Origin of the sequence: Nonomuraea sp. NPDC005730 (assembly GCF_040630865.1) — a bacterium.
Taxonomy (GTDB): Bacteria; Actinomycetota; Actinomycetes; order Streptosporangiales; family Streptosporangiaceae; genus Nonomuraea.
Map to the genome: position 1 here is coordinate 115344 of NZ_JBEXYK010000012.1, position 56003 is coordinate 171346.

General features: G+C 69.9%; 54 protein-coding genes and 5 pseudogenes (2 of these 59 cut by a window edge). 34 read left to right on the plus strand and 25 right to left on the minus strand.

The features are described 5' to 3' along the window. The 6 genes from ABZ444_RS17705 to ABZ444_RS17730 all read left to right on the plus strand — a co-directional run. Positions 1 to 724, plus strand: partial view of a phytanoyl-CoA dioxygenase family protein gene (locus ABZ444_RS17705; protein ID WP_357997418.1) — the 3' portion only. It extends 173 nt beyond the left edge of the window; 724 of the gene's 897 nt are visible here — the last part of the coding sequence; its start codon lies beyond the left edge, outside the window; the stop codon is at positions 722 to 724. 94 nt (positions 725 to 818) lie between these two features. Beyond that, complete coding sequence (locus ABZ444_RS17710) at positions 819 to 2339, plus strand: FAD/NAD(P)-binding protein (RefSeq protein WP_357997421.1); 1521 nt, start codon at positions 819 to 821, stop codon at positions 2337 to 2339. A gap of 47 nt (positions 2340 to 2386) precedes the next feature. After that, positions 2387 to 3742 (plus strand): DUF6002 family protein, encoded by a 1356-nt coding sequence (locus ABZ444_RS17715; protein ID WP_357997424.1) that lies wholly within the window; start codon positions 2387 to 2389, stop codon positions 3740 to 3742. A 31-nt stretch (positions 3743 to 3773) separates the two neighbouring features. Then, positions 3774 to 4439, plus strand: a complete 666-nt coding sequence (locus ABZ444_RS17720) for a pyridoxamine 5'-phosphate oxidase family protein (RefSeq protein ID WP_357997427.1) — start codon at positions 3774 to 3776, stop codon at positions 4437 to 4439. A gap of 58 nt (positions 4440 to 4497) precedes the next feature. Further along, a complete protein-coding gene (locus tag ABZ444_RS17725) occupies positions 4498 to 5724 on the plus strand; it encodes an MFS transporter (protein WP_357997430.1) in 1227 nt (408 codons plus the stop codon). A gap of 32 nt (positions 5725 to 5756) precedes the next feature. After that, positions 5757 to 6848 carry a hypothetical protein gene (locus tag ABZ444_RS17730; RefSeq protein WP_357997433.1) on the plus strand — a complete coding sequence of 364 codons (1092 nt, stop codon included), beginning with the start codon at positions 5757 to 5759 and terminating at the stop codon, positions 6846 to 6848. Between the two features lie 130 nt (positions 6849 to 6978). Here the strand turns inward: ABZ444_RS17730 and ABZ444_RS17735 are convergent, their stop codons facing one another. The 6 genes from ABZ444_RS17735 to ABZ444_RS17760 all read right to left on the minus strand — a co-directional run bounded on the left by ABZ444_RS17735 (position 6979) and on the right by ABZ444_RS17760 (position 13280). Continuing rightward, positions 6979 to 7848: an aldolase gene (locus ABZ444_RS17735; RefSeq protein WP_357997623.1), complete on the minus strand. Its 870-nt coding sequence runs from the start codon at positions 7846 to 7848 to the stop codon at positions 6979 to 6981. A 177-nt stretch (positions 7849 to 8025) separates the two neighbouring features. Continuing rightward, the gene (locus ABZ444_RS17740; RefSeq protein WP_357997436.1) at positions 8026 to 8655 is read right to left on the minus strand and encodes a response regulator transcription factor; all 630 of its coding nucleotides are present in this window, start codon (positions 8653 to 8655) and stop codon (positions 8026 to 8028) included. Then, on the minus strand, positions 8652 to 9851 hold the full coding sequence (locus ABZ444_RS17745; protein ID WP_357997439.1) for a sensor histidine kinase: 1200 nt from the start codon (positions 9849 to 9851) through the stop codon (positions 8652 to 8654). The genes ABZ444_RS17740 and ABZ444_RS17745 overlap by 4 nt, the downstream gene beginning before the upstream one ends. Before the next feature lies 1 nt (position 9852). After that, a complete protein-coding gene (locus ABZ444_RS17750; RefSeq protein ID WP_357997442.1) occupies positions 9853 to 10557 on the minus strand; it encodes an ABC transporter permease in 705 nt (234 codons plus the stop codon). Positions 10558 to 10590: 33 nt separating this feature from the next. Beyond that, positions 10591 to 11496: an ABC transporter ATP-binding protein gene (locus ABZ444_RS17755; protein WP_357997445.1), complete on the minus strand. Its 906-nt coding sequence runs from the start codon at positions 11494 to 11496 to the stop codon at positions 10591 to 10593. An 803-nt stretch (positions 11497 to 12299) separates the two neighbouring features. Then, positions 12300 to 13280, minus strand: a complete 981-nt coding sequence (locus tag ABZ444_RS17760) for an alpha/beta hydrolase fold domain-containing protein (protein ID WP_357997448.1) — start codon at positions 13278 to 13280, stop codon at positions 12300 to 12302. A 92-nt stretch (positions 13281 to 13372) separates the two neighbouring features. Here ABZ444_RS17760 and ABZ444_RS17765 point away from each other — a divergent pair, with 92 nt between their 5' ends. From ABZ444_RS17765 to ABZ444_RS17780, 4 genes are read left to right on the plus strand one after another with little or no spacing between them, the layout of a single operon-like run. Next, on the plus strand, positions 13373 to 13525 hold the full coding sequence (locus tag ABZ444_RS17765) for a hypothetical protein (RefSeq protein WP_357997451.1): 153 nt from the start codon (positions 13373 to 13375) through the stop codon (positions 13523 to 13525). Then, positions 13519 to 13839, plus strand: coding sequence for a hypothetical protein (locus ABZ444_RS17770; RefSeq protein ID WP_357997454.1), 321 nt, complete (start codon positions 13519 to 13521; stop codon positions 13837 to 13839). Before ABZ444_RS17765 ends, ABZ444_RS17770 begins: the two co-directional genes overlap by 7 nt. Further along, positions 13826 to 15058 carry an MFS transporter gene (locus ABZ444_RS17775; protein ID WP_357997457.1) on the plus strand — a complete coding sequence of 411 codons (1233 nt, stop codon included), beginning with the start codon at positions 13826 to 13828 and terminating at the stop codon, positions 15056 to 15058. The genes ABZ444_RS17770 and ABZ444_RS17775 overlap by 14 nt, the downstream gene beginning before the upstream one ends. A gap of 9 nt (positions 15059 to 15067) precedes the next feature. Then, positions 15068 to 15682, plus strand: coding sequence for a helix-turn-helix domain-containing protein (locus ABZ444_RS17780; protein WP_357997460.1), 615 nt, complete (start codon positions 15068 to 15070; stop codon positions 15680 to 15682). On the opposite strand, the gene ABZ444_RS17785 is transcribed toward ABZ444_RS17780, so the two are convergent. Further along, positions 15683 to 16663: a LacI family DNA-binding transcriptional regulator gene (locus tag ABZ444_RS17785; RefSeq protein WP_357997463.1), complete on the minus strand. Its 981-nt coding sequence runs from the start codon at positions 16661 to 16663 to the stop codon at positions 15683 to 15685. Positions 16664 to 16762: 99 nt separating this feature from the next. Here ABZ444_RS17785 and ABZ444_RS17790 point away from each other — a divergent pair, with 99 nt between their 5' ends. The 4 genes and pseudogenes from ABZ444_RS17790 (at position 16763) to ABZ444_RS17805 (ending at position 23261) form a co-directional block, all read left to right on the plus strand. Continuing rightward, positions 16763 to 17998 carry a family 1 glycosylhydrolase gene (locus ABZ444_RS17790; protein WP_357997466.1) on the plus strand — a complete coding sequence of 412 codons (1236 nt, stop codon included), beginning with the start codon at positions 16763 to 16765 and terminating at the stop codon, positions 17996 to 17998. A 166-nt stretch (positions 17999 to 18164) separates the two neighbouring features. Beyond that, on the plus strand, positions 18165 to 18719 hold the full coding sequence (locus ABZ444_RS17795) for a helix-turn-helix domain-containing protein (protein WP_357997469.1): 555 nt from the start codon (positions 18165 to 18167) through the stop codon (positions 18717 to 18719). Between the two features lie 16 nt (positions 18720 to 18735). Further along, entirely contained in the window at positions 18736 to 20904 is a 2169-nt protein-coding gene (locus ABZ444_RS17800) for an MMPL family transporter (protein WP_357997472.1), read from the plus strand. Positions 20905 to 22177: 1273 nt separating this feature from the next. Further along, positions 22178 to 23261, plus strand: a pseudogene (locus tag ABZ444_RS17805) (IS630 family transposase). A 2-nt stretch (positions 23262 to 23263) separates the two neighbouring features. Here ABZ444_RS17805 and ABZ444_RS17810 read toward each other — a convergent pair. Further along, on the minus strand, positions 23264 to 23905 hold the full coding sequence (locus ABZ444_RS17810) for a TetR/AcrR family transcriptional regulator (RefSeq protein ID WP_357997475.1): 642 nt from the start codon (positions 23903 to 23905) through the stop codon (positions 23264 to 23266). A gap of 106 nt (positions 23906 to 24011) precedes the next feature. Between ABZ444_RS17810 and ABZ444_RS17815 the strand changes: the two genes are divergently transcribed. Continuing rightward, positions 24012 to 24923 (plus strand): oxidoreductase, encoded by a 912-nt coding sequence (locus tag ABZ444_RS17815; protein ID WP_357997478.1) that lies wholly within the window; start codon positions 24012 to 24014, stop codon positions 24921 to 24923. Positions 24924 to 25308: 385 nt separating this feature from the next. Here the strand turns inward: ABZ444_RS17815 and ABZ444_RS17820 are convergent, their stop codons facing one another. Further along, entirely contained in the window at positions 25309 to 26541 is a 1233-nt protein-coding gene (locus ABZ444_RS17820) for a PQQ-binding-like beta-propeller repeat protein (RefSeq protein WP_357997481.1), read from the minus strand. A gap of 189 nt (positions 26542 to 26730) precedes the next feature. Here ABZ444_RS17820 and ABZ444_RS17825 point away from each other — a divergent pair, with 189 nt between their 5' ends. From ABZ444_RS17825 to ABZ444_RS17840, 4 genes are all read left to right on the plus strand, one after another. Continuing rightward, the gene (locus tag ABZ444_RS17825; RefSeq protein ID WP_357997484.1) at positions 26731 to 27153 is read left to right on the plus strand and encodes a PQQ-binding-like beta-propeller repeat protein; all 423 of its coding nucleotides are present in this window, start codon (positions 26731 to 26733) and stop codon (positions 27151 to 27153) included. Between the two features lie 528 nt (positions 27154 to 27681). Beyond that, entirely contained in the window at positions 27682 to 28134 is a 453-nt protein-coding gene (locus tag ABZ444_RS17830; RefSeq protein WP_357997487.1) for a 2,4'-dihydroxyacetophenone dioxygenase family protein, read from the plus strand. A gap of 8 nt (positions 28135 to 28142) precedes the next feature. After that, positions 28143 to 28901, plus strand: a complete 759-nt coding sequence (locus tag ABZ444_RS17835; RefSeq protein ID WP_357997489.1) for an SDR family oxidoreductase — start codon at positions 28143 to 28145, stop codon at positions 28899 to 28901. Positions 28902 to 28926: 25 nt separating this feature from the next. Then, the gene (locus ABZ444_RS17840; RefSeq protein WP_357997492.1) at positions 28927 to 29724 is read left to right on the plus strand and encodes a glucose 1-dehydrogenase; all 798 of its coding nucleotides are present in this window, start codon (positions 28927 to 28929) and stop codon (positions 29722 to 29724) included. 3 nt (positions 29725 to 29727) lie between these two features. Here ABZ444_RS17840 and ABZ444_RS17845 read toward each other — a convergent pair whose 3' ends face one another. Continuing rightward, positions 29728 to 30666: a LysR family transcriptional regulator gene (locus ABZ444_RS17845; RefSeq protein WP_357997626.1), complete on the minus strand. Its 939-nt coding sequence runs from the start codon at positions 30664 to 30666 to the stop codon at positions 29728 to 29730. Positions 30667 to 30716: 50 nt separating this feature from the next. On the opposite strand from ABZ444_RS17845, the gene ABZ444_RS17850 reads away from it, so the two are divergent. Beyond that, the gene (locus ABZ444_RS17850) at positions 30717 to 31997 is read left to right on the plus strand and encodes an amino acid deaminase (RefSeq protein WP_357997495.1); all 1281 of its coding nucleotides are present in this window, start codon (positions 30717 to 30719) and stop codon (positions 31995 to 31997) included. Positions 31998 to 32009: 12 nt separating this feature from the next. Further along, positions 32010 to 33602, plus strand: a complete 1593-nt coding sequence (locus ABZ444_RS17855; protein WP_357997498.1) for a D-aminoacylase — start codon at positions 32010 to 32012, stop codon at positions 33600 to 33602. 126 nt (positions 33603 to 33728) lie between these two features. Here the strand turns inward: ABZ444_RS17855 and ABZ444_RS17860 are convergent, their stop codons facing one another. Further along, on the minus strand, positions 33729 to 34793 hold the full coding sequence (locus tag ABZ444_RS17860) for a hypothetical protein (protein WP_357997501.1): 1065 nt from the start codon (positions 34791 to 34793) through the stop codon (positions 33729 to 33731). Between the two features lie 84 nt (positions 34794 to 34877). Next, a complete protein-coding gene (locus tag ABZ444_RS17865; RefSeq protein ID WP_357997504.1) occupies positions 34878 to 35084 on the minus strand; it encodes a hypothetical protein in 207 nt (68 codons plus the stop codon). Between the two features lie 305 nt (positions 35085 to 35389). Between ABZ444_RS17865 and ABZ444_RS17870 the strand changes: the two genes are divergently transcribed. The 6 genes and pseudogenes from ABZ444_RS17870 (at position 35390) to ABZ444_RS17895 (ending at position 39664) form a co-directional block, all read left to right on the plus strand. Continuing rightward, positions 35390 to 36166, plus strand: coding sequence for a WD40 repeat domain-containing protein (locus tag ABZ444_RS17870; RefSeq protein ID WP_357997507.1), 777 nt, complete (start codon positions 35390 to 35392; stop codon positions 36164 to 36166). A gap of 104 nt (positions 36167 to 36270) precedes the next feature. Further along, a complete protein-coding gene (locus tag ABZ444_RS17875; RefSeq protein WP_357997510.1) occupies positions 36271 to 37188 on the plus strand; it encodes a hypothetical protein in 918 nt (305 codons plus the stop codon). A 253-nt stretch (positions 37189 to 37441) separates the two neighbouring features. Next, positions 37442 to 37543: pseudogene (locus tag ABZ444_RS17880) on the plus strand (transposase); the annotation flags it as partial. Between the two features lie 525 nt (positions 37544 to 38068). Continuing rightward, positions 38069 to 38425 (plus strand): YciI family protein, encoded by a 357-nt coding sequence (locus ABZ444_RS17885; protein WP_357997513.1) that lies wholly within the window; start codon positions 38069 to 38071, stop codon positions 38423 to 38425. Positions 38426 to 38432: 7 nt separating this feature from the next. Further along, the gene (locus tag ABZ444_RS17890; protein ID WP_357997515.1) at positions 38433 to 38774 is read left to right on the plus strand and encodes a hypothetical protein; all 342 of its coding nucleotides are present in this window, start codon (positions 38433 to 38435) and stop codon (positions 38772 to 38774) included. A 146-nt stretch (positions 38775 to 38920) separates the two neighbouring features. After that, positions 38921 to 39664: a glucose 1-dehydrogenase gene (locus tag ABZ444_RS17895; RefSeq protein WP_357997518.1), complete on the plus strand. Its 744-nt coding sequence runs from the start codon at positions 38921 to 38923 to the stop codon at positions 39662 to 39664. Positions 39665 to 40649: 985 nt separating this feature from the next. On the opposite strand, the gene ABZ444_RS17900 is transcribed toward ABZ444_RS17895, so the two are convergent. The 3 genes from ABZ444_RS17900 to ABZ444_RS17910 all read right to left on the minus strand — a co-directional run bounded on the left by ABZ444_RS17900 (position 40650) and on the right by ABZ444_RS17910 (position 44067). Next, complete coding sequence (locus ABZ444_RS17900; RefSeq protein ID WP_357997521.1) at positions 40650 to 41048, minus strand: hypothetical protein; 399 nt, start codon at positions 41046 to 41048, stop codon at positions 40650 to 40652. Between the two features lie 392 nt (positions 41049 to 41440). Beyond that, on the minus strand, positions 41441 to 42079 hold the full coding sequence (locus ABZ444_RS17905) for a response regulator transcription factor (RefSeq protein WP_357997524.1): 639 nt from the start codon (positions 42077 to 42079) through the stop codon (positions 41441 to 41443). After that, complete coding sequence (locus ABZ444_RS17910) at positions 42079 to 44067, minus strand: sensor histidine kinase (RefSeq protein ID WP_357997527.1); 1989 nt, start codon at positions 44065 to 44067, stop codon at positions 42079 to 42081. Before ABZ444_RS17910 ends, ABZ444_RS17905 begins: the two co-directional genes overlap by 1 nt. Positions 44068 to 44204: 137 nt before the next feature. Between ABZ444_RS17910 and ABZ444_RS17915 the strand changes: the two genes are divergently transcribed. From ABZ444_RS17915 to ABZ444_RS17925, 3 genes are all read left to right on the plus strand, one after another. After that, positions 44205 to 44639, plus strand: a complete 435-nt coding sequence (locus ABZ444_RS17915) for a hypothetical protein (protein WP_357997530.1) — start codon at positions 44205 to 44207, stop codon at positions 44637 to 44639. Between the two features lie 776 nt (positions 44640 to 45415). Further along, the gene (locus ABZ444_RS17920) at positions 45416 to 45718 is read left to right on the plus strand and encodes a hypothetical protein (protein WP_357997533.1); all 303 of its coding nucleotides are present in this window, start codon (positions 45416 to 45418) and stop codon (positions 45716 to 45718) included. A gap of 6 nt (positions 45719 to 45724) precedes the next feature. Then, entirely contained in the window at positions 45725 to 47581 is a 1857-nt protein-coding gene (locus ABZ444_RS17925; protein WP_357997536.1) for an ATP-binding protein, read from the plus strand. Position 47582: 1 nt separating this feature from the next. Here ABZ444_RS17925 and ABZ444_RS17930 read toward each other — a convergent pair whose 3' ends face one another. The 7 genes and pseudogenes from ABZ444_RS17930 to ABZ444_RS17960 all read right to left on the minus strand — a co-directional run bounded on the left by ABZ444_RS17930 (position 47583) and on the right by ABZ444_RS17960 (position 51685). Further along, a complete protein-coding gene (locus ABZ444_RS17930) occupies positions 47583 to 48275 on the minus strand; it encodes an aspartate/glutamate racemase family protein (RefSeq protein ID WP_357997539.1) in 693 nt (230 codons plus the stop codon). A gap of 73 nt (positions 48276 to 48348) precedes the next feature. Next, complete coding sequence (murF, locus tag ABZ444_RS17935; protein WP_357997542.1) at positions 48349 to 49728, minus strand: UDP-N-acetylmuramoyl-tripeptide--D-alanyl-D-alanine ligase; 1380 nt, start codon at positions 49726 to 49728, stop codon at positions 48349 to 48351. Positions 49729 to 49765: 37 nt separating this feature from the next. Next, positions 49766 to 50722, minus strand: a complete 957-nt coding sequence (locus tag ABZ444_RS17940; protein ID WP_357997545.1) for a D-alanine--D-alanine ligase family protein — start codon at positions 50720 to 50722, stop codon at positions 49766 to 49768. An 83-nt stretch (positions 50723 to 50805) separates the two neighbouring features. Continuing rightward, complete coding sequence (merB, locus tag ABZ444_RS17945; protein WP_357997628.1) at positions 50806 to 51126, minus strand: organomercurial lyase; 321 nt, start codon at positions 51124 to 51126, stop codon at positions 50806 to 50808. Positions 51127 to 51151: 25 nt separating this feature from the next. Further along, a pseudogene (merB, locus tag ABZ444_RS17950) lies at positions 51152 to 51238 on the minus strand (organomercurial lyase); the annotation flags it as partial. Between the two features lie 95 nt (positions 51239 to 51333). Beyond that, a pseudogene (locus tag ABZ444_RS17955) lies at positions 51334 to 51546 on the minus strand (hypothetical protein); the annotation flags it as partial. Then, on the minus strand, positions 51482 to 51685 hold the full coding sequence (locus tag ABZ444_RS17960; RefSeq protein ID WP_357997631.1) for a hypothetical protein: 204 nt from the start codon (positions 51683 to 51685) through the stop codon (positions 51482 to 51484). The gene ABZ444_RS17960 and the pseudogene ABZ444_RS17955, both read right to left, overlap by 65 nt. 113 nt (positions 51686 to 51798) lie before the next feature. Here ABZ444_RS17960 and ABZ444_RS17965 point away from each other — a divergent pair, with 113 nt between their 5' ends. The 4 genes from ABZ444_RS17965 (at position 51799) to ABZ444_RS17980 (ending at position 55194) form a co-directional block, all read left to right on the plus strand. Beyond that, positions 51799 to 53223, plus strand: coding sequence for a serine hydrolase domain-containing protein (locus ABZ444_RS17965; RefSeq protein WP_357997548.1), 1425 nt, complete (start codon positions 51799 to 51801; stop codon positions 53221 to 53223). Positions 53224 to 53252: 29 nt separating this feature from the next. Beyond that, a complete protein-coding gene (locus ABZ444_RS17970; protein ID WP_357997551.1) occupies positions 53253 to 53975 on the plus strand; it encodes a MerR family transcriptional regulator in 723 nt (240 codons plus the stop codon). Positions 53976 to 54183: 208 nt separating this feature from the next. Further along, positions 54184 to 54333 (plus strand): TetR-like C-terminal domain-containing protein, encoded by a 150-nt coding sequence (locus ABZ444_RS17975; RefSeq protein ID WP_357997554.1) that lies wholly within the window; start codon positions 54184 to 54186, stop codon positions 54331 to 54333. Between the two features lie 54 nt (positions 54334 to 54387). Beyond that, on the plus strand, positions 54388 to 55194 hold the full coding sequence (locus tag ABZ444_RS17980) for a patatin-like phospholipase family protein (protein WP_357997557.1): 807 nt from the start codon (positions 54388 to 54390) through the stop codon (positions 55192 to 55194). Between the two features lie 42 nt (positions 55195 to 55236). Here ABZ444_RS17980 and ABZ444_RS17985 read toward each other — a convergent pair whose 3' ends face one another. The 3 genes and pseudogenes from ABZ444_RS17985 to ABZ444_RS17995 form a co-directional block, all read right to left on the minus strand. Continuing rightward, positions 55237 to 55572, minus strand: a complete 336-nt coding sequence (locus ABZ444_RS17985) for a hypothetical protein (protein ID WP_357997634.1) — start codon at positions 55570 to 55572, stop codon at positions 55237 to 55239. Between the two features lie 139 nt (positions 55573 to 55711). After that, positions 55712 to 55852: pseudogene (locus ABZ444_RS17990) on the minus strand (hypothetical protein); the annotation flags it as partial. Beyond that, positions 55840 to 56003 carry the 3' portion of a hypothetical protein gene (locus tag ABZ444_RS17995; RefSeq protein WP_357997561.1) on the minus strand. Its footprint extends 106 nt past the window's final position, so the window shows 164 of its 270 coding nt (coding positions 107–270); its start codon lies beyond the right edge, outside the window; the stop codon is at positions 55840 to 55842. The pseudogene ABZ444_RS17990 and the gene ABZ444_RS17995, both read right to left, overlap by 13 nt.

Below are 56003 nucleotides of genomic sequence, written 5' to 3' on the forward strand. Positions count from 1 at the left end.
CTCCGACGCGGTGTTCGATATCGAACCGGGGCACTCTGCCCAAGCCCCCCGGCTACGGCGCGTGACCAGCCCAGTCGACCAGCACCCGGAATACTGGCGCTTCGCACGGGACTCGGCGCTCGCCGACATCGCGGCCGACCTGGTGGGCCCGGACGTGAAGTTCCATCATTCCAAGTTGAACTTCAAGTGGCCTCGCGGCGGTGCCGAGGTGAAGTGGCATCAGGACGTGCAGTTCTGGCCGCACACCAATTACAGTTCGCTGACCTTCGGCACCTACTTGTACGACTGTTCCATGGACCAGGCGCCACTCGGCGTGATTCCCGGTAGTCATGAAGGCGAGCTCTACGACCTTTACGACTCCGACGGCGTCTGGACAGGGGCGCTGAGCGAATTCGACGCCGCCGCGCTGCCTGCCGACCGGGCGGTCCATCTCCCGGGGCCGGCGGGGTCGGTGACCGTTCACAACTGCCGCACCCTGCACTGCTCGGCCAAGAACGAGTCGGACCTCGGCCGGCCGCTCCTGCTCAACGTCTACAGTGCGGCCAACTCCATGCCTTACACCGCGAACCCGCTGCCCAGCAGCCATGCCGGCGAGATCGTACGCGGTGAGCCGACGCGGTGGGCGGTGCACGACCCTCGCCCGTGTCTCCTTCCACCCGACTGGTCCGGTGGCGATTACACCAGTCTGTTCGTCACCCAGCAGCGGAACGTCCCACGGCGTTAGGGACACGGCTTGGCTCCAGAGAACGGGGGCGCGCTGACGCTCAGCGCTGCCCGGGAGTTCCGCCGGCCGTACCTCCGCGCGCGAAGAGGACGACATGAAGCTGGGAATCATCGGGGGCGGCGGTGCGGCCGTCGCATTGCTGGCCGCGCTCACCCGCGACCGTCTACCGGACCTCGACGTCACGGTGTTCGAGCCGGCGAAGAACGTCGGGCCAGGCCGGGCTTATCTCCCCGACTCCGACGTCGCGCTGCTGAACGTCTCGGCCGAGCGCATGTCCGTACTGCCGGACGTACCCGGACACTTCCTGCGATGGGTGCAGGAACGGGGTGGCCTGCAAGGACGTCCGGTGTCCCCGACGGCGTTCCTGCCGCGCCGGCTGTTCGGCGAGTATCTCGCCGATGTGGCGACCGGAATCAGCGATCAGCTGGCCGGACGCGGAAGGAGGGTGCGCACGGTGGGCTCGTCGGTGATGCGGCTGCGTGAGGGGCCGACCGGCTTCCACGCGCTCACCGAGGACGGGCGGCGCTTCGGCGACCTGGATCGCGTCGTGCTGTGCGTGGGCACCGGAGGGCCGGTCGATGTGTACCGGCTGGCGCGCTCGCCGGGCTATGTCAACGACCCCTATCCGCTGAACGCCCAATTGGCCGCCGTGCCGCCCAAGGCCCATGTCCTGGTGCTGGGGACGGGGCTGACCGCCGTCGACACCGTGCTGTTCCTGCTGGAGAACGGCCATCGAGGCCGCGTCACCATGGCGTCGAGGAACGGGCTGCTGCCGACCGTGCGCACCGTCGCCACCGCGCCTGAACTGCGGCATCTCTCCCGCACCGCCGTTCTCGTCGCGCTGACGGCCGACCCGGTCATGACAGGAGAGCGGCTGCTGGCGCTGCTCGACCGCGAATTGCAGGAGGCCGGGACGAGCCTGGACCGCGCGTGCGCCGAGGCCGCCCCGGGCGAGTCGGCCGCCCGCCGGCTGCGCCGCCAGCTCGGGCAGGCCCGCGACGGGGGCGCACTCTGGCAGCCGGTCATCATCGAGGCGATGCACGAGGCGGTGGAGCTCATCTGGCATGCCATGCCCGACGCGGAACGGCGCCGCTTTCTCACCCGCTGGCACCGGAAGTTCATCACCCTGTTGAGTCCGATGCCTCAGGAGTCGGCCATCCGGCTGCAGGCGGCCGCCGAGGCGGGACGACTGCGGGTCGTACACGGTGTCCGCGGAATAAGGCCCGTCGAAAGGCTCATCGAAAGGCCCGCTGAAAAGCCCGGTGAAAGGCCCGGCGAAATGCCGCGTCCCGCCTTTCTCGCCTCGACCGCTGTGGGCGAGATCGAGGCCGACATCGTGGTCAACACGACACGCCCGGCCGCCGCGGCCGTCCCTGACACGGCGACTGCGCTGATCGAGGACCTGGTAGCAGCCGGAGTGGCGCGGCGGCACGCCCTGGGAGGCCTGGACGTGGCCCGGCACACCAACAGAATCCGCGCAGCGGACGGGAGCGAGAACCGGAACCTGTTCGCCTTGGGGCAGCTGACGGCGGGCACCCATTACTACACCAGTTCCATGCTCATCATCGGCCGGCAAGCCCGCGTCGTCGCCGATCAACTCCTGCGCCATTGCTGAATCTCCCTACCTGCACGCCTTCTCTGCTGAGTGAAAGGTGCGACTTCATGGACCAGAGCGCGCGCAGTTTCGCGGCCGAAATCAAGACCACCGACTCCGAGAGCGTCATCACCCGCTATTACAACGGCGTGCGGGAGGCCTCCCGGCGCTGCACGCCGGCCCGATCCACCGGTTTCGCCCCGGACTTCTCCTATCCGGTGCTCACCGACGCGTGGGAGGAGTATTTCGCGGTCGCCGGTGCCTCGCTGGCTCCGCTGGGCAGTTACGCCGGCCGGAGCCTGGTCCTGCTGGACCTGATGAAGAATCCGGGAACCCGTACGACCAAGACCACGGCGTCGCTTCTGATGGTGGCCCGGGCGGTGCAACACATCGATCGGACCGGCGAATCAGTCCTCCTGTTCACCCCGTCGTCGGGGAACAAGGCCATCGCCCTGCGGGACGCCGTGGCCCGTGCCTTGGAGCTGAAGCTGGCCAGCCCCGACAGGCTACGCATCGTCACGCTGACGCCGGCGGCCACGTTGTACAAGTTCCGGCGCAACGTCCTGACCGAGTCCGATGAACTGCGGGCCCGCAACCCGATTCTCGTCTACGACGGGCCTGAGGCGGGCGACGTCAAGAACATCGGCCGGTCGTTCGCCGAAGCCGCGGCCGGCAGCGCCGGGGAGAGGGTCTGGTACTCCCTCGACATCGCGAACTACAAGGTGGCCGACGCCTGCCGCGCCTTCTACGAGTACGAATTCGGAGACGTCCGGCCCGACCGGCGGCTCCTGCACGCGCATGCCGTCTCCAGCGCGTACGGCCTGCTCGGCTACCAGCACGGCATCGACACCATGGCCACGTTGGGCATCACGCACCCGCAGCCGGGGTTCCTCCTGGTCCAGCATCTGGCGACGAGTGACATGGTCCGCCACTATCTGACCGAGACCCAGGGCCACGACCCGCAGCCGGACTGGAAGCGCCGCGCCGATGACGAGGTGTACGAGCAGCGGGACTTCCCACATTTCCCCCAGGTGACCTGGAATCCGCAGGAGAACCTGGAACCCACCTTCTACACCCGCAATCCGCCCACCGCGCCGGAGATGACCGCGTTGATCGCCGAGCACGGAGGGTCGGCCGTCGTGGTGTCGTTGCTGGAATGCGTCCAGCGCTATGGCACCGTACGACACCACTTCCAAGCCAGCGACCGGCCCTTGCCCGCCGATCCCCGCCGCCTGGCCGAATGGTCGCTGGTCATGGGGCTCACCGGCGTGCTCAACAGCCTGGACAGGGGCCTGGTCAGCGGCTTCGACGGCGTGGTGCTGCACGGCTCCGGCATGTACCTCGCCGAACCGGGCCTGATGCCGGAACGCTCCCAGGTCATGGCGGTCCGCTCGGCGCAGGACATCGCCGAGGCCGTGCTGTGAGCGCCTCCGGCGGAACAGAAGAAAGGCAGACATGAGCAGTACCGGGCATGGCCCCCTGTCACCCACGGCACGCAGCACCGTACGCCGCTACCACGAGCGCGCCGCGGCCGACCGTCAGGTTCTGTACGACGTCCTGGACGCCGGGCTCGTCTGCCACCTGGGGTTCGTCGCCGACGGCGGACCTGTCGTGCTGCCCAGCGTGTACGGCCGCGAGGGCGACACGCTGTATCTGCATGCATCGGCCGGCGCCCGCAGCGCCCGCGTCCTCGCCGCCGGAGCACCGATATGCGTGACCGTGACCCATCTCGACGCCATCGTCTACGCGCGCTCGGTCTACCACAACTCGGTGAACTACCGCTCGGCCGTCGTTCACGGAACCGGACGGCTCCTGCGCAAAGAGGATGACAAGCGGCACGGCATGCGCGTCGTGGCCGAGCATCTCGCGCCGGGTGCCTGGAACTACGGGCACGAACCGGACCGCAAGGTGCTGGCCCGGGTCGCCGTCATGACGCTGGACCTGGCCGAGGCGTCCGTGAAGATCCGCGACGCGCCGCCCAACGATCACGGTGACGAGGTCGACCTGGCCAAGTGGGCCGGTCTGTTACCGATACGCACGTCCTTCGGCGTCCCGCGTCCTGAGGCGCGGGTGCCCGACGGGCTGGCGGTGCCGGAGCACATCCGCCTCCGCCGGATGTGACCGGCGTGCCCGCCCTCCGTCATCTCAGCAGGGTTACCGAAAGCGCAGGTGAGTGACCATGTCGATGCCCGAGACACCGCCGGCCGCGGTCGGGGCCGGACGTCCGCTCGCGCCCGCTCCTGCCGTGGGCGTCCGCGACTCGCGCCGCGCGTGGCTGGCGGCGGCGGGCGCGACGCTCGCGGCGTCCGTGGTCTACGGGCTGGCGTACAGCTATGGGCAGTTCTTCGGGCCGATGGCTCAGGCCTTTCACGCCGGTGACGGCGCGGCGTCCGTGGTCTTCTCGATCACGACCTTGCTGGGATTCGGCCTGAGCGCCGTCACCGGCCCCGTCGCGGACCGGACGGGGCCGCGCGTGATGCTGCTCATCGGCGCGGCCTGCCTGGGGCTCGGCCTCTATCTCACCGCGATCTCGGTCGCTCTTTGGCAGGCGTACCTTGCCTACGGGCTCGGTATCGGGCTGGGGGTCGGGTGTGTGTACGTTCCGGTGGTCACCGCCACCGGCCGCTGGTTCGACCGCTACCGAGGGGTTGCCACCGGCAGCGTGGTCACGGGCGTGGGGATCGGCACGGTCGTCAGCTCGCCGCTGTCGGCCTGGATGGTGAGCCACTTCGGCTGGCGGCACGCCTACGAGTTCTACGCCGTCGGTGGGGCGGCTCTGCTGCTGCTGGCCGCCGCCCTCGTCGGCCGGCCACCACAGGCGCCGGACTCCCCCGTCGCCGCGCAACAGCCGTCCACCCGTGGATTCCGTACCCTCTACGTGGCGTCGCTGCTCGTCTGCATGGCCAACTACGTCCCGTTCGCCCATCTTGCTCCTTCCGCACAGCGCCTGGGCATCAGCCCCCTGGCTGCCGCGGCCCTGGTCTCGGCCATCGGCATCAGCAGCATCGCGGGCCGTCTGATGATCACCGCCCTCACCGACCGGCTGGGATCCCTCACCCTCTTCAAGATCTGTCACGTGGGGATCGGCTTGGGCCTGCTGGTGTGGACGACCGCGCGGGGTTACGGCGGATTGCTGGCGTTCGCCATCATCCACGGCGCCATGTACGGCGGCTACAGCGCTCTGCTGCCCATCGTGCTCGCCGACCGGTTCGGCCTGGCACGCCTCGGCAGGTTGCTCGGCCTCCTGTTCACCGCGCTCGGCGCGGGCTCCGCCCTCGGCCCCGCGCTGACCGGCTACCTCTTGCAGAGCACCGGCGGGTACGGGACCGCCCTGACGGTCTTGAGTGTGCTCGGGCTCCTCGGCGCCGGCATCGTCATGAGCCACCGGGAGCGGAGTGCCTCATGATCTCCGACGCGACACAGCCGGAAGGTGATGTGATGGCCGAACCCGGCATCGTGATCCTGGGCAGCGGCTCGCTGGCCCGTTCGATCTGCTACTCCCTGGCGACCCTTTGTGCCACGAAATGCGTCGTGACCGTCGTGTCGACGACGCCGCAGAACTCGGCGGAGGTGTGTTACGTCGCGGATGTCCGGGCGGCGTCGAGCGGCACGCCGGTACGGTTCCGCGCCCTGTCGGTCGACCGGTACACGACCGAGTCCATCTCCGCGATCCTGCGGCAGTCCCGTCCGCGCATCGTTCTGAACTGTGCCTCGTACCAGTCTCCCTGGGAGAAGACCCGCTCGCCCTCGGCGTGGACCGCGCTGACCGGCAGAGCGGGCTTCGGGCTCACCCTCCCCCTGCAGGCGGCCGTGGCCATCGAGGCGGCGTCGGCGATCATCGCCCTGGCCCCCCGCCCCCTCTTCCTCAACGCCTGCTTTCCCGACGCGGTGAACCCGCTGCTCAAAGCGCTCGGACTGCCGATCTTCTGCGGCGTGGGGAACGTGGCGCTGCTCGCCGCGTCGCTGCGGGAGTCACTCCGCCCGGCCCGCGGGGAACAGCTTCAGGTCCTGGGACATCACTGGCACCTGCACACCCCCGACGACGACGCCGACGACGCGCTGGCCTGGCTGGACGGGACGCCGGTCCGCGAGGTCGGCCCGCTGCTCCGGCGCCAGCGCGCCGCGGACCGGTCCGAGTTGAACGCGGTGACCGGCCACGTCACCGCGCTGCTGCTGGCGGACCTCGTCATCGGGCGCGAAGTGCGCACCAGTCTGCCGGGCCCGCTGGGGCTGCCGGGCGGCTACCCTGTCCGCATCCGGGAGCGGAGCCTCACCTTGGAACTGCCCGCGGACATGCCGCGGGCGCAGGCGGTCGCCTTGAACCGGGCGTGGGCGCAGCGGGACGGGGTCAGCATCGAGGAGAGCGGAGAGGTCAGGTTCTCCACGTCGGCCTCGCTGGCGATCAGGTCCGAGCTGCCCGAGTTTCCGGGCTCGGTGCACGCAAGGGACGTCCCTGAGCTCTGCTCGCGCCTTTTGGAGCTGAGAGGCCGCCTGCGGCGGTCCCAAGCGCCCTCAACGGGCCACCGTTGAAGGACCTGCTGTGCTGGATCCGCCTTGCCGTAGCCTGGCCGGCCAAACGCCTGCCCGCTCAGGGGTGTCCCTGAACGAGCCGTCTCCACCTCGCGCGGGGCGACCTTCATGCGCCAGGCAAGCCCCTGGATCACAACAGACTGACCGCCTTGTCCACGGCGCCGGCCACGTCCCCATCGGCGGGATAGAGCAGCGTCCGGCCAGGCACCAGCCCCAGCGCGGTGGGCAGCTTCAGAGCGCGTTCCCACCTGGCGAACACCTGCTCGGGATCGGGACCGTCGCCTCCGAGCAGCAACACGGGCAAGGTCGACGCCGCCAGAACCTCGGTCATGTCCTCGATGGCGGGGAGCTTCAGCCAGGTGTAGGCGGTATTCCGTCCCAGCGCGCAGGCGATGGTGACCGACTGGATCACGGCCTCCGTCGACAGGTCGTTGCAGATCTTGCCGTTGCTCCATCGGGAGATGAACGGTTCCACCATCGCGATCAGCTTGCGGTCGCTGAGCGCGTTCACGGCCCGGGCCGTGTTCTCCAGGACGGAAGGCGTCGCCGCGTCCTCCAGCGCGATCCTGGTGAGCGTCTTGCCCCCGTCGAAGCCCATGGCGGCGATGGTCTCCGCGTCGTAGGCGGTGAAGCGGTCATCGATCTCGAACGCCGAGCCGGCCAGGCCCGTCCGGTTCATCGATCCGAACACCGACTTGCCGTCCAGCACGCCGAGCAGCAACAGATCTTCCAGGATGTCGGCCGTGCCCATGACTCCGGTCACCCCAGGGCGTTCCAGCGCCACGCAGAGCCGGTCCAGGAGCGCGCCCCGATCGGCCATGGCCATCGAGTCCCCGCCGGCGCCGAGCGCGCCGCGCGCCGGATGATCGGCGGCGATGATCATCGCACGGCCGTGCTCTCCCACCACGGAAGACGCCGGCACGCGGCGCTTCGCCGCCTCGGCGATCGCCTCGGGGTTGTGGACCCGCGTGCGCACGATGTCGGCCACCCTAGCAGCCATGCCACTCCTCTGCCGGAGAGTTTGTAAGGACATAGTGTTTGTCCTGACAAAATTACCAACCAGGGCTGTGGGAGTCAACGCTCACTCTTGGCGGCGGAACCCCGTGTGCCGCTGCACCATCGATCAGGGCGACAGTGGCGGTGCAGCGGCCCCGGCGGTTCACCGGACAGCGGGCCGTCAGGTCAGCAGGCCGCGCTGGAAGGCGACGGCCACCGCGGCGGCCCGGTCGTTGACACCGAGTTTGGCGTAGATGTGCAGGACGTGCGTCTTGACCGTCGCCTCGCTGATGAACAGCCGGGCGGCGGCCTCGCGGTTGGTCGTGCCCTGCGCGATCAGCCGGAGGATCTCCAGCTCCCTGGCGCTCAGCGGGTCCGCAGCCGGCGCCCGTACCTGTCCGATCAGCCGCGTGGCGACCGACGGCGAGAGCACCGACTCGCCTCGGGCGGCCGCCTCGACCGCCCGGATCAGCTCGTCGCGGTGCGCGTCCTTGAGCAGGTACCCGGTCGCCCCGGCCTCGATGGCCGGCACGACGTCCCGGTCGGTGTCGTAGGTGGTCAGTACCAGGACGCGGGCCGTACTGCCGGTCCGTGCCAGTTCCTTGATGGCGCTCACGCCGTCCATGCGCGGCATCCGCAGGTCCATCAGGATCACGTCCGGCCGAAGGGCGAGAGCGAGCTTGACCGCCTCGCCGCCGTCGCCGGCCTCGCCGAGCACCTCGAAGCGGTCGTCGCCGGCGAACATGCCCCGGATGCCGTCGCGCAGGATCGGGTGGTCGTCCACGATCAGCAACCGGATCGGCGTGCTCACGCGCCCTCCCTGCCGACCGCCGGGACGGTGGCCGAGATCGCGGTGCCGCCGCCGGGCTCTGACTCGATCTCCAGGTTGCCGGCCAGCCGCGCCACCCGCTTGCGCATCGAGGTCAGGCCGAAACCGCCGGCGTCGCCGGCCCGGTCGAGGGCGAAGCCGACACCGTCGTCCCGGACGTCCAGGGTGACCACATCTTCCATGTACGACAAGGTAAGGCCGACCCGGCGGGCATCGGCATGCTTGGCGACGTTCGCGAGCGCTTCCTGCGCGATCCGCAGCAGGGTCTGTTCGACTTCTGGGTGCAGCGGTCGTGCCGTACCCGTGGTGGTCGCCTCCGCCTGTACGGCATGCAGCCCCGACCAGTCGGCGACCACTTCGGCGAGAGCCTCGGGCAGCGGGGCCGTCTCAAGTTGGCCCGGCCCGATGGCGTGCACCGAGCGACGGGCCTCGGCCAGGCTGTCTCGGGCCAGCCGGGCGGCGGTGTCGAGGTGCCCGCGCCACCGCGCGCCCGTCTCCTGGGCCTGCGTCGCCGCCTGGATCTGGGCGATGATCCCGGTGAGCCCCTGCGCGAGGGTGTCGTGGATCTCCTGCGCCATGCGCTGGCGCTCGTCGAACACGCCGGCCTCGCGGGCCTGGAGGAGGAGCTGGGTGTGCAGGACCGCGTTCTCCCGCATCGCCTCTTCGAGCTGGGTGACCATGCGCTTGCGTTCGGTGCTGCGGGCCGTGGTGACCTCGCCGACGAGGCTGAACAGGACGACCAGCGAGGTGATCGCGGCGACGAAGAACAGGTGGGTGAGGATCGCGGACAGCGTCGGGGCGGGCAGTCCGCCGGTGAAGCTGGTCACGCTGATCGTCGCGGTGGCGGCGATCCCGGCGAAGCGCCACTTGCCGCTCAGCAGGTGCCAGGAGGCCAGATAACCGGCGAAGGCAAAGAACCCGGCGAACCAGATCCCCCGGCTGCACAACACCCCGATCAGGACGATCAGCACGGTGACGTACAGCGCGTGGTGCCGGCTGCGGCCCAGCACGGCGATCCAGGCCGCCGTAACGGCGGCGGCGCCGAGCATCAGCAGGTGCTCGGCGAGTGACCGGCCGTCGGTCAGCCAGGTGAGGGCGACCGAGACCACGAGCAGGAGGTACGGGACGATGGCCTGGAGCCGTTCGAGGCGGGCCTCCTGCAGGTCGAGCGAGGTCACGTTACTCCCAGCGGAAGAGCTTGGCGGCGGCGACGCTGATGACCGCCGCGAACCCCGCCATGATGGCCAGCGACAACGGGTTCGGGAAGCCGCCGGCCCAGACTTCCTGGAGGGTCTGGCGGAAGGCACCGAGCGGGGTATATGTCCCGACTTGGGCAAGGATAGCGGGCATCTGGCTGGGCGGCTGGATCAGCCCGGCGAGGTAGGCCATCGGGAAGTAGAGCAGCACGCCGATCCCGTTGGCCGCCCGGCCGTTCGGCGCCAGCGCGGCGATCAGCAGGCCGATCGCGAACATCGCCCCGGTGCCGAGCAGGAAGGTCAGCGTGACGGCGGCGGGCGCGTCGGGCAGCCTCGCGCCGAGCAGCGTGCCGGCCACCGCGAGCAGCAGCCCGCAGGCAGCGACCGCCAGGGCGAGTTGCAGGATGAGCTGTACCGCCAGCAGCCGGGCGGGCGGCACCGGGGTGGTGGACAACCGGCGCAGGATGCCGCGCTCACGGTAGGTCGCCAGGGTGGTCGGCACCAGGTACAGCCCGACGAGGCCGACCGCGATGGACAGGGCCATGGGCACCAGCACCGTGTCACCGGGGGTGATCGAACTTCCGAAGATCACCAGGATGAACAGCGGGATGAGCAGGGCGAACACCGAGCCGGGTTCGCGGACGAGCAACTTGATCTCGACGGTGGTGAGCTTGGCGAGCGCGGTCATCTTCGGGCCTCTCAGCAAGGAAGGTGGGGCGAGTCAGGAGAAGGTGCGGCCGGTGAGGGCGAGGAAGGCGTCGTCCAGCGTGCGTTTGTCGATGCGCAGGCCCGAGACGAGCAGATTGTGCCGGGCGAGCTGCGAGGTGACCGCGCTGGCGAAATCCCCGCGGCCGGTGACGACCGCCTTGGCCCCGGTCACCTCGACCGAGGTGACCCCGGGCAGGCCGCCCAGCAGCGCCGGCAGCTCCGCGGCGGTCCCGGCCAGCAGGGTGAAGCACATCTCGTGCTCGGCCCCGACCAGCCCGGCGGGCGTGTCGAGCGCGACCACGCGGCCCCGGTCGACGACCGCCACCCGGTCGCACAGCTCCTCGACCTCGTCCATGAAGTGGCTGACCAGCACCACGGTCACCCCGCCGGCCCGCACCTGCTTGATCAGCTCCCAGGTGGCCCGGCGCGCCTGCGGGTCGAGCCCGGTGGTCAGCTCGTCGAGGAAGGCCACCCGGGGGTTGCCCACCAGGGCCAGCGCGATGAACAGCCGCTGCTTCTGGCCGCCGGACAGCTTGCCGAAGCGGGCGTTGCGCTTGTCCTTCAGCCCCCACTGCTCAAGCAGCTCGCGCCAGTCGCGCGGCCTGGTGTAGAAGGAGGCGTACAGGTCGAGCGCCTCCCACACCTTGATGTTCTCCGGGAGCTGCGTGTGCTGGAGCTGCACCCCGATCTGCTGGCGCAGCTCAGCGCCCGCGGTGAGCGGGTCGAGGCCGAGGACGCCGATCCGGCCGCTGTCGGCCCGGCGCAGGCCCTCAACGCACTCCACCGTCGTGGTCTTGCCCGCGCCGTTCGGGCCGAGGATGCCGAAGATCTCCCCGGCTTCCACCGAGAAGGTGACGCCCTCCAGGACGGACTGGTTCCCGTACTTCTTGACCAGGTCTGCGACTTCGATGACTGCCATGGCAAAAGCATCGCCTCGCGGCCCTGGCCGGCGGATCGTCCCAGCAGCTGGCATTCACCATGGATGTGGCTGATCGCCTGATCCACCGAATGGTGGATGGCGCGCCGCTCGAAACCATGGCTCGTGCCGTGAGCTGGGGAATTTGCCGGGCGATCAGAGCCGCGACCAGCGCAGGACGCCGCCATCGCTCGCCTACCGGTCGGTGAGGCCGCCTGCGACGCTCTCAAGAGTGGTCTGACCGCGAAAGATCGCAAGAGGTGGAATGCGACGAGTACCCGTTCGACTCCACCTGCCAACCCCTCAGGACCCTGATCATCTTGGGGCGGAGAGGCCATCTGCTGGAGGCGGCTTCCCGCGGCATCGTGATGGAAATCACTGAAGTGGGTTCAGGCGCTCGCCGTACTCGAGGACGCTCTCCCGCCGCCCCCGAATCGCCTGAACACTGGGCACGATGGTGGTTGAACGTCGTCCGACGCGCGATGGCAGCCGACCATCTGCCGCACCACGGACAGCCCAGCCTGACCGGCGATGGCCAGACCCGCCTTGTTCACGCCTCGTGCCATCTCGGCTACCTCGCCCGCCTGCGCAGGAGCCCGGCACAGCACACCTGAATCGCCCCTCGCGGCTTGCTTGAGCCGTGTGCCGCGACGAGTGGCACGCACGGTTCTGAGGGGCCCCGGTGCAGCAATGCACCGGGGCTACCCAGGCGAGGAGGATGCCGTGCCGCGTTCGCCGTGGAGCAGCCGGGCAGGGGCGAACTCGTAGAGGTTCGACATCCTCGCCGGCACGCGAGAACTGATCCGTCATCCACAGAGAAGATCCCGTTTCACGTGCGTTTCACGCACGTAGGCCGCGTAGACGGCCTCGTAACGGCGGGCGGAGGCCGACAGGGCGGTCATGCCGGACCCGCCGTGGAAAATGTCCGGGGCGTGAAAGGTCGTCACCTCCACGCCCTCCCGCAGGAGCTGTTGGGCGTAAGCCTGACCCGAGTCGCGCAGCCGGTCGAACTGATTGGTCATGATCATGGTCTTGATGCCGCGCATGCCGTCCGGGATCGCCGCGCGCAGCGGTGAGGCCGCGAGCAACTGCTCGGACTGGGGAGCCCCGCCGAACAGGTGCCGACGGGCCAGTGCCATGTCGGCGGCGGTGGGAGTGCAGCGCGGGTCCATCTCCGCCTCGTAGATCGCATCGTCGAGCCAGTCGGTCAATGGCACGCTGAGCACTTGGGCGACCAGCTCGGGCCCGTCACCGGCCGCGCACCGCAGGGCGACGACCGCCGCCGCGTTCGCACCCGCGCTCTCCCCGCCGATCGACAGCGACGAGGAGTCGAGGCCCAGTTCCGCGCTGTTGGCGGCGAGCCAGGCCGTCGCCTCCACGCAGTCGTCGATCGGAGTCGGGTAGGGATGCTCGGGCGCCAGCCGGTAGTCGACCGAGACGATCGCGACTCCGGACAGCTTGGCGAGCCAGCGGCTGTGGACGTCGGACAGCTCCACGCTGCCCAGCCAGTAGGCGCCCCCGTGGAAGAACACGTGGGTTCCCACCGCGCCTTCGCAGCGGTAGATCCGCGCGCCGATCGTGCCACCGTTGACCGGGATCTCCAGATCCTCGGTGGCGACGCCCTCGGGGGCGGGTCTGACCACGAACTCGAGCGAGGCCTGCCATAGCTGGGTGATCTCCTCGCGCTGTTCGGCGACGCTTCGCACCTGGCCGAGCGGTTCCGAAGCCATCATCACGCGGAGCACCTCGCCCAGAGGTCCCTCGACCTTGCCTGCTCGGATGGACATCACTACCTCTTCCGCTCGGCCGGTAACGCGATCACCCTAGCCTACCGAGTGCTTGGTAAGTATGCTCGCGGCATCTTTCCGAAAGGATGCCGATGCCTGATCAACTCCAGGGCCGTAGGGCGGGCGTCACCGACCGCGAGTCGGCCCAGGCTCTCGCGCGGGTCGCCCACGCCGAGTTCGGCTCGGTCGAGCCGCTGTGCGACAACGCGGGCGTGCCGCTGTACGGCGGGGGCGGCACGTGCTGAACACCGCCTCCACCCACGCCTTCCTGCCCGACCCGGGCTTCACCGCCCGCTACAGCGCCACCGAGCACGCCATCGTCGGGTTCTCCCTCGGCCTGCGGTCCGGGCCGGGGCCAGACGGCATCGGCGTCACCGTCCTGTGTCCCGGCCGGGACACCCGAATCCTCGACTCCCAGCGCAACCGCCTGGGCACCTTCGGCCGGCCGGCGGCCGAGCCGTTCGGGGCCGGCTCCATCCTGATGGCCGTCGAGCCCCAGGTGCGGGAGCTGCGGCAGCTCGCGGGCGGCGACGCACTGGAGCGCGATGCCCCGCACTGAGGAAGCCCTGCCCGTCTCACTGCGGCGGCTCTTTCTCACCGTGCCCTTCGTCGGCGCCGCCGCGCCCTTGGCCTACGCCGTCTCCGGGTACTTCCTACCGATCCAGGTCCAGGCCATCGACAACGGCGCCAAGGTCGGGAACCTGGCCCTCATCAACACCCTGAGCGCCTGCGCGGCGATGGTCGCCCAGCCCGTCATCGGCCTGCTGTCGGACCGGACCCGCACCCGCTACGGCGCCCGGACGCCGTGGATGGTCGCCGGCGCGGCCGTCGGCGTCGCCGCGCTGCTGCTGGCGGGCCGGGCGAGCACCGTGGCTCTGCTGATCGCGGCGATGACGCTGGTCCAGTTCGGCTTCAACGCCTTCCAGGGCCCGCTGGGGGCGATCATGCCGGACCGGGTGCCCACCCGGCTGCGGGGCCGCTACTCGACGCTGATCGGGCTGGGCCAGATCCTCGGGGCGATCCTCGGGCCGGTCCTGGCCTCCCTGTTCGTCAGCCGCATCCCCGCCGGCTACGCCACCTTCGCGGTCGTCGTCCTGGCGGTCATCCTGCTGTTCGTCGTGATCAACCGCGACCCCGGCAACCTGGACCTGGGCCGCCCGCCCTTCTCCGCGGTGGCCTTCTTCACGGCGTTCTGGGTCAGTCCCGCGCGCCATCCCGACTTCTTCTGGGCGCTCCTGGGCCGCTTCCTCATCTTCGGCGGCTACTACATGGCCCTCACCTACGGCTTCTACATCGCCCAGGACTACCTCGGCCTCGGCGCCGAGGAGGCCGCCAGGCTGACGCCTCTACTCGGGCTCGCGGGCCTGCCCGGCTTCCTGGTCGCGATCGTCGTGTCCGGGCCGCTGTCGGACCGGTTGGGCAGGCGCAAGCCGCTCACCCTGATCGGGGGACTGATCATCTCCCTGTCGGCGCTCATCCCGCTGCTGATGCCGACCGTGACCGGCATGTTCCTCTCGGCGATCGTCGCCACCATCGGCTTCGGCGTCTTCATCTCCGTCGACCAGGCCCTGGTCTCGGAGATCCTGCCCAGCCGCGACGACTTCGCCAAGGACCTGGGCGTGCTCAACCTGGCCGCGACCCTGCCCAACACGGTGGCCCCTGCCGCGGCCGGGGCCGTCGTGTCGGCGTTCGGCGGGTACGGCCCGCTGTACGGCGCGGTGACGATCGTCACGGTCCTGGGCGCACTGGCGGTTCTGCTGATCAGGGGGGTGCGTTAGGGTCGGCGGGTGGCCAGGACACGTGACGCCGAGCGCGCCGGGGCGGCGCGGCGGGCCAAGATCCTGAACGTCGCCCTCGATCTCTTCGCGGCCCGGGGCTACCGGGGCACCTCGATCGCGGCTGTCGCCGAGGCGGCCGGGATCACGCAGCCGGGCGTGCTGCATCACTTCGCCAGTAAGGAGGCACTGCTGGCCGAGGTGCTGGCCGAGCGCGACCGGCAGGTCCTGCTCGCCGCCGGCAGCGACCGTGTGACCGAGGGGCCCTACCTGGTGTTCGCCCTGGAGATCGTGCACGACATGCTCGCCCAGGCCCGCGCCAACCGCGAGCTCACCCGTCTGGGGCACCTCGGCACGTTCGGCTCCGACGACGTTCCCGAGCTGGCGCGGGAGTGGGCCAGGCGGCGCGTCCACACCTTCCGCACGGACCTGGCCACGGTGATCGCGCAGGACATCGCCGCCGGTCGCGTGCGCGCCGACGCCGACCCCGTCGCGACCGCGTCGATCATCATCGCCGCGATCACCGGGCTGGAGGAGCAGTGGCTGCTGGATGAGTCCTTCGACATGCTGGCGGCGATGGACGCCTTCACCCAGGTGCTCTGCCGCGACCTGCTGATCGAGGGCTGATCAGGTGGACGAGCGCGGGATCAGGCGGAAGTGCCGGCCGTCGGTGTCCAGGCCGTACCTTCTGCCTTCGAGGGCCGCCAGCACCGCGTCGGCCAGTTCCCGGCCCAGCGCGTGGCTGTCGAACGCGATGGTGGTCAGCGGCGGCCCGGCCAACCGTGCGGTCGGCATGTCCTCCACCCCCACGACGGCCAGGTCGCCAGGGGCGGCAAGGCCCCACTCGCGCAGGCCGGCCAGGACGGCGACTGCGACCTCGTCGCTGTAGGCGCACACCGCGCTCACGCCCTCCTGCCGCCAGCGGGCGACGGCCCGCGCCGCGCTGTCGGCCTCCAGGTCCACGGTCAGCACCTGCGGCGGCGCCAGCCCGGCGGCGGCGCAGGCCTCCCGCACGCCGCGCAGGCGTTCGCTCGCGATCGGCCCGGCGAGTGCGAGGCCGGAGGTGGCGTAGCCGATGCGCCGGTGGCCGCCGGCGATCAGGTGCTCGGCCTGGAGGCGGCCGACCTCACGCTGGTAGCCGGCGAGACTGTCGGTCTCGGCCGGCAGCACCACGTCGGCGCCGGCCGCGTACAGCGCGGCGGCGGTGGCGGCGTCGAAGGGCTCCAGGCCCAGGACCGCCGAGGCCGCGACGGCGGCACAGACATCGGGCAGCGGCCGTGTGCCCTCGCCGCCCAGGTGCAGGACGAGCGTGAGCCGCCTGGCCGCCAGCGCGGTGGCCAGGCCCTCGACGAGGCTGGTGACGGTCGGCCCCTGCGTCATCGAGCGCAGCGACAGCAGCACGATGTCGCTGCGTCCGGCCGCCAGGGCGCGGGCCGGGGCGTGCGGCCGGTAGCCCAGGCGCTGGGCGGCCTCCAGCACGCGGCGCCTGGTCTCCTCGGGGATGGACTGGCCTGGCCGGTCGTTGAGCACGAAGCTCACCGTGGTGCGGGAGACGCCGACGGCCCGGGCCACGTCGGCGCTGGTGACCCGCCTCGCGGCTTTGGCCATGCGCCCCTCCCGTTATCAAACCTTGGCTTGCCCTTGCGGCAAAGCCCCATGTTAGCGTGCTAACGCGCGTTGGTAACGCGCGTTAGTGGAGGAGCGGAGATGGGCTTTCCCAACGGTTTCCTCTGGGGTACGGCGACCGCCGCCCACCAGGTCGAAGGAAACAACGTCAACAGCGACTTCTGGGTGCTGGAGAACACCGCAGGAACGATCTTCGCCGAGCCCAGCGGCGACGCCTGCGACCACTACCGGCTCTACCGCCAGGACATCGCCCTGCTGGCCGAGCTGGGACTGACCAGCTACCGCTTCTCCCTCGAGTGGGCCAGGGTGGAACCCGAGCCGGGCAGATACTCCCGGGCGGCCCTGGCCCACTACCGCGACGTGCTGGACGCCTGCCACGAGCACGGCCTGACCCCGATGGTCACGCTGCACCACTTCACCAGTCCGCGCTGGCTGATGAGGCTCGGCGGCTGGAGTGCCCCCGGCACCCCCGAGCGCTTCGCGGCCTACTGCCGCACGGTCATGGCCGAACTCGGCCCGCTCATCCCCTACGTGTGCACGATCAACGAGGCCAACATCGGCCCCGTCGTACGCCAGGTCGCCGGCGACCTGTTCGACCTGGCCCCAGCCGGGCTCGGCGCCTGGATGGCCGCCGCCGCCCACGACCTGGGCACCACCCCCGACCGGGTCAAACCGTTCCTGTTCGCCTACGGCCAGGCCGCCAACGAGGTGATCATGCGGGCGCACACGGCCGCCCGCGCCGAGATCAGGAAAGTCAGCCCGGACACCCGCATCGGCCTCACCCTCGCCCTGCAGGACTACCACCCCGAGCCGGGAGGGCAGGAGCGGGCACGGCAGATGTGGCGCGAGACCTTCGAGGACTTCCTGCCCGCCCTCGACGGCGACGACTTTCTCGGCGTGCAGAGCTACAGCCGCATGCGCGTCGGCCCCGACGGCCTCCTGCCGGTGCCCGACGGAGCCGAGGTGACCCAGATGGGCTACGAATTCCATCCGCGGTCGCTGGAAAACGTCATCCGCGACGCGGCCGTCGCCGGCCTGCCGGTGATCGTCACCGAGAACGGCATCGCCACCGCCGACGACACCCGCCGCACCGAGTACGTCCGCCAGGCCCTGGAAGGCGTACGGCGCTGCCTGGCCGACGGCATCGACGTGGGCGGCTACTACTACTGGTCGGCGCTGGACAACTTCGAGTGGATGCTCGGCTACGCCCCGACCTTCGGCCTCATCGCCGTCGACCGTGACACCCAGACCCGCACCGTCAAGGACAGCGCGCGCCACCTCGGCGCGCTCGCTCGCACGAACGGGGAGGCCCTGTGACGGCATGCCTGGCCGGCCGCCGCCCCTACCTGTCCGCCGCCCCGATCCGGCATCCGTGACCAGCTCGTGGGGATCGGCCCGGCCACCTCTGCCCTTTCTGTGGCCGTGATCACAGAACTGGCCGATCGGTCAGGATTTGACCGATCGGTCATGTACTGTGACGCACATGGCGCGCAACAGCTCCGGCTTCCGCAGAGAGATCCTCGAAACGGCGTCACGGTTGTTCGCCGCCACCGGCTTCAAAGCCACCTCGCTGCAGGACATCGCCGGTGAGGTCGACTGCTCCAAGGCGGCGTTGCTGTACCACTTCAACGGCAAGGACGCGATCCTCACCGAACTGCTGATCCCTGCGGCGGAGGCGCTCGCCGGGCTCGACGCGCGGCTGTCCGAACTGGAAGGCGAGGATGCCGTCCTCCCGGCCGTCGAGGGTTTCGTCGACCTCATGCTTCGATTCCGGCGCGAGCTCAAGATCATCTATGACGACCTTCCCGAGATGCTCCGCCATCCGGCACTGGCCGGGCTGCCGGACAAGATCGACCGGCTGGTCGACGCGTTCGCCGGCCGCTCCACCGATCCCAAGGCTCGCGTGGCCGCGCTGATGGTGCTCGGGGCCGTGCCCATCGTCGGCGTGAGCCCGATCCCGCTGCCGGATGACGAACTGCGCGCCGTCACCGTCCGCCGCGCGCTGCGCACCCTTGACCATGATCCCAACTGCCCCTGAGAGGGACCACCGTTCCATGGCAACACTGCTCTACCGGCTCGGCCGCGCATCCTTCCGTCACCGGCGGCTCGTGCTCGCCCTGTGGATCGCCGTACTGGCGGCCCTCGGCGCGTCGGCCGCGGCGTTCAACGGCCCGACGGCCGGCAACTTCACCATCCCGGGAACCGAGTCCCAGCGCGCCCTGGACGCCCTGGCCGAACAGTTCCCGCAGGCCGCGGGAGCCACCGGCACGATCGTGGTCGCCGCCCCCGACGGCCAGGCGCTGACCTCGGCCGACAACCGGGCCGCGGTGCAGGCACTCACCAAGGAGGCCGCCGCGCTGCCGGGCGTGGTCGCGGCCCTCGACCCCTTCCAGGTCGGCTCCGTCTCCCAGGACGGCCGCTACGCCCTGGTGCAGGTGCAGTTCGCCGAGTCCGGCGACAAGGTGACCGCCGCCCAACGCACCGCATACGGGAACAGCGGAAAGAGCGCGCAGGCGGCCGGTCTGCGGGTGGAGCACGGCGGCGAGGTGATGACGGCCGAGCCGGAGATCGGCGGGACCGAGGGCCTGGGCGTCGCCGTGGCGGCCGTCGTTCTCCTCATCACCTTCGGCTCGCTCGTGGCCGCGGGGATGACCCTGCTCACCGCGCTCATCGGCGTCGGCGCGGGCATGGCCGGGCTTTTCGCCCTGAGCAGCACCGTCGAGTTGACCAGCACCGCCCCGGTCCTCGCCCTCATGCTCGGCCTGGCCGTCGGCATCGACTATTCGCTCTTCATCACCTCCCGCCACCGGCAGAACCTGCTTGACGGGCTCGCCCCGGAGGACGCCGCCGCCCGCGCCGTGGGCACCGCGGGCTCGGCCGTCGTGTTCGCCGGGGCCACGGTGGTGATCGCCCTCGCGGGCCTTGCCGTGGTCGGTATCCCGTTCCTCACCGTGATGGGCCTGGCCGCCTCGGCCACCGTCGCCGTCGCCGTGCTCGTCGCCATCACCCTCCAGCCCGCCCTGCTCGGCTTCGCCGGACTCCGGGTACTGCCCCGCAAGCAGCGGGGGACCGCTCACGACCCCGCCGCGACGCGCCCCGGTCTCGGGTTCCGCTGGGCGTACGTCGTGACCCGCTTGCGGGTGCCGTTCATCGTGGCTGGTGTGCTCCTCCTGGGCGGCCTGGCCGTACCGGCCGCGCAGATGCGCCTCGCGCTGCCCGACGCCGGAACGGCGGCGCAGGGCACCACGGCCCGTCAGGCGTACGACCTCATCAGCGAGGGTTTCGGGCCCGGCTTCAACGGCCGGCTGGCCGCGGTCGTCACCGGCGACTCCGCCGAGGCCACGACCCGTGCCGCGAAGGAGGCCGCCGCCGCGATCCAGGCCACCAAGGGAGTGCTGGCGGTCACGTCGCCGCAGCTCAACGCCTCCGGCACGACCGCCCTGCTGGCCGTCGTCCCGGCCACCGGCCCCACCGACGAGGCCACCGAGACCCTCGTCCACGACATCCGCACCAAGGTCGCGGACATCGGCGACGTCTCCCTGACCGGCCAGACCGCGATCGGCATCGACGTCTCCGAGAAGCTGTCCGACGCGCTGCCCGTCTACCTGCTGCTCGTGGCGGGCCTGTCGGTGCTGCTGCTGATGCTGGTCTTCCGTTCCATCCTGGTCCCGGTCAAGGCCGCGCTCGGCTTCCTGCTCACCGTGGGCGCCACCTTCGGCGTCACCGTCGCGGTCTTCCAGCAGGGATCGCTGAGCGGCCTGCTCGGCGTCGACACTCCCGGGCCGCTGGTCAGCTTCCTGCCCATCCTGATGATCGGCATCCTGTTCGGCCTGGCCATGGATTACCAGGTCTTCCTGGTCTCCCGGATGCGCGAGGACTTCGTCCACGGCGACACCGCACGCCAGGCGACGATCTCCGGGATGGGACACGGCGCCCGCGTCGTCACCGCCGCCGCGCTCATCATGATCTCGGTCTTCGGCGGGTTCGTGCTCATGGACGACCCCATCATCAAGTCCATGGGCTTCGCCCTGGCCCTCGGCGTGGCCGTCGACGCCTTCGTGGTGAGGATGACCATCGTGCCGGCCGTGATGTCGCTGCTGGACGACCGCGCCTGGTGGCTGCCCCGGTGGCTCGCGCGCGTACTGCCCGACGTCGACATCGAGGGCGAGCGGCTGCGCGAGCACCTCGACCACGCGACCCCGGACGCCGCCGCCAAGGTCTGAACACCCGAAGGTGTACGGCGACATCGCAGCCGGTCGGCATCCTCCTCCCGAACGTGTCCCTGGCCCCAAACTAAGCCGATCTGCGCAGGTCAACCGGCTTCCGAGAAGATCGTGTTCTCAGGAGCGGAGACGGTCACGACTTTGAGAACGCGCACAGCTGAGAGGCAGAACCCCAGCTCGGCACCTCTGTGAGCAGGGCTATGTCGCTAGTTGGCGGCTGGGGCCACCTCCGAGAGAAGGACGCCGACCACCGCAGGCCGGGGGAAGACTGACGAGTTCCAGGCCGTGAACGCCGGGGAACACCGCCAGACCTTGCCCGGCGAGTCCAAGGGAGGGCCAGTGGCCGTGACCGACACCACGGACACCACTCGCGTGCACGTCTGCGTGGAGGAGGTGGTCCGCCTCCTGAACGACGCGGAGGGCTAAGCGTTCGTGTCAGTGGATGAGAAGTTGGCCTATCTGGAGGACCGGGCTCAGCTGCTTCACCAGTTGGTCGACGTCTTCGGTGACGAGCGCGGCCGCTACGTCGCCCAGGACGCCGATGACCGCGCCGAACGACGTAACGGCCGTACTTCGCCGCCTCTGGGTCGCTCAGAAAGTCGACAGGCATATACGCAACGTATGACTCAACAGACACAGCGTCATCAGAGCGACACAACCGTTACCAAGTGCTACCTACCGTGACAGTCGGTAGATCATGTCGCGCTGTGAACCGAACGGAATCGGCGCGGGCCGCGTTCGGAGGCAGGGAAACGCTCAGCTCGCTGACCAGCGGGAACCCCGTTAACGCCGGATCCGGTTCCGAATCTCTCTGCCCCCGAGACCCGTCCACTCCGCGCACGAGTGGCCAGGAGCACGTGCGAGACTGCGACCCTGAGATGCTCGGCGATGTGATCTTCACCATGTCATTCATGGCGGTTGCGTCCACGGGAGTAGTGTACGAGTTTGACCTGGTCACAAGCGTGGCGGCCGTGAACTGGAGACGGCCGTCGCGTGATCCTTCGAGTGCGAACAACGAAGGAGATCAAGGCGATGGCCGCAGACAACAGTGTGACGCCCGATCAATGACTGGCGAAGCAGATCCAGACCGATGAGCCCGACGTGTTGCGATCCATGGTCAGGACCATGGCCGAGGCGTTGATGTCGCCGAGGCCGACACCTCCGCTGGCGGTCGGCCCGCATCGGCAGCCTGAGCTCCTTACCCAACCCGGTGATCGCGGAGAGCACGGTGCGCAAATGGCGTGCGGCTTTCGCCCGAGGTGGGCTGGAGGCGCTGGCCGACGAGGTACGCACGGGCCGACCCAAGGCGGAGCTGACGGTGTCGGAGGCCGAGCGGGCGGTGCTGCAGCGATGGGCTCGGCGGGCCAAGTCCGCGCAGGTCCTGGCGATGCGCGCGAAGATCGTGCTCGGATGTGCAGACGGTAAGGACAACAAACAAATCGCTGCTGAGCTGCGAGTGCATCCGGACACGGTCTCCAAATGGCGACAGCGGTTCCTGCGCCTGCGACTGGACGGGCTGATCGATGAGGCACGCCCGGGCCGCCCACCGTCGATCAGTCTGGACCAGGTCGAGCAGGTGGTGGTGGCCACGCTGGAGGAGACACCGGCCGGCGCCACGCACTGGACCCGTGCCTCGATGGCGCGGCGCAGCGGACTGTCGGAGTCGACCATCGGCCGGATCTGGCGGGCCTTCGACCTCAAGCCGCACCGCACGACGACGTTCAAGCTGTCGACCGATCCACTGTTCGTGGAGAAGGTCGTCGACGTGGTCGGGCTGTATCACGACCCGCCGGAACGCGCGGTGGTGCTGTGTGTGGATGAGAAGTCGCAGATCCAGGCGCTTGATCGGTCGCAGCCGGTGCTGCCGATGATGCCGGGCATGCCCGAGCGGCGCACCCACGACTACGTTCGTCATGGCATCACCAGCCTGTTCGCCGCCTTCAACAGCGCCGACGGAAGCGTCATCGGCGAACTGCACCGCCAGCATCGCGCCGCCGAGTTCAAGAAGTTCCTGATCACCATCGACAAGACCGTGCCGGCCGAGCTGGACATCCACCTGGTCTGCGACAACTACGGCACGCACAAGACACCGGCGATCAGGGCCTGGCTGGCCCGCCATCCCCGCTTCCACATGCACTTCACTCCGACCGGCTCCTCCTGGATCAACCAGGTCGAGCGCTGGTTCGGCTACCTGACCGACCAGCTCATCCGCCGAGGAGTGCACAAGAGCGTCCAGGCGCTGGAAGACGACATCCGCGCCTGGATGGACCGCTGGAACGCCGATCCCAAGCCCTTCGTCTGGACCAAGACCGCCGAGGAGATCCTCTAAATATTGCCGACGAATTTCAGGCGGATGACACTAGCTGGCGCCGCTCCTCAGCAACGCCATCAACTGGCCGGTCGCGGCGCGGGCGCGGGTGGCGATCTCGTCGTCGTCCGGCCGCCGGACGCCGTGGAGCGCGTCCTCGAACAGGTCCCTGCCGAGCATCGCGACGAACGTCGACGCCATCTCGCGCGGCTCGGCGACCGTCCAGCCCTCGCTCGGGGCCCAGTGGCCGAGGTAGCGCGCGAGGACGCCGACCCTGACCTCCATGACCTGGCGGTAGCGCGGCCCCAGCTCAGGGAAGCGCGGGGCGTCGCGCGTCACCACCCGGTAGAGCGCGAGCTCGGTCGGCGAGAGCACCCTGCTCAGGTAGTCGATGCCCGCCATCGGCAGCGCGACCCGCGGCGGCTCGGACAGCCATGGCAGGTCGGCGTGCTCGCCCTCCGGCCCCTCGGGAGCCGAGCAGGCGTCGTGGATGACGGCGCTGAACAGCTCGTCCTTTCCGTCGAAGTGGCGGTAGACGGTCTTGATCGACACGCCCGCGGCCTCGGCGATGCGGTGCATCGAGGTCTCGGCGTAGCCCGTGTCGAGGAACGCCTCGCGCGCGGCGTTGACGATCGCCGTGCGTTTGCGCTGCATGAGCCGCGCCTTGGGGTTGTCGTCGGACCAGCTTCGCAAAGGACCTCTCCGTACGGGCGGTGTTTGACACCAGCATACGACAACGCTCATTGTTGCACGTACGACAACGGCCGTTGTCGTTTGCCGACCCCGCTGGGAGAGACCCATGATCGCGCGCTGGACCGAAGACGACATCCCCGACCAGACCGGGAGGGTCGCGGTCGTCACCGGCGCGAGCAGCGGCCTCGGCCTGGCCACCACCAGGGCGCTGGCCCGCAAGGGCGCCCGCGTGATCCTCGCCGTACGCGACGAGGCCAAGGGGCGCCGCGCGGTCGCGGAGCTGGGGGGACCGGGCTCCGCGCTGGACGTGCACCGCCTCGACCTGACCGACCCCGGCTCGGTGCGGGCGTTCGCCGAGCGCCTCCACGCCGACCTCGGCCGCCTCGACATGCTGGTCAACAACGCGGGCCTGATGGCGCCGCCGCGCACGCTCACCGCCGAGGGCCACGAGCTGCAGTTCGCCGCCAACCATCTCGGCCACTTCGCGCTCACCGGCCTGCTGCTCGACCTCCTCGCCAAGGGCGACGCCCCCCGGGTCGTCACGGTCACCTCGGCCAACCACCGGCAGGGGAAGATCTTCTTCGACGACCTGACCGGCGAGCGCGCGTACTCGCCGATGCGGTTCTACAACCAGTCCAAGTTGGCCAACGCCGTCTTCGGGCTGGAACTGCACCGGCGGCTCGCGCGGGCGGGCAGCCCGGTGCGCAGCGTGCTCGCCCATCCGGGCTACGCCTCCACCAACCTTCAGACCAGCGCACCGGTCGGCCTGGTGAAGCTGCTGTTCGGCCACCTTCTCGCGCCCCTCGCCCAGTCTCCCGCGCAGGGCGCGCTCCCCCAGCTCCACGCGGCCACCGCACCCGGCGTCGAGGGCGGCGAGTTCATCGGCCCCGGCGGCATGGCCGAGCTCCGGGGCGCTCCCGAGCGGGTCCGGCCGGCCCCCGCCGCCGCCGACCCCGAGACGGGCCGACGGCTGTGGGAGCTGTCAGAACGCCTGACGGGTGTGCGGTTCCCCGTCTGAGCCGTCCCTAGCTGTACTGACCTGGCCGGCCAGGGCCTCGGTGATCGTGCAGGTGTTCTGCGCGGCGACGCGGGCCGGCATACGGACGTTAGCCGCGCCGGCAGTGCGCTTATCGACGTGCCAGAAGATCGCCCGCTCAACCGAGGGCGCCGGCGGGCGGCTGACCGGCCTGGGCGGTGCTTTTCGGTGGAGCCTTGCTCGATGGCCAGGGGGGCAAACCAAGTAAGGTCGAAGGCGGCAATAAGCCCTGCCTGCCAGTCGGCAATGTGTGGGAATGTCCATTTCCGAGAGTTGAGAACCCGTCACCGACCAGGGCGCTGACCAGTCCGACCTTTGGGGCTTATCTTGTCTGCCCCCCAGCTTGCCTTCTGGCGCTCTGGCATGGTTACCGCATGGCCACCACGCCGGCACTCGTTCGAACATAGAGCACGCCGTCTCCGGGCAACACCGCCAGACCATGTTCGTGGTACTGGTCGCCGAAGTCGTCGACGTAGCAGGGATGCAGGATCTCCTCGCCGATCTCGGCGGTCCAGCGCTGTTCCCCGGTGACGGTGTCGAATGCGGACACCGTGCCCGCAGAAGTCGCGACGTACACGGCCCTGCCGGCCACCACCGGCGAGCCCGCGCACGAGCCGAACGAACGGATCCAACGCGGACGCCCGGTTGCGATATCGACGGCATGCAGACGAGCACTGTCCTGTTCGGGCGGTGTGTCACGAAGGATCTCCACCACATAGACCGTCCCGTCCGACACCGCCACCGCCGAGTCCACCTCATTGTCACGCCCCGGATCGGGCAGATAACCCCAGATCTGCTCTCCGGTCTGTGGATCAAGGCCCACGATCTGCGCCGTCCAGTCTTCCTCCGCGCGATAGACGGGCATCCACACCCGTTCCTCGGCCAGGACCGCATGCGCCTGAGCGAAGTAGACGACCTGCTCGTCGTCGTGGGAGCTTTCTTCGTCCTCTTCGTCCTCGTCCAGAGAATCGCCCGGAAAGGTGATATCACCGTCCCCGACGGAGGTCAGCAGCTCCCCCCTGTTCACATCGAACACGTCCACGCCGGTATGGGTATGGTGCGGTTCATTACCGAGTGCCGCGTAGGCGATACCGGCCTCAGAAATCGCCGGGCTCGTCTGCACCCAGCCGGTCGCTTCTCTTGTCCGCCACCGCGGCTTCAGGTCGGGCAGGCCGAAAGCGCATACTTCCTCCAGCGTGTGGAGCAGCAGGAGGTCACCAATCACCGTTGGACAACCGTCATGATCCAGCTTCCGCACAAGCTCTCCGGTTCGGAGATCGAAGATCGCGCATTCTCCGATCTCATACTGCACGAAGATCCAGGAATTCCAGACAGCGGGCGCCGTCAGGATCTCAGCCGAACCGTCCCTACCGTTCTCCCCAAGCGCCCCTCGCCAGCGCACCTCACCGGTCCTGGCATCGAACGCGTGAACCGCTCCAGACACATCGGCGGCAACGAGCGTGTCGCCCACGAGCACCGGAGACGCCACCACGGGGGCGTCCGTTCGCGCGATCCAGGCGACCTGCGCCCCGTCAGGTACGCCAGAGGCTCGATACGCACCGCTGCGCCCATCGTTCCCAAAATGCGGTGTGACCGTCATGCCACTCCATCATCAGTAGCCGGCAAGATCACCAAGCGTAGTCCCATCACGCGCCATGGAACCGGGCGAGCCAGAAACATGCGCCTAGGGTGCGTATCGGGTCGTGATCAACCGGTGCTCCGGGTGAGGTCCTTGACCCAGATCATCGAGGCGCGCGGATGAAGGCCGGCGAGGTAGCTGCACGGGGTCTTGTCGTATCGACCGAAGGTCTCGACACACGCGCTGGACGCCCGTACCGGTAGGAGACGATGGACCACCCCGGCCGGTGACGCCGACCCGGATCTCGGCCTGACGGCCGGCCAGGGCCGCCTCTTTGTGGTCACCTCCGCCGGCATCGTCAGCGCCCTTGACCCCGCCACCGGCGCGAAACGGTGGTACACGCCGGTGGGCGGCGTCATCGCCGTGGGCCCCGCCGTGCACGACGGCGTCGTGTACGTCTCAACGGCCGGTGGCACCGTCCACGCTCTGGACGGCGCCACCGGCGCGCGCAGATGGCACATGAACACCGGCGACGCGCCGGATGAGGGCGCCATCGTCGGGAACGCCCTCATCCACGCCAACGGTCTCCTTTACACCGGCGGCGGCGGCAACGTGTACGCCCTGCGCCCCTGAGACCGTCCGAACCCCTGCCTCCGGTGGGCTCGGCCAGAGCCTTGCCGACGCTCTGGCCGGCGAGTCCTCGGGCGACCTGCCGGCCCGGATGAAGCGATCCGGCTTCCCCACTTCCGTGATCGCCGTCCTGGAAGGCCGTGGAGCACGATGCGGCAAGGCTGGTCACCCTCTGGGCCCCACGCGCCTGACCTGCGCGGCTTCCGTCTGTGGACGCAGAGGCCGGCCTCCCTGTGCCCGGACGGCATCGGCCTGCCGGCGACGTCACCGGCGCCCGGAAGGAGTCGCCCTCGCGGGGGGGCAGTGGTCAAGCGCTCGTGATGCGCACGAGCTGTCAGCTGGTCGATGATCTCGGCGGTTGAGCTGGTCTCGCAGAGGAGACGGGAATCCTTCAACGCCGTTGGGCGCTCTCGGCATCTCGACTCTCATACACGAGACGAATAGTTGTCATGCGAAATGCGCGATTCCGGTCGGAAGCCTTACCGGTTAGCCTGACTCGAAACACCGGAGTTTCGGCGTCAGGATCTGTTCATGCATTCATCAGCGCAAGAAGAGCTGTATCTGGCCGCGAGCAAAGTCCCCTGGGTTCCGCAGGGGGATGGCATCCATTTCAAACCCCTGCGTATCGATCGCAGCGCCGGACGCTGGATCAACCTGCTCAGGGTCCAACGCGCGGGCCGGGTCAACCGGCACCGACACCTGGGGCCGGTCGAGGCCTACGTCCTCGAGGGATCCTGGCGTTACCTTGAGCGAGACTGGGTCGCGAAGGCCGGGGACTTCGTGTTCGAGGCCGATGACGACATCCACACACTGGAAGTCGTCGGAGACGCAGAAATGATCACCCTGTTCTCCATCCACGGGCCGTTCGAATATCTGGACGACCAGGACAACGTCATCGGCACCGAAACGGCCGACAGCAAACTGGATCGCTACGTACGGCATTGCGAGCAGTTCGGTATCGAACTCGCTCCCATCATCTTCTAGGCGTTCCGATGAGAAACGACGACAATCCTTTCTCGCTGCACGGGCAGACAGCGGTGATCACCGGAGCGGGCAGCGGGATCGGGTATTCCGTCGCACTGGCCCTGGCCGAAGCGGGCGCGGACCTGGTCGCCGCCTCGGACCGCGAGAACCTCGACGACATCCGCGACCACGCCGAGAAACTGGGCCGCACCGTGCATACCGCGGTGTTCGACGTCGCCGACGCGCAGCAGATGCAGAGCGCGGTGAGCGAGTTCGCCGAGGACGTCGACATTCTGGTCAACAACGCCGGGATCATCAGACGGGCGCCGGCGGAGCGGTTCACCGACGGCGACTGGCAGGACGTGCTGGAGGTGAATCTCAGCGCGGCCTTCCGGATCTGCCGCCTGATCGGTCCCGGGATGTTGCGCCGGGGACAGGGGAAGATCATCAACATCGCGTCGTTGCTCGCGTTCCAGGGGGGACTCAACGTCGCCTCCTACGCGGCCAGCAAGCATGGGCTGGCCGGCCTCACCAAGGCGCTCGCGAACGAATGGGGCAAGTACAACGTGCAGGCGAACGCGATCGCGCCCGGTTACATCATCACGGACACCACCAAGGAGCTCCAGGACGACGGCATACGCTCCCGGCAGATCCTGGATCGCATTCCGGCAGGCCGCTGGGGCAGGGCCGACGACATCGCCGGGGCCGCGGTCTTCCTCGCCTCAAGGGCCTCCGACTACGTGAACGGCCATGTCCTCGTCGTGGACGGCGGATGGCTGAGTCGCTGAAGCACACAAGGAGAAGAACGAGAGTATGACGATTCATCGCTACACCGACCGGGTCGTCCTGATCACCGGCAGCGGTTCCGGTATCGGCAGGAACCTGGCAGAACGTTTCGCCGCCGAGGGGGCCACCGTGGCGGTGGCCGACATCAACGGTGATGCCGCGAGCGAGGCAGCGAAGGCGATCAGCGACTTGGGGCACCGGGCCCAGGCCTTCACCGTGGACGTCTCCGACACGGTTTCCGTGCACGGTCTGATCGAAGAGGTCGAGTTCGCTCTTGGCGGGATCGACGTCCTGATCAACAACGCGGCGTCCACGCTGGATCTGCCGTTTCTGGACCTGTCCGAGCGCGAGTGGGATCTCGATGTGGGTGTCACCCTCAAGGGGCCGTTCCTCTGCTCGCAGGCCGTGCTTCCCTGCATGCTGCAGCGCGAGGGCGGAGTGATCCTCAACATCGGCTCGGTGAACGGGTTCTCGTACTTCGGGAACGATCTCTACAGCGCCGCCAAGGCCGGACTGCTCAGCCTCACCAGGGCTCTGGCGGTGCGTTACGGGCCGCGCGGGATACGCGTCAACCTCATCGCCCCCGGAACGATCCGGACCCCGTTCTGGGACGGCCGCCTGGCGAAGGACCCTGCCGTTCACCAGCGGCTGGCTCGCTGGTATCCGCTCGGCCGGATCGGTGAACCGGACGACGTGGCGGACGCGGCGCTGTTCCTGGCCTCGAGCGCGGCCTCGTGGATCACCGGCACGGCGCTGACGGTGGACGGCGGTCTTCTGGCGGGCAATGCCGTGATGACCGCCGACATTCTCGGCGAGGAGTACTGAGGTTCAGGTTCGCGGCGGATGTGTGCCATCGGGCAGCGGCTCGCGGCTGAGCGCGTCCAGCATGAGCCGACTGGCCGTGGACAGAGGCCGGTCGGCCGGCCAGTGCACCGCGACCTGACGGGGAGCGGCTCCGGCGAGTCGCCTGAGCCGGACACCGTTCGTGTCGGAGCAGTGGCCGGCAAGAAGATTCGTCACCCCGATCCCGAGCCCGGTACGCACCATGGCGATCAGCGTTTGCGGCTGGTTGGTCATGAGTACGGGTTCGATGTCATGGCCGACCTGGGAAAAGGCCGCATAGGTCTCCAAGTTCCCGGATTCGGGAAGGTCTGACCTCCCGATGGTGATCAGCGGCTCGCGGGTGAGGATCTCCAGGGGCAGATCGCCCGGGTGGTCGGCCAGCGGGTGCCGCTCGGGGATGACCGCGACGAGCGGCTCCTCCCAGAGCAGCACGCGCTCGGTGCTTCCCTCCGGCAGTACCGGCATGACCGGCCGCACGGCGATGTCCACACTCCCCGACAACAGATCGGCGCCGAGCTCCAGGGTCGACTCCTCCACGAGGACCACCTGCACTCCCGGGTGCCGGCGCTGGAACTCGATCAGCAGCTTCGGCAGGAAGAGCGCGCTCGCGCTCGGGTAGCAGCCGAGGGTGACCAGGCCGCGGCTGGCCTCGCGGAACTTGTCCATCTCACCTTCGCAGCGGTGAATGGCGGCCACCACCTCTCGGGCGTGCGCGGCGAACGCCCGGCCGGCGTCGGTCAACGCCACCGGCCGCCGACGGCGGTCCAGAAGCTGGAGCCCCACGGCGCGTTCCAGCGCCGCGACGTGGGTGCTCACGCGGGGCTGTGAACGGTGAGTCGTGGCCGCGGCTGCGCTGAAGCTTCCCGAGTCGACGATGGCGAGGAAGGACACGAGCCATTCGGGGCGGACGTCATTGATCAACATGGCCACTACCAACGGATGTTCGAGCGCGGGGACTCACCGAAGTGTTTCACATGGATGCAGGTGCGCTTGCGGCGCTGTACGCGGAGCGTGTCGACTGGCGTTTCAAGGGCCTGCCCGCCACGGCGCAGGGGCGGAGCGTGGGCGAGCTCGCCGAGGCCCGCCTCGACCTGTTCCAGGCCGGCTTCACGACGCCGGTGCTGACCCTGTCACGCGCGGCAGTCGAGCACAACATCGCCGTGCTCGCCCGGTTCGCGGCCGAGCATGGCTTTGACCTGGCTCCGCACGGCAAGACGTCCATGGCGCCGCAGTTGTTCGCCCGCCAGGCCGCCCACGGCGCGTGGGGGATGACCGCCGCCACGATCACGCAGGTGCGGGCCTGTCGTGCCTTCGGGATCTCACGGATCTTCCTCGCGAACGAGCTGGTCAACGCCGCCGCGCTCTCCTGGATCGCGACGGAGCTCGCCGCCGATCCCGGCTTCGTCTTCGTCTGCTGTGTGGATTCCGTGCGCGGGGTCGCCCTGATGGACGAGGTGCTGCGCTCGCGACCACGCTCGCGACCGCTGGACGTCGTCGTGGAATTCGGCACGGCGGGCGGCCGCGCGGGCTGTCGTACCGTGGCGGAAGCCAGAGGGGTGGCGGACGCGGTCGCGGAGAGCGCGGCCTTGCGCCTCGTCGGCGTGTCCGGCTACGAAGGCATCGTGGCGCACGAGGCCACACCGGCCGCCCTGCGTAGCATCAGGCACTACCTGCGAACCCTCGGCGGGCTCACCCGGCAGTTCGATGCCGAAGGCCGGTTCGAGCAGGCGGAGGAGATCGTGGTGAGTGCGGGCGGGAGCGCGTACTTCGACATCGTGGCCGAGGAACTGGCCGGGCCGTGGCTCCTGTCCCAGCCGACGCGCGTCCTGCTGCGCAGCGGCGCATATGTGACCCATGACGACGGCTTCTATGCCGGGGTCGGGCCGTCCGCACGCGGCGTGACGGCGGACGCGCTGCGACCCGCGCCGTTGTTGTGGAGCCAGGTGATCTCCCGCCCTGAGCCGGGCCTGGCGCTGCTGGACTTCGGCAAGAGGGACGCTTCCTTCGATGTGGGGCTGCCGGTCCCCCGCGAGATCCGCCGTTCGGATGGCTGCTCGCTGCCGGCCGGGGGGCTGAAGGTCGTATCACTCAACGATCAACACGCCTTTGTCGCCGTCGCGGGAGACACGCAGCTCCAGGTCGGCGACTGGGTGGGCTGCGGCCTCTCGCACCCCTGCACGGTCTTCGACAAGTGGCCTTTGATCCCCGTGGTCGAGGACGGCGTCGTCGTCGACCACATCCGTACGCTGTTCTGAGGTGATGGACTCGTGAACTACACCTTCCGGGGCGCCCGGGTCGTGGACGGCAGCGGCCGGCCCTCATACCGCGCCGACGTCGTCACGAAGGCCGGCGTGATCACCGAAATCACGGAACCCGGGCAGGCAACGGCGGGCGCCGGACGCGTGATGGACGTCGACGGGCTCGTACTGGCGCCGGGTTTCATCGACATGCACGCGCACTCCGACCTCGCCCTCCTCACGGACCCGCATCATGTGGCGAAGGCGGCGCAGGGTGTGACGCTCGAGGTCCTCGGTCAGGACGGCCTCGGCTACGCGCCGGTCGACGACACGACTCTCCGGCAATTGCGGATCCAGCTCGCCGGCTGGAACGGCGATCCAGAAGATCTCGACTGGGACTGGCGCACCGTGGGCGGTTACCTCGACCGGCTGGACGAGGGCATCGCGGTCAACGCCGCCTACCTGGTCCCGCATGGGACGGTGCGCGCGCTCGTCCTCGGCTGGGAGAACCGGCCACCGACCAGCGGCGAACTCGACATGATGCGCGAACTCGTCGCCGAGGGAATGCGGCAGGGAGCCGTCGGCATGTCGTCCGGCCTGACCTACCCGCCCGGCATGTACGCCGACACGGAGGAACTGGTGGAACTGTGCCGCGTGGTCGCGGCCCACGGCGGCTACCACAGCCCGCACCACCGCAGCTACGGCCGGGACGCCCTCGCCGCCTACGCCGAGATGATCGAGGTGTCGCGGCGTTCAAGCTGCCCCCTCCACCTCGCGCACACCATGATGAACTTTCCCGACAACGCCGGACGCGCCGCCGACCTCCTGCGCCTGATCGACGACGCCCTCTCCGACGGCTGCGACATCAGCATGGACAGCTATCCCTACACCGCAGGTTCGACCACTCTTGCCGCGTTGCTGCCGAGCTGGGCGGCCGAGGGCGGTCCGCAGGCGTTGATCGACCGGTTGCAGGACCTCCCGACTCGTATGCGGCTCCGACGGGATCTGGAAGAGCGCGGCTCCGACGGGTGCCACGGCGTACCGGTCGATTGGAGCGCCGTCCGGATCAGCGGTGTCCGGGATCCCGCCAACCAGCCCCACGTGGGCGCCACGCTCGCCGACCTTGCCGCACGGGAGGGACGAGCGGCCGCGGACGTGTACTTCGACCTGCTCGTCCGCGACCGGCTCGGCACCACATGCCTCCAGCACGTAGGGCACGAAGAGAACGTGCGTGCCATCATGCGCCACCCCGCGCACACGGTAGGCAGTGACGGGCTGCTCGCGGGAACTCGGCCGCACCCTCGCGCGTGGGGCACCTTCCCTCGCCTTCTCGGCCGTTACGTCCGTGCACTCAACCTGCTGACGCTGGAGGAATGCGTCGCGAAGATGACGTCACGGCCCGCCCGCCGCCTCGGGCTCGCCACCCGTGGCCTGGTCAAGCCTGGCTACCTGGCCGACCTCGTGCTCTTCGACCCCGAAACGGTCGGCGAGGTGGCGACGTACGACGAACCTCGGCGGCCCCCGCGGGGCATCCCCTTCGTCATGGTGGCCGGCACCTGGGTGATCGATGAGGGTCGGCCCACTGGTGCCCGGCCCGGTCGTTCCGTCCGCCGGCTCCGCTGAGCACCCTCCTTGGCGGCGCGAGACCATCCTGCTGTGGACCGTCGGTTCCTGCGCTGAAGGGCAGGCAGGGCCGTCACGGCTGTGCACGCGAGAAGCGGCCCGGGGTGGTGTGCTCGCCGGCGACGGTCAGCTGACGTGGACGAGGGCAGTGCGCTCCGGGCCGACCAGGAGGAGGCATGAATCCCCTTCGCCGCACAGAACCTCGTCGAGGGGGAACTTCTTGGCGAAGGCGAGTAGGGGTCCGGAAGTGCCGGTGACCCCGTTGGCGATCGTCTCGTAGAGGTCGCGGGCCAGCCAGGAGACGAGTTCGTCGCCGGGGATCTCGGGGGTCGTATCGTCGAATTCCCAGAGCGTGCCAGTGGCCCGGGCCGCTTGGACGATGTTCCGTTCCGACTCGGTCAGCACGGCTTCCAGGGAGGCTGCGTCCAGCGGCCAGAGGACGTCGTCGTCCTCGTCGTCGCCCTCTTCGGCGATCAGCCAGTGCCCGTCTCCTGACCAGCCTGTCCGGAAGGCGTCGTAGGGATCGGAGACGTCGAGATCGACGTCGTGTGTGCCGAAACTCACCTCGAATGACACCGCGTCGGTGTTGTTGACAGTGAGGAATTGCCTCAAAAGCGCCGTGACACCGGCGATTCGGTAATCGGCCTCGATGGGGCCATCGGAGACGATCGGGGCGGAGCCCAGCGACACTCGCCACGTCCTCCTCCACCTGCGCACCAGCAGGTGCAGCTCATCATCAAGGACGGGGCCGCCCGGTTCGGCGGCGGCCTCGATCCGCAGCAGGTCCGTGGCGTCTGCGGCGAGGTAGCCGGCGGCGTATCCGGCCAGTGCCCGGCCTCGCCGGTTCAGGCTGCCGCCGGATTCCAGTGCTCCGACGAGGGACTCGTACGTCTGCTCCGCACCCTTGGCGGGCAGGCCCCAGGACGCGCCCAGGGGGCTGTCGGAGGTCTCGTCCGGGTCATCGATGTCGAACCACTCGACGGCCACCGGGTGGCGCTGCCCACCGGGGCCGATGAAGGTTCCCGGGAACGCCCCGTACTCCGTCACCTCGATCAGGGAAGGCGCGGAGATCCACTCCCCCTCGGGAGCCTCGCCTCCGACAACCGCGAGCCGCCAACCCGGCAGCCACAACCTGAACAGGCACGCCACTGCTTCGAGGGGGTCGACCTGGTGAGGCTGTGCAGCCGTCAACACTCATCTCCGAGGTCCAGGTTAGGGGTCAAGATCAAGAATAGCCGAGACCGGCAGTTTCCCGATCGTTCGTGACCGCAGCCATCACAGAGCCACTTGGCGCCTGGGGGTCATTTCGCCGTCCACCCGGATCTGCATGCCGTACATGATGCGGTGCCGCTCGAGCACGAAGGGAAGCTCTCCACCGAGACCTCCGGTGGCGTGCAGTTCCTCACCCGAGGCGAGCAGCGGTCCAGCCAGCGCGGCCGGCAGGCCGACGCAGACCGGCCGCCACCACGAAGGCGAGAGCACCGATCTGTGGCTGGTCGAGGCCACTCGACGACGTCGGGATCGGGATTGTCGACGTGCAGACGATACACATGGGCATTCCCGCTGCGGGACCGAGGTTGGGGCGCTCAATATCGGCGCCGACCTCCCGTGACGGGGAAGGCTGTGCCTGATGGCCTCGATCGACGAGACTGCCTACCCGCGGTTCAAGCGGACCATCTCCGAGCAGGAACTGCGCGCGGCGTAGCGCGGAGGATGACCGACAGCGACGAGACCGGGCTGCAGCTGTTCCTGGCCCAGAGATGCCGGAGATGTGCTAACTCTCGGGGATGCCCGGCGACGATGATCATTGTTCGAGGCCGTCCGAGGACCACGGCACCGCCGTCACCGCGGTCGCGGTCTCCGCAGACGGACGGCTGGGGGCGACCGGCGCGCGCTCCGGCGAGATCCGGCTGTGGGATCTGCGCCATGGCCTGCTCACCGCCTATGTGGGAGGCCTGCAGGACGGACCCGTGACGAACGCCGCCTTCATCGGCGACGCCAGACGGCCCCAACTGCTCACCACGGACGGACCGGCCTCGCTGTGGACGGTGGCGGCCGAGGCCTTGGAATGGCGACGGCTTCCTTGGGACGGCGGGCGGCTCCTCACATCCGCAGACCGGGATGCGGTGCTCAGGCAGTGCGGAGACTTTCGATGGCCGGGCCTCTTCGGCTTGAGCGATCGGCGTGATCCGGCGGCGCTGGGACGCACCGGCTCCGGACTGATCGTCGTGAGCGGTGACAGAGGACTGATCGAGGCCCGGCGCCGGCCTCCCGGGGAGAGACCGTACGCCGATGCCGAGGTCGTGTGGGCCTTCGGTGGCAAAGACGACGCGGCGGATCAGCGGCTGACGCGCTGTTGCGACCTGTGGCGGCTCATGGTGTCCCCGCGGCGTGGCCGGGTGGTCGTTCTCGATGCGGAGACCGGGATGGTCGTGACCGCGTTCACTCCGCCCGCCCGGCCCACGGCGATCGCGGCGCATCCGGACCGGCCGCTGGTGGTGCTCGGCGGGCGGGACGGTTCGTTGTCGTGGTGGCCGGTACGCCGGACGGGCGGTGCTGGCTGATCGGCGGGCGCGGAGGCCAGGTCCACGTTCTCCACTGGTCCGACCATGCCGGACTCGTACCGCAACGCGTCGGCCGCCCCTCCTGGAAGATGGACGGCGGTGACGTGGAAACCCAGCTCGACGACATCCGCCACCACTGGGACGACGGCACGGCGAGTCTGGCCGCAGTACGTGAGCTGGCCTCGATCGACCTCGACGCGGCCTGGAGCGAGGCGGCCGCGGACGCGCTGGCGGAGCTGATCGTGACCGGTGCGGACCCAGGGGCCCGGGAGGCCGCGGTGATCGCGCTGGCGGAGAACGACGAGGGCGCGGCCACCACCGCCCTCTACCGGATGTTCGATCGCCACGATGATCATGGTTCTGCAGGGCGGTTGCTGGCGCACTTCACCGGCGAGGACGCCCCCACGACGGAGGAGCTCATCGCGAGCCTGCCCGAGATCGGCAACTTCCTCGCCGTGCTCACCTCGGCCGCCTTGGGCGAACGGGGCGCTGCCGCGGTCCCGGCGGTGCACGCGGCGTTCCGCGCCCTTCCCTTCCCGGCCCGGGACGACGCCGACCACTGGTGGCGTGACGAGTCGACCAAGTACCGGCTGATGTACGCCCTCAAGCGGGCCGGTGCGGCCGCAGCCCCCGCGACGCCGACCCTGCTGGCCGTGCTGGAGGACGAGGAGATCCACCGGGACACCCGGCACCAGGCGGAGGCGGCCCTACAGGCGATCGGCCTCCCGGAGACGGCCGACACGATCGCCGCCGAGGTCCGACGGCGGGCCGACCTCGTCGTCCACGGTAAGGACGACGAGACGGAAGGCTTCAGCCTCCTGCTCGAGGTGCTGCTGGGCATGCCGCCCGCGGCCCTGGCGGCTTCCCGCGAGGTCGGACCGGCGCTGAAGGCGGTGCGGCGCCGCTTCGGCGACGGCATCAGGACCTACGAGGAACACGGCGAGTCCCGCGAGTACACCGTGCATGAGATACGACTCGCCGACCTCATCGAGGAGAAGATCGCCGAGCGGATCAAGAAGTGAGCAGCCGGCGGATGGGGAAGACGACCGCGTCGAGCACGCATGACGCCCTGGCGGCCGGCGGCCACGACAAGCTGATCACGGAAAAGGAGTCGGGCGGCGCGGCAGGAGCCGGACGGAAGACACACCCCCGTCGCGATCGCGTCGATGCGGCGTGATGGTGCGGGGGTTGCGTCCACGGAGTGGTGTACGAGTTTGGCCTGGTCACAGGCGTGGCGTCGTGAAATGAAGAAGGCCATCGAGTGATCCTTCGAGGCTGCTGGAGCGCCGCAGGCGGGCCGAGCAGGCGCTGATCAGCGTGGTCGCCACGTCCTACCTGCTCGGCGTCTCCACCCGGCGCGTCGACAAGCCGGTCGAGCCCCGACTGAGTTCAGCAACGGGTGCCGACGGTGGAACGGGATCCTCCGCCTGTCGACGAAGGGCTCGGTCCTGTTCTGGAGCCGTTGCTCGTGCGGGTGCTGAAGAGCTGGATCGCGCCATCCCAAGGTGTCTGCACGAACGCGGCGAGAGCGGCGGCGACAACACCACGGTGATCCGCCACATGCAGTACTTCGGGCCCGGCAAGGCCGATAGCCTGCTGCAGATGCTCGACGACCTGGCCGACCTGTTCGAGCCGAGCGCGGCGTACGGGATCGCGTGCGCGACGTCGTCGGGGACAACCCGGTGGAGTTCGCCGAGGCGTGGCTACCCAACTACCCGGAAGAGAAGTGGATCCACAAGGAGCGCGCGAACGGCTGACCAACGCCATCGAGCGCCGCCGGCGAGACGCCCTAGAACAAAGTTCTTGTCCACGGGGGCGCAAGAACCGCGAAGCGGCTCCGACTCACGGAAGAACGGCACCCGCCAGGGGGCGCCACGCACGAGCACCGAAGGAGACGACGACATGAAGTACATGTTGATCATGCATGCCAACCCGCAGGTCTGGGACGCGCTGACCGAACAGCAGCGCAACGAGGTCATGAGCGGCCACGGCCCGTTCATGGAGAGCATCCAGGAGTCCGGGGAGATGATCGGCACCGTCGCGCTGGCCGGCCCCGCCCAGTCGGCCGTGGTCACGGTCAGGGGCGGCGTCCCCGTCGTGACCGACGGCCCCTACCTGGAGGCCAAGGAGTACCTCGGCGGCTACTACCTGGTGGAATGCGACAGCAGGGAACGCGCCCTGGAGATCGCCGCGCTCATCCCCGACGCCCGCGTCGAGGGCTTGGGCGTCGAAGTGCGACCCGTGGTCTTCTCCGGCTGAGCCCGCCGTGACGTTCCTGCTGAACGTCCATGTGAACGGATCGGGCCCGCCGGGGGAAGGGTTCGGCCATGAGGAGTTCCTGGCCGCGGCGGGGCAGGCAGGGGAACTGATCAGCGCGCAGCTCTTCGCCGATCCGTCCATCAGCGCCGTCGTCCGGTTGCGCGGCGGCGTGGTCACGGCGGCCGAAGGCCCCTACCGGCCGGCCCCCGACCCCGACCACCTGCGCGCCTGGCTGATCACCGTCGCCTCGCGCCGCCTGGTCGACCACGTCCGCAGCGAGCAGGCCCGCCGCCGCGTTCGAAGAAGTCCATGCCGTCCAGTTCGCCCATGTCGAGGCCGCAACCGTTGAGCCGGCCGCGCTGCCGCACACCGCGCCTGAACCAGCCGCCGGCCCTTTCCCAGAACTCTCTGGCGCCGATGTCGAAAACGACACGCGTGCCACGACCCCTTGCCAAGAGGCGCTCCCACCGGGAGCGCCGAAGGCAAGGAGTTGGCATGGGAACGTTGCAGAACAAGTCGGCCCTGGTGACCGGCGGATCGCGGGGAATCGGGCGAGCGATCGTGGTGAGGCTGGCTCGTGAAGGCGCGGCGGTGGTCTTCAGCTACAAGCGCGACCAGGCGGCGGCCGAGGACGTGGTGGCCGAAGTGGCGGCCTTCGGCGGCCGGGCGATCGCGGTGCGAGCGGACCAGGGACGCATGCAGGACCTGAAGCACCTGTTCGGCGAGGTCGACCGGAACCTGACCGGTTTGGACGTGGTGGTCAACAACGCGGCGATCAATCCGATGGGGAACATCTGCGACACCACCGAGAGCGACTTCGACGAGGCGATGACCGTCAACACCAAGGGCCCGTTCTTCGTCATCCAGGCCGCCGCCGAAAGGCTCGGCCAGGGGGGACGGATCATCAACATCTCCTCGACCGGCGCGGTGCCGGGCCTGGCCCTGTACTTCGCCAGCAAGGCGGCACTGGAGTCGATCACCGCCGTCGCCGCCCGCGAGTTCGGCCCGCAGGGCATCACCGTCAACAGCGTGTCCCCGGGCGCCACCGAGACCGACATGATGCGCGCCGCCGCCGGAGAGCATCTGGAGCAGGCCATCGAGCACACCGTGTCCCTGACGCCGCTGCGACGGCTGGGACGCCCGGAGGACATCGCCAACGTCGTGGCCTTCCTGGCCGGGCCCGACTCCCAATGGATCACGGGTCAGAACCTGCGTGTCTCCGGCGGCCTGGTGATCTGACCGGCGGTCGGCGGCGGGCCGGACGAATCACGGGGCCACTGCGCCCGGAACAAGCCCGGCCGGTATCGGCTCCGACTCTGCCTGGTCAGTGCCACCTGGTGACCTGGCCGGCCGACTTGATCGAGAACGGGGTCGCGCTCACCGCCACCGTCGTCGCGGCGGCCGATGTCGACGACCGTCGTGGAGATCTCGCCTGTGGTCGGATCGAGGCCGTACCCCGGAGACGGGGCTGATGTAGCAAGCGAACGACCAGTCCCGCCGAGGAGCGCCGGGTGGGTGCACCTCGCAGTACCCACCGTAGACCCGCACGACAACGACGTGCCACGCGCCTGGCGCACGACCGAGGAAGTCGCAGCCATTCTCACCGTCGACCCGTCAACCCTCCGCCGCTGCGCACGGCGAAGCCGCCCCAGGGACCACCGTTCGTCCGGATCACAACGCGCCTGACCCTCTACGACATGCACGAGCTGCAGCAGTGGCCCGCCGACCACCGCATCGACCCCGGCGAGGTGGCCTGATGGCGTCCCGACCCGTGTTGCCGCCTGTCGGCATCACGCTCGGCGCTTCCATCGCCGCCGCAGGTAACGCTCTCAGCGCCCACCTCTCGGGGGGCTGGTCCTAAACTGAAAGCAGTCCAGATCATCGATCAGGATCGAGCAGTCAACAGAAAAGGCCAGCCGACCTGGGCTTTCACCCAATTTGGCTGGCCTTTCGCAACCGTCGGGACGACAGGATCTGAACCTGCGCCCCCTTGACCCCCCAGAACATGGGTGTACGCGTTTCCGCACGTCAAACGCACTCTCACGGCGAGTTCACCGTTCACCCTCCTGAGGGTTGCGCAAGTGCGAGCATGGCGTGTGGTCCCCAGCGGGTCCCCAACCCCATCCGTTGGCGCCGTGGAGACACTGATATACAACCGCGCGATGCGAAGTTCCTGGTCTTGCGGGTGCCGAATATTCATCCGTGCAGGTCATGGAGGCTCCCCCTAACCGATCGTGACAAGGAAATCGAAATCTTGGTGTTGCGGCACCAGCTGATGGTGACGCAGCGGCAGGTGACCACGCCCGCGTTCACGCCGACTGATCGGTTCCTTCTCGCTGGGCTGCTTCACCGCCTGCCGACGAACAGCCTCCGGCACCTTGGGTTGCTGGTCCGCCCGGACACCGTCCTGCGCTGGCACCGCGATCTGCTGCGGTGCCGTCGCGCCGCGGCCAGCGCGCCTCGCGGGCGTGGACGTCCCTCGTGCTATCCGGTCCATCCGCTTGCTGGTGTTGCGGCTGGCACGGGAGAACGTTCGTGGGGTTACCGGCGCATTCACGGTGAGCTGGCCGCGCTCGGTATCAAGGTTGTTGCTTCCACCGTGTGAGAGATCCGCAAAGCGCACGACATTGATCCGTCTCCCGAGCGGACCGCCGCCGCCTGGGCCGCGTTCCTGCGCAGCCAAGCCGGCGCTCTGCTGGCGTGCGACTGCTTCGAAGTCCGCACCCTGACCGGCGGCCGCCTGTACGTTCTGACGGTCCTAGAACCTTCTGCACGCGCTGCGCGAGTTCGAAGCCTTCTACAACGAACACCGACCGCATCGGGCTCTGTGCCAGGCAGCTCCGCTCTCACCGCTTCCCGACCCCGACGCCGCGCCGGCCCAGATCATGGCGATCGGCTTGGGCGCATCCTGAAGGAGTATCGGCATGCGGCTTACCTGGCCGGATGATTGATCGGCACCCGCACGGTCAGGTGTCCGGCCAGGGGGGTTCGCGGGCGGACGGAAGTCGGTGATGATCAGCCGGAGCCGAGCCCGGCATCCCGGGCCCGGGCAACCGCCGCCGAACGGCCGGAGACGTGCAGCTTGGCGAAGATGTTGGACACGTGGTTGCGCACGGTCTTCTCGCTCAGCACGAGCCGCCTCGCGATCGCCTGGTTGTTCAGACCGACCGCGACCAGGTCGAGGATCTCCATCTCGCGGTCGGTCAGCTCGGGCAGCGGGCGCGGGCGTGCCGCGGTCGTGGCGAGCACCGACAGCAGGCGTTCGCCCGTAGAGGCGCCGAACACCACCTGCCCGGCCGCGACGGCCCGCACCGAGCGTACGATGTCCTCGCCGGTCGACTCCTTCAGCAGGTAGCCGCGGGCCCCGGCGCGGATCGCGGCGAGCACGCTCTCGTCGTCGGTGAGCATCGTCAGCGCCAGCACGACCGTCTCCGGCCGGTCGGCGAGGATGCGGGCGGTCGCCTCCACGCCGCTGATGCCCGGCAGGTGCAGGTCCATGAGCACCACCTCCGGCGCGACCCGTCCGGCGAGGTCGACGGCGGCCTCGCCGGTGCTCGCGACGCCCACGACGTCGATCTCCGGCGCGTCGCCGAGGAGCGCGACCAGGCCCTCGGCGAACACCGGGTGGTCCTCCACCACCATGACCTTGATCATCAGGCCGCCAGCGGGAGTCTGACGAGCAGGAGCGTGCCCGGTCCCGAGCCGGTGACCAGCTCGAACGTGCCGTTCAGCTCCTCGGACCTGCGCCGCATCGAGGCCAGGCCGAACCCGCGCCGGACGGGCGCGCCGACGCCCACGCCGTCGTCCTGCACGCGCAGCTCCAGGGTGTCGGTGGCGCGCAGCGTGAGCGTGCAGCGGGAGGCCATGGCATGCCGTACGGCGTTCGTCAGCGCCTCGGCGGCGATCCGGTAAGCGGCGAGCTCGACCGGCGGCGGCAGCACGGGCAGGTCGGGCGGCACCTCCACGTCGACCGCGAGGTCGCCGGCGAAGCCCCTGCCGAGCTCGGCCAGCGCGCCGGCCAGGCCCAGGTCGTCCAGGGGCGGCGGCCGCAGGTCGTTGACGATCGTGCGGACGTCCTCGACGGTGGCGCGGATGCGCCTGGACAGCTCGTCCATCACCCCCTTGGCCTTGGCGGGGTCGGTGTCCACGAGGCGGCGGGCGCGGTCGGTCTGAAGAGCGAGCGCGGCCAGGTTGGGGCCGAGGCCGTCGTGAAGCTCGTACAGCAGGCGGTCGCGTTCCTCCTGGCGGGCGGCGAGCATACGGCCGTGCGAGCGCTCCAGGTCGGCGCCGAGGCGGTGGGCGTGCACGGTCACCGCGACGTGCGGGGCGAGCTCGCCCACCAGCTTGTGGTCCTTCGGGCGCAGCCGTTCGCCGAGCAGCAGCGCGCCGACCGGCTCGCCCCGGTGCAGCAGCGGCACGGTCTCGGCGACCTCGCCCGGACGGCCCCAGGAGGCGACGACCGCGCCGGACTCCTCGACCGCGACGTAGTGGACGCGCAACACCCTGCCGACCTCCGCGGCCATCTGGTCGAGCAACTCGCCCGGCACGCCGGCGCCGGACAGGCGGGTGCCGAGCATGCGCAGCGCGCGGGCCGGGTTGTCGCGGTCGCCGTACACCAGGCGGTTGGCGGCGGCGAGGACCCGGGCGTACAGGGGATGCACGACGAACGCCACGAGCACCGCCGACACGCCCGCGCCGACGATGCCACCGAGGGTGAACGCGACCAGCGCGTACATGATCAGCAGCCCGACGCTGAGCGCGCCGAAGGCGAGCGCTCGCGACAGCAGGAGGTCCAGGTCCCACAGGCGGTGGGCGACGATCGCGACCGAGACCGCCACCGGCAGTGGCACCGCCGCCAGCACGAGCGCGCCCGCTCCCCAAGACGCGACGAGCGCCACCCCGGCCAGCGCGACCGTGATCAGCGCGGCGGCCACCACCCACTGGAGCCGCCTGCGCACCTCCTCGCCCGACGACCGGTAACGGACGGCGAGCGAGGCCACCGCGGCGGCCACGGCCCCCGCCGTGCACGCGACGACCGGCCCGTCCAGCACGTCGGGCAGGCCGCGCAGACCGGCCAGCACGCCCGCGTACCCGTCGGGGAACAGGCCGGGCACGTTCTCGTACGGCACCGGCCGCAGCATCCAGTCGAGCGTGTTGGCCCCGATCGCGACGAGCGCCGCCACCAGCGCGGGCCGCCAGCGGCGCGAGGGCAGCCGCCCGTCCGGGAAGATCAGCAGGAAGACCGTCGGCACGACGAGGTAAGCCGGCATCCACAACCAGTTGGACGCCCACATCGCCCAGTCGTCACCCGGCAGCCGCCCGCCCCCGACGCCGCCCTCGGCGCCCTGGTTGATGCCGAGCAGCCCGTACGTGCCGAGCGCCAGCCCCACCGCCTGGGCCGACCCGGTGAACACCATCACCCAGCCCACCCGGCCCGCCGGCCCGCCCGGCCGCTGCGACACCACGAAGAGCCCGGGCACGCCGAACGACAGCGCCGCCACACCGCGGAAGGCGTCGAACCGCTCGACGATCCCCGTGACGCCGAGCGCCCGCAGCCGCGGCTCGACCGCCAGCGAGCCGACCACGAGGGCGACGAGCACCCCGCCGACCAGCGCAGCACGCCGTACCGATCTGTCCTTCATGGAGTGAATCGTGCCACCCGGTTGTCCCGCCGTCACGGGACGAGAAGTCCCCTCCGGGTCGGGACATGAGGCTCATGACGCCCGGCGGCCGCCCCGCACATCCTTGAGGCCGTTCCCCACGACCTCAGGAGAAGAACATGTCCGTCTCCACCACGACCACCACCGACCGGCCGCTGAAGGTCTCGCTGCTCGCCGGGGTCGGGCTGCTGCTCGCCCTGGACCTGGCCGGCGCGGTCATCTCGCTGTCGGCCGGCCTGAACGCCACGTTCCTGGACGCGCTCGGCTCCCAGGCGCGCCTGTCGGCGCCGATCCCGATGATGGTCGCGCAGGTCATCCTGGTCGCGGGGGCAACCAGCCGCCGCCGGGCGCTTGCCGCGCCCGCCGCCGGGCTGCTGGTCGTGGCGGGGGTGCTGGCGTTCATGTCCGGCTTCTACGACGGAGGCTACGCGGCCGACCTCACCGGCGGGCAGCGGATCTTCCAGATCGTCCTGGTGTGCGCGCATCTGGGGGTGGGCGTGCTGGCCGCGATCCGGCTGGTCGGGCTGCTGCGCCGCCGTAAGCCACTTTCGTGAGCAGGAGAACGTCGATCGCCGGAGCCGGCGGCGCGAGGTAGGCCATCAGCCTGGCGTGCGCAGCGCCACGACGGCGGCTGCCATGGCGGTTCGCAGCATTCTGCCGCTGAGCTTGGGACGCCGGACTGCTGCGCATCTCCAGGGCCGCCTACCGGTTGCGACACCGAGAGCTCCAATGGCTGACGCGCCCAGACCAGACACATCCATGAGGTCCCCCAAATGGAGGCCGGCCACTCCCGGTCAGCGGCAACCGCGTCCGGGTCGCCAGGATCCTCAAGAGCACGCTGACCTGAGACATGCCTGGCCGACGACCTCACCCCAGGCCGGGAGCGCGGGTTGACCAGTTCCTGGACGACCTCCTCAGGCTCCCGCGTCCCTGCAAGAGGCGGGTAGGGGAGCTCGTGGCGGGCCAGAACCTCCCGCCTGAAGACCTCTTCCGGCTCCGGACACCACACCCGCGAGGCCATCGGCCGGCCGGCCACCACCGTCTGACTCCGACCAGGCGTCGGGGTGCATGAGGCGTCACCATGCGAGAGACATGGACCAGCCAGGCCGCCGCCCCGTGACGCGGGCGGCCCGGCGTGACGCCACGAGCCCAGCAGTGGAGGATGCCGTCCGGCTGTCCTGGCAGTTCGCCCGGTTCGCCGAGCACGTCCTGGCTTGCGCACAGGTGAAGCGGTCCGCTCGACGGTGAGAGGCGCACAGCCTGGGGCCGTCGACAAACGGTGACATTCGGCGGACGACGCGCTCATATTTGGCGCCAATGCTAGTTCGTCATGGACGAACCACGCACCATCCCTCCCCGGCCTGACAGGCTGTACGCCGCGGCCACGCTGGTGCTCGCCGTGCTGCTGCCGCCGCCAGCCTTCGTTCGCCATCCAGGCCGCGCCCGCGAACTGGCCTGCCGCTGGGCGTTGCGGATGCGATTCCCCGCCGAGAACCTCGCCGGGCTCACCGACGGCGCGATGGCCGCGTTCACCGCGGCACGCACCGAGGCGCTGTGGCGTCACGGCCGGCTCATCGGCGTCACCTTTGGATACCGCGCCCCCGGCGTGCACCACCTCTTCGAGAAGGGGTAGCGATCCATGTCCGGTTCTCTGGGGCGGCGGCTGCGCGCGGCGCGCGAGATGGCGTTCGTGGGGCGGGAGGAGGAGCTCGCGGTTTTCACCACGGCGCTGTTCAGCGGCGCCCGCAGCGTCCTGTACGTGCACGGTCCGGGCGGCATCGGGAAGTCGGCCCTGCTGCGGCGCTTCGCCGACGAGGCCGAGACGGCGGGGCGGCCCGTGTCCATGCTGGACGAGCGCCTGATGGACCCGGCGGCCTGCCCGGATGACGCGGTGCTGCTGTTCGACGGTTTCGACCGCGTGCAGATCCTGGAGGGGTGGCTGCGCGAACGGTTCCTGCCGCGGGTGCCCGCGGGGGCGCTGGCGGTGATCGCGGGACGGAACCCGCCGGATGTGCGCTGGCAGGCGGACCCGGCATGGGCGGGGTCGCTGGAGGTGCTGCCGCTGCGCGATCTGCGGGCCGCGGACGCGCACACCCTGCTGGACGCCGCCGGCGTGCCGGCCGAGGTGCACGAGCCGCTGCTCGCCTTCGCCGGCGGTCACCCGCTGGCGCTGCTCCTGGGGGCGGCCGTGGCGGCGAAGGACGGCGGGCGATGGAGGCCTGATCAGGACTTGGTGGCCGAGTTGCTGGATCAGCTGGTGGGCGAGCTGCCCTCGGCCGCGCACCGGCGTGCCCTGGAGATCTGCGCGCACGCGTACACGACGACGGAGGACCTACTGCGGGCGGCCTTCCCCGAGGACTCGGGGACGCTGTTCCGCTGGCTGCGGCGGTTGCCGTTCGTCGAATCGAGCGGTCTCGGGCTGTTCCCGCACGGCGTGGTCCGGCGGCTGCTGGAGGCGGACCTGCGCTGGCGGGACCCCGAGGCGTACACGGTGATGCACGAGCGCATGCATGCGCGCGTGGCGGACAGGGTGCGTACGGCGAGCGATGCGGACGTGCCCGGCGCGGTGGCGGCACTGCTCCATCTCCACCACGGGCCGCCTACCGGCGACGGCGAGTTCCAGGAAGAGGCCTTGCCGCAGTCGGAGGCCGGCATCCTGGTACAGGAGGCGGCATTCTGGGTGGAGCGTCAGCCGGAAGCGTTCCGCCTCTATCGAAGCGCCGAGACGGGCGCGCCGGTGGCTCTCTCCGCGTGGCTGCGGTTGACGGAGCTCGATGAGGAGGAGCTGGCAGCCGATCCCGTCGTGGCCGCGGCGTGGGCGCACGCGCGCGCCACCACCCCGCTGCGCGCCGGTGAGCACCTGGCGGTCAGCAGGCAGTGGGTGCTTCCGCCGTACCGCGGTAACTCGCTGTTGCTGGAACTGATCCAGTGGCGAGCGCTCGGCAACTGCCTGCGGGCCGAACGGCTGGCCTGGTCGTACATCGAAGCACGGACGGAGCGGTATCACGGGATGCGTGACATCTCCGGCGGCCTGTTCGTTCATGACTGGCGGGCGGTGCCCGCGCAGGCGTGGCTGGAGCAGATGGTCAAGAGGCCCGCGAGCGGCCCTGGCGCCGCGGCGGCGAGACTGGCGGTGCTGTCCAGGGAGGAGTTCGCCGACGCGGTCCGCGGAGCGTTGCGCAGGTTGCCGCGGCCGGACGAGCTGGCCACCTCCCCCCTGACGCGCACCAGGCTGGTCGCCGATGAGCGGAATCCCGCCACGGCACTGGGTGACCTGCTGCGCCAGGCGATCGGCGACCTGAGCGAGGACCCGCGCTCGGTCAAGTTCCACCGGGCGCTGTCCGTCACGTTCCTCTGCGGTACGCCCACGCAGGAGCTGGCCGCGGAACGGCTCGGCATCCCCTTCACCACCTACCGCCGCCACCTGGCGGCCGGCATCGAACGGGTCTGCGCCGACCTGTGGCACCGCGAGCTGTACGGAACCAGCCGTACGTGAATCACTCGGCGAGGGCGAAACCGACCGCCGCCTCGGCGTGCAGCCGGGCGCTCGGCAGCACAGGGATCGGGCCGTGCTTCTCACTGATCAGCAGCTCGATCTCCGTGCAGCCGAGGACGACGCCCTCCGCGCCGTCGTCCGCGAGGTCCTGGATGATCCGCGCGTAGGCGTCCCTGGACGCTTTCCTGATCACCCCGCGCACCAGCTCGTCGAAGATCACGTCGTGGACCAGCTTCCGCTGTTCGCGACGCGGGACGACCACCTCGACGCCGTGGGCGGCCAGCCGATCCAGGTAGAAGGGCTCCTCCATGGTGAACCTGGTGCCGAGCAGGCCGACCTTGCGCATGCCCCTGGCGCGGATCTCGGCGCCCACGGTGTCGGCGATGTGCAGCACCGGCACGCCCACGGCCCGCTCCACGTCGTCGCTCACCCGGCTGAAGGTGTTGCTGCAGACGAGCAGGACGTCGGCGCCGGAATCCTCCAGCCGCCTGCCCGCACCGGTCAGCAACGTGCTCACCTCGTCCCAGCGGTCGGCGAAGATGAGGTCCTCGACCGTCGTGTAGTCGACCGACCAGATGAGGCTGTTGGCGGAATGGCTGCCGCCGAGGTGCTCGCGGGTACGCTGGTTGATGATCTGGTAGTAGATCACCGTCGATTCCCAGCTCAACCCGCCGATAAGACCGATGGTGCGCATGGAACTCCGTTTCGCCGGCTCGTCGCCGGAAGGCTTGACAGGGTGGCTGGTCATTCGGCAGAACAGAAGCTGTTCAGGCGTCGGCCAGCGCGCGGGCGCAGGCGCCGAGCCCGATCTCGCTTGAGGCCTTGACGAACACCACGTCGCCCGGTTCGAGCAGCGAGCCGGCCAGCTCGGTGGCGCCGGACACGTCCTCGACCGTGTGGACGGCCACGCCCCGGTTCGCGGACTCCGCCGCCCACGCCATCGCGAGCGGATCCCCCTCCCCTACCGCGATCAGCACGTCGAAGCGAAGGTCGGCGACGAGCCGGCCGATCTCGGCGTGCCGGGCGCGCGAGGTGTCCGCCTGCTGCCCCATCGCGCCGAGCACGGCGACGGTACGGCGGGCGCCCGCCACCACCCGCACCGCCCGCAGCCCGGCCTTCATGGACTCGGGGCTGGCGTTGTAGGCGTCGTTGACGATGGTGATGCCGTCACGTCGTTCGACGATCTCCAACCGGCCCGCGGAGCGCCGCCGGGCGGCGTTCAGTCCCTCGGCGATCTCGGCGGCGCCCAGTCCGAGCGCGGTGGCCACGGCGGCGGCGCCCAGGGCGTTGCCCACCTGATGCTCGCCTATGAGGTCGAGCGTGACCGGGGCGCTGCCCTCCGGCGTCACCAGCTCGAACGCGGGCCGCGCGCGGTCGTCCATCCGCACGCCTTCCGCCCGCACCTGTGCCCCCGCCGCCGCGCCGTACAGCAGGACCTTGGCCCTGGTACGCCCGGCCATGCCGACGACGTACGGGTCGTCGGCGTTGAGCAGCGCGAACCCGTCCGCCGGAAGCGCCTCGACCAGCTCGCCCTTGGCCTCGGCTATGTCGGCCGGCCCGGACCCCATGCGCTCCACGTGCGCGCTGCCGACATTGAGCACCAGCCCAAGCTGCGGTGGCGCGATTCCGGTCAGGTACGTCAGGTCGCCCTTCCTGCTCGCCCCCATCTCCAGCACCAGGTACCGGGTGGCGGCATCGGCGCGCAGCACGGTGAGCGGCAGGCCGAGCTCGTTGTTGAACGACCTGTCCGTGGCGACCGTCTCGGCGTGCCGTTCGAGCACCTGCGCCAGCAGGTCCTTGGTGGTGGTCTTGCCCACGGAGCCGGTCAGGCCGATCACGGTCGGGCTGATGCGTCCGAGCAGGCGCTTGGCCAGCACGCCGAGCGCGAGCTGTACGTCGTCGACCACGAGGGCGGGCACGCCGACGGGCCGCGAGGCCAGCACGGCGACGGCGCCGCCCGCGACGGCACGGCTCGCGTAGTCGTGGCCGTCGACGCGGGCGCCGACCGTCGCGGCGAACAGGCCGCCGGGCACCACCTCGCGCGAATCGACTGCCGCGGGCGCCGTCACCAGCGCTCGCGGATCGCGCACGTCGTGCAGGCTCGCGCCGACGACCTGCGCGATCCTCTCCAGCGTCGTGGCGATCACTTGCCGCTCCTGACGGTCACTTGCCTGCTTCTGGCGATCACTTGCCGCTCCGGGCGAACGCGAGGTCGATGAGGCGGCGCAGCAGATCCGGGTACGGGACACCGCTCTCGGCCCAGGCCCTGGCGTAGACGGAACGGGCCGTGAAGCCGGGCATGGTGTTGATCTCCAGGACGTACAGGCGTCCCGACTCCTCCTCGTAGAGGAAGTCGACCCTGGCCAGGCCGTAACCGCCGATCGTCCGGAAGGCGCGCAGCGACGTCTCGCGAACGTCCTCGGCCACGCGTTCAGGCAGGACGGCGGGGATCGTGGCGATCTCGGCATTGCTGAGGTACTTGGCCTCGTAGTCGAGCCAGTCGCCTGGCACGAGGAGCTCGCCGGGCAGCGACGCCTCCGGGAAGTCATGACCGCCGAGCACGCTGCAGATGAGCTCGCGCGCGGCTACCTCCTGCTCGACGATGACCAACCGGTCGTGGGTCAGCGCCAGCTCCACACCCGCGCGCAGCTCCTCCATCGTGGTGACACGCGAGATGCCGATGGAGGAGCCCAGACCGGACGGTTTCACGTACATCGGCCAGTCGAGCGACTTCACCAGTCCCCAGGAGTCGATGGTGGCGCGCCATTCGTGCTCGGTGAACCACACACCCGGGGTGACAGGAATGCCCTCCGCCAGGAACGCGCGCCGCATCGCGACCTTGTCCATCGCCACGGCGGAGGCCAGGACGCCGCAACCCACGTACGGGATGCCCAGCGTCTCCAGGTGCCCCTGGACGACGCCGTCCTCGCCGAACGGTCCGTGCAGCACCGGGAAGACCACGTCCACCTGATCGGGTCGCAGCTCCACCGGCCACCTGCCCTGGCGGTCGATGATGACGGGCACGGGCTCGTACAGCTCCTTCGGCAGGGCGTCGAGCACGGCGTGTGCCGACAGCAGCGACACCTCGTGCTCGGCGGACGGCCCGCCGGCCAGCACCGCCACGCGTACGCGTTCTGTCACTATCGATCAGCCTTTCTCGGTGGGACGGTCGCAGGACCTGCCCGCCGAGTGTCGGCATTTCACCTGACCAGTTCCCAGGCCATTCACTGTCCAATTTCCGGCTGTAGGCGCATGAGTGGGCCGAAGATGTCCACGCCCATCTCCCAGGCTTGGCGCTGGGCGAGCAGCCGCCCTGCCACCTGCGGGTGCGCCTGGCTCCACGCCTGTGCCGCCGCGCTGTCGGCGAAGAAGCTGATGTGGCCGCAGCGCACCTCCGCGGCGGCGCTCTCACAGCAGGCCTGTTCCTGGTGCTGGCCGTGGAAGACCACGGCGGAGGCCGGCTCCCACCTCACCTGGTCGCCGCGGGCGGGAACGGTGACGGTGACCGGGCGGCCGGTACTTGGCTCTGCGGCGTGCACGGTCACGTCCCGGCCTCCCGTCCCTGTCGAGCATCGCGGCCATACCCAGTGCGTCGATGGCGCATATCGCGTGGACCTCGGGGCCGCCGCTGATCCGCACCCGATGCGGGGTCGGCACCGAGGAGAACGGGTAGGCGGCGACGATCGCGCCGTCCAGTCGCTGGTGCCGTACGGTGTCTGGGCGCGGACCCGGACGGTGTAGGCCGACCCGTTGGTCAGCCCGGACACGACGAGGGCGTGGTCGGTGCTGCCGGCGCTCTTGAGCACCTGATCGTCGCCGGTGAGTACGTCAATGTCGTAGTGCACGGTTCCGCTGCTGCCCCCGTCGGCGGGCTCGTCCCAGGTGACGAGGGCGCCTGAGTCACCCGCGCGGACGCGGATGCTCCGGGGAACGGCCGGCGGCCCGGGCGGCACGTAGGAGATCACCAGTTGGGGGGGCGACGAACGTCGCCGGGACGCTGTCGTCGGCCCCCAGCAGCGCCAGGCCGTGGTTGGCCGTCCACACCGCCGAACCGGGGAGCACCTCGGAAGAGCGGCTGAAGCTCTTGGCCAGCCTGACAGCCACTCCTCCGGCACACCCCAACAGCCGGCCACTGAAGCACGCGCCGGGAGCCGACGATGCGGTGTTGCCGTGCGGGCTTGACCCTGCCCCTGGGGCAGGGTCCGACGATGGTCGGCATGAGCAACAACGCACTGAACACAGTCGCAGCCCGGATCCGCGAGCAGATCGCCGCCCACTGCGAGGCCGACGGCATCCCGGGGTTCGTGGCCGGCGTCCATCACGCCGGCGAGCAGATCGTCGTCGCCCACGGCACCGCGAACCTCGCCACCGGCGCGCCGATGCTCGAAGACACCGGGTTCCTCTTCGGCTCCGTCACGAAGGTCCTGACGACCACGCTGGTCCTCCAGCAGGTCGAGCGGGGAGTCCTGGACCTCGACGCGCAGGTGGTGACGTACCTGCCCGAACTGGCCCTGAGCGGGCCGGGCGCGGCGGACAAGATCCTGGTCCGGCACCTGATCTCGCACACCAACGGCATCGACGCCGACCTGTACTTCCCCGACGCCAAGGGCCGCGACGCCCTGAAGATCTACGTCGAGGGCCTGGCCACCAGGTGCGGCACCCTGTTCGAGCCCGGCGAGCAGCTCAGTTACTCCAACGGCGGCATGATCGTCGCGGGCCGCCTGCTGGAGGCGGTGACCGGCCTGTCGTTCCCCGAGCTGCTCGAACGCGACATCTACGCGCCCGTCGGCATGAAGGACTCCAGCACCTCGGCCGAGCAGGCCATCCTGCGCAGCACCGCCGTCGGCCACTTCCTGGACCCAGGCACCATGACGGCCGCGCCCACGGGCATGTTCACCCTGCCCGACACCTGGGGCCCGGCCGGCGGCACGCCCATCGGCACCGTCACCGACCTGCTCGCGTTCGGACGCACCCACCTGGCGGGCGGCGTGTCCCCCTCCGGGAGCCGCGTCCTGTCGGCCGAATCGACCGCGCTGATGCAGCGCGTCTGGCACGACCTGGACACCCCGAACGTCCCGCCCATGGGCCTGGGCTGGGTGCGCTACCCGTTCGGCGACACGACCGTCCTGGCCATGTCGGGCGCCTCCCCCGGTGGCGTGTCCATCCTGTGCGTCGTGCCCGACCACGACCTGATCTTCACCGCCTTCGGCAACTCCCCCGGCGCGATCATGGTGCAGGACCGGCTGCTGCAGTGGCTCCTGCGCGAGCATCTCGGCGTCCGGATCCCCGCCCTGATCACCGAGAAGGAGCAGGACGTCGACCTCACCCCCTACGTCGGCACCTACCGCTCCGACCAGCTCCGGATCGACGTCAGCATCGTCGAGGGCCAGCTTGAGGAGCGGGTGACCTACGAACCGGCGGACGCCGCGCAGGAACGCGTCTTCTCCGGGTTCACCGGCGGCGCGACCTCCGGCCCGCCGCAGCGCTACGTGCCGGTCCGGGACGGTCTGTTCGCGCCCGCCGGATACCCGCCGGAGACGTTCGACGGCTACCTGCGCCTGCTGCTCGTCTCCTACCATGACGTCCGCGACGGCCAAGCGCGCTTCCGCAACGGCGGCGGCCGCCTGACCCGGCGCGCCTGACCCATCAGCCGAGTGGAAGAATGTCCAGAATGATCACGATCGGCCGGCTCGCGGACTACGCCGGAGTGACCGTCAAGGCCGTCCGCCACTATCACCAGCGCGGCCTGATCGCCGAGCCCGACCGTGACTCCTCCGGCTATCGGCGCTACACCGCGCAGGACGCCGTCGACCTCATCAAGATCAGGACCCTGGCCGGTGCGGGCGTGCCGCTGGCCCGCGTCAAGGACCTCCTCGACGCCGATCCGGGCACCCTCGCCTCGGCCATCGCCGAGATCGACCACGACCTCCAGGAACGCATCGCACAGCTGCGGCGGACCCGCGACCAACTCGCCCAGCTGCGCGACGGCGACCAGCTCTACGTCTCCCCGCAGGTCGCCGGCTATCTCGACGACCTGCGCGAACTCGGCGTCAGCGAGCGCCACATCCGCCTGGAACGTGACGGCTGGATCCTCCTGCAGACCACCTCACCCGAGCACGCCGCCGTGTGGATCAGCGAGAAACGCGAACTCATGAACGACCCCGAGTTCCGCGCTCTCTGCCTCGAACACGACGCCGCCTACGACTGGTCACCGGACGATCCCCGCCTGCCGGCCCTGGCCGACCGCACCCGGACGTGGTTCGCCGGCCACCCCAGCCGGTCCGAATCCCTCGCCCTCGACGACCCCACCGCCGCCCGGCTGGCCGCGCAGTCCCTGCCGGGGGTCTCCTCCCCCGCCTGGAACCGCCTCGCGCACCTCATGGAAGACGGTTGACGCAGCTTCCCGGGCGTGACACAAGGGGCGGGCGCACGACCGTCAGGAGCTGCCTCGATCCTGCGCCCGCCCAGTCTGGGTGCCGAGGCAGGTTCCGACCGGGGCGTTCGGGGATGGGGCTGGCGCTCGGCGCCGCGATGTCGACGGCAGGCGCGTTCCGCGGATCGTTTGGGTCGTGTGACGACCTCTTACCAGCGCCCAGGGCCAGTTGTCGCCCGGCTTCGACCTCGATCTGGCGATGGCGATCCTGTCCGGCCCGCTGTACTTCCGGCTGCTGATCACCCAGGAGCCACTGACCCACGAGTACGTCGACCGCGTCCTCGACGCGCTCTTCACCGGGCTGACGCCCCGCCCGTGAAGCAGGAGACGAGATGTTGACCTCAAGTGGGCTTGGGGTTGCAGGCTGGTGGCCATGAGACAAGAGACAGCGGTAGTGCTCGGGCCCGGTGGGCTGCTGGGGACGGCCTGGCTGGCCGGGCTGGCCGCCGGGTTGCGACGCGAGGGGTTCGACCTCGCGAAGGCCGATCTGATCATCGGCACGTCGGCGGGAGCGATCGTCGGTGCGGCGCTGGCCACGGGACAGGACCTGGCGCGGCTCGCGGTACTGCCCGAGGCGGACGGCGAGCCCGCGGTCAGGACAGATCACGAACGGCTCAACGAGGTGTTCGCCATCCTCGGTGACTCCACACTGGAGCCGGCTGCGGCCCTGCGCCGGGTCGGCCGTCTCGCGCTGGACGCCGAGACCGGGCCCGAGGAGGCGCACCTGGCGCGGATGGAGTTCCTGATCGGGGCACCCGAGTGGCCCGAGGGCAGATTGCTGATCCCCGCGGTGGACGCCGGCACCGGCGAGCCGCTGGTGTGGGAGCGGTCCAGCGGCGTGTCCCTGCTGGCGGCGGTCGCTTCGAGCTCCGCCTTTCCTGCCGGCGCCCCGCCGATAACCGTCGGCGGTCGGCGCTACATGGACGGCGCGCTCCGATCGGGCATCAACGCCGACCTCGCCGAAGGCGTACAGACGATGATCGTGATCGAGCCGCTGGCCCATCTGTTCCCGGCGGACCTGCCGCAGCACGCACCGGCGGTACGGCTCGCGCCGGACCCGGCCGCGCAGAAGGCCCTCGGCGATCTCAACGACCGTGCCGCCTGGTCGCCGGTCTACGACGAAGGGGTACGGCAGGCGGCCGAAGCCGCCCAGCTCATCGCGACTGTCTGGGGGCCGTGACGGTGACTGGATCCCCGGCCGGTGAACCGGTACCGCCCCACATCAGAGGAACTGCCGTGATCCGATCGGCGAGGAACGCCGAAGGGGCCTCACCCGGGCGACGGTCACGATGTACAGGAGCAGGCCGGTGCTGGTGAAGGCGAACCCGGCCCAGACGGTGGACAGGGTGCCCCAGCCGGCATTGAGGGTGACGGCGCCGCCGATCGCGCCCAGCGAGTTGGCCAGGTTGAGCGCGGCCAGGTTGAGCGCGCCCATCAGGGTCGGGGTGTCCGGTGCGAAGCCGGTCAGCCGCACCTGGATGGTGGGGATCGCGAACATCATGGTCGCGCCGACGCCGAACAGGCAGGGCAGCAGGACGAACAGCTTGCCGCCGGCCACGCCGATCAGCGCCAGCAGTACCAGGACAGCGCCGTAGCCTCAGATCAGGCCGCGGTTCTCGTACCGGTCGGCGACGCGTCCGCCGAGGTGGTTGCCGGCCGCCATGCCGAGGCCGAAGACGGCGAGCGCGACCGGGATGAGCGAGGCGTCCTGCCGCGCCGAGTCGGGCGAACAGGCCGATGGCGACCACCACCCAGTACATGGTGCGCCAGCCGGCGTTCTGACCGACGAAGGTGCCGAGCGGCGACCCGACGACGGTGGCGATGGTCAGGCCGCCCATGACGGTGGCGGACGCCTTGCCGCCCTTGCCCGGGCCGTACACCTACGCCGCGACGACGCTCCGGCGCCGAAGAACGCGCCCTGCACGCTACCGGCGACGAACCGGAAGACGACGAGCAGCACGATGTCCGGCGCCAGCGCGGACAACCCGT

Excerpts from the sequence above, each read along its gene's own strand:
- ABZ444_RS17965 (WP_357997548.1), top strand. The coding sequence starts at position 51,799 with ATGAGCAACAACGCACTGAACACAGTCGCAGCCCGGATCCGCGAGCAG.
- ABZ444_RS17895 (WP_357997518.1), top strand. The coding sequence starts at position 38,921 with ATGGGAACGTTGCAGAACAAGTCGGCCCTGGTGACCGGCGGATCGCGG.
- ABZ444_RS17820 (WP_357997481.1), bottom strand. The coding sequence starts at position 26,541 with ATGACGGTCACACCGCATTTTGGGAACGATGGGCGCAGCGGTGCGTAT.
- ABZ444_RS17815 (WP_357997478.1), top strand. The coding sequence starts at position 24,012 with ATGATCGCGCGCTGGACCGAAGACGACATCCCCGACCAGACCGGGAGG.
- ABZ444_RS17930 (WP_357997539.1), bottom strand. The coding sequence starts at position 48,275 with ATGCGCACCATCGGTCTTATCGGCGGGTTGAGCTGGGAATCGACGGTG.
- ABZ444_RS17920 (WP_357997533.1), top strand. The coding sequence starts at position 45,416 with ATGGACGAACCACGCACCATCCCTCCCCGGCCTGACAGGCTGTACGCC.
- ABZ444_RS17800 (WP_357997472.1), top strand. The coding sequence starts at position 18,736 with ATGGCAACACTGCTCTACCGGCTCGGCCGCGCATCCTTCCGTCACCGG.
- ABZ444_RS17830 (WP_357997487.1), top strand. The coding sequence starts at position 27,682 with ATGCATTCATCAGCGCAAGAAGAGCTGTATCTGGCCGCGAGCAAAGTC.
- ABZ444_RS17835 (WP_357997489.1), top strand. The coding sequence starts at position 28,143 with ATGAGAAACGACGACAATCCTTTCTCGCTGCACGGGCAGACAGCGGTG.
- ABZ444_RS17885 (WP_357997513.1), top strand. The coding sequence starts at position 38,069 with ATGAAGTACATGTTGATCATGCATGCCAACCCGCAGGTCTGGGACGCG.
- ABZ444_RS17775 (WP_357997457.1), top strand. The coding sequence starts at position 13,826 with ATGCCCCGCACTGAGGAAGCCCTGCCCGTCTCACTGCGGCGGCTCTTT.
- ABZ444_RS17710 (WP_357997421.1), top strand. The coding sequence starts at position 819 with ATGAAGCTGGGAATCATCGGGGGCGGCGGTGCGGCCGTCGCATTGCTG.
- ABZ444_RS17910 (WP_357997527.1), bottom strand. The coding sequence starts at position 44,067 with ATGAAGGACAGATCGGTACGGCGTGCTGCGCTGGTCGGCGGGGTGCTC.
- ABZ444_RS17980 (WP_357997557.1), top strand. The coding sequence starts at position 54,388 with ATGAGACAAGAGACAGCGGTAGTGCTCGGGCCCGGTGGGCTGCTGGGG.
- ABZ444_RS17845 (WP_357997626.1), bottom strand. The coding sequence starts at position 30,666 with ATGTTGATCAATGACGTCCGCCCCGAATGGCTCGTGTCCTTCCTCGCC.
- ABZ444_RS17730 (WP_357997433.1), top strand. The coding sequence starts at position 5,757 with ATGGCCGAACCCGGCATCGTGATCCTGGGCAGCGGCTCGCTGGCCCGT.
- ABZ444_RS17715 (WP_357997424.1), top strand. The coding sequence starts at position 2,387 with ATGGACCAGAGCGCGCGCAGTTTCGCGGCCGAAATCAAGACCACCGAC.
- ABZ444_RS17750 (WP_357997442.1), bottom strand. The coding sequence starts at position 10,557 with ATGACCGCGCTCGCCAAGCTCACCACCGTCGAGATCAAGTTGCTCGTC.
- ABZ444_RS17735 (WP_357997623.1), bottom strand. The coding sequence starts at position 7,848 with ATGGCTGCTAGGGTGGCCGACATCGTGCGCACGCGGGTCCACAACCCC.
- ABZ444_RS17850 (WP_357997495.1), top strand. The coding sequence starts at position 30,717 with ATGGATGCAGGTGCGCTTGCGGCGCTGTACGCGGAGCGTGTCGACTGG.
- ABZ444_RS17915 (WP_357997530.1), top strand. The coding sequence starts at position 44,205 with ATGTCCGTCTCCACCACGACCACCACCGACCGGCCGCTGAAGGTCTCG.
- ABZ444_RS17720 (WP_357997427.1), top strand. The coding sequence starts at position 3,774 with ATGAGCAGTACCGGGCATGGCCCCCTGTCACCCACGGCACGCAGCACC.
- ABZ444_RS17765 (WP_357997451.1), top strand. The coding sequence starts at position 13,373 with ATGCCTGATCAACTCCAGGGCCGTAGGGCGGGCGTCACCGACCGCGAG.
- ABZ444_RS17790 (WP_357997466.1), top strand. The coding sequence starts at position 16,763 with ATGGGCTTTCCCAACGGTTTCCTCTGGGGTACGGCGACCGCCGCCCAC.
- ABZ444_RS17785 (WP_357997463.1), bottom strand. The coding sequence starts at position 16,663 with ATGGCCAAAGCCGCGAGGCGGGTCACCAGCGCCGACGTGGCCCGGGCC.
- ABZ444_RS17905 (WP_357997524.1), bottom strand. The coding sequence starts at position 42,079 with ATGATCAAGGTCATGGTGGTGGAGGACCACCCGGTGTTCGCCGAGGGC.
- ABZ444_RS17840 (WP_357997492.1), top strand. The coding sequence starts at position 28,927 with ATGACGATTCATCGCTACACCGACCGGGTCGTCCTGATCACCGGCAGC.
- ABZ444_RS17970 (WP_357997551.1), top strand. The coding sequence starts at position 53,253 with ATGATCACGATCGGCCGGCTCGCGGACTACGCCGGAGTGACCGTCAAG.
- ABZ444_RS17870 (WP_357997507.1), top strand. The coding sequence starts at position 35,390 with ATGCCCGGCGACGATGATCATTGTTCGAGGCCGTCCGAGGACCACGGC.
- ABZ444_RS17755 (WP_357997445.1), bottom strand. The coding sequence starts at position 11,496 with ATGGCAGTCATCGAAGTCGCAGACCTGGTCAAGAAGTACGGGAACCAG.
- ABZ444_RS17925 (WP_357997536.1), top strand. The coding sequence starts at position 45,725 with ATGTCCGGTTCTCTGGGGCGGCGGCTGCGCGCGGCGCGCGAGATGGCG.
- ABZ444_RS17725 (WP_357997430.1), top strand. The coding sequence starts at position 4,498 with ATGTCGATGCCCGAGACACCGCCGGCCGCGGTCGGGGCCGGACGTCCG.
- ABZ444_RS17760 (WP_357997448.1), bottom strand. The coding sequence starts at position 13,280 with ATGTCCATCCGAGCAGGCAAGGTCGAGGGACCTCTGGGCGAGGTGCTC.
- ABZ444_RS17795 (WP_357997469.1), top strand. The coding sequence starts at position 18,165 with ATGGCGCGCAACAGCTCCGGCTTCCGCAGAGAGATCCTCGAAACGGCG.